The following is a 57,671-nucleotide window of genomic DNA, read 5'->3' as shown; positions in this document are numbered from 1 at the left end:
GAATTTATCAACTGGTTGCTCTAACTCTATAACATTTTTGTTTATTTTAATAACATTAGTATAATCTTTGCTAATAAACCAATTGGCTTTTTCAATAGAGCCAACCTGAAGAACTTTCAAATCCTTTTGGGAAACATCTACGGTGCTAAATCTCTTCTTTGCTTTTTCTAAGCTTTTCAACCTTTGTTCCACCTGATGTACATCTAACACGTCTATCTCTCTCCCTTTAACTTACGCTTTAACTTACGTTTTATCTTCCAATAAAAAAGTGTGAATTTACCTAACTTAGCTTTACTTAAAGCATTATATTGACGCTTTAACTTATCATTTTCTTTCATTAATAATAATAACTGCTGAAGCTCTTCTTCACGTTCTTTCATTGTTTTCATAAGCTCTTTTTTTAATATGTTAGCAGTATGTGAAAGAGCTTGATTTTCTTTCATTAACTTATTTTTTTTACACTCTAGTTCTTTTATGCTCATTTGTGCCTGATTATCATTTTTCTTTGGCTTTACTTTTTCTCCCACTAAAACGCCACCTTCTTATATACATCTAAAAATTGTTTTTTTTCTTGTTCCCAGTTATATTTCTCACGTGCACTAAAGCAATTTTCACTCATTTGTTCACGTACTTCTGGATGATCTAATAAGTAATTAACCCCTTCTGCAATTGAAATCGGATTATGTGAATCTACACATAGGCCCGTATTTTCTTTTTCAACAACACCTTGAATTTCAGGGAAACTACACGCCACCACCGGTACTCCGCTCATCATATATTCAAAAAGCTTGTTAGAGGAAGCTGAGTAATGATTGAAACAAATATTATTTAACACTTGAAACCCTAAGTAGGCATTTTTTGTATAGTGTAATAGTTCATTAACTGGAACTTTTGGAAGGAACCTGACTTTATCTTCTAATTGCATATCATGAACCATCTTTTCTAATTCTGGCTTGATACGGCCGTCCCCAATAAACACAAGTACTCCACGTTTAAAATTTGGTGTTGCTTGAATAAGTTTATCTAAACCACGTCCTGTTTGAATACCACCTTGATATAACAAGATTGGTTCTTCCTTTGGAATGTTTAATAATCGATGTAAATCTACGTCTCCACTATTTTCAGGCCTTGAAACAAAAGGATAATTATGTACAACTTCTGGATAAATTCCATATAAATCTTCTGTATACTTTGCTCTTGTGTGATTTTCATTAATCATTACATCAATAAACTTAATATAGAGTTTTTCCATTTTGCCATATATTTTACTGTTATAACCAGTACGACTCGTCTGCACTTCATGTGAATCGTATACAAGCTTCTTCCGTCTGAACAACTTCGCACAAACTAATCCTTGTGGTAATGTATTTAAATCATTTGAATGATATATATCATACTTCTTTCTCATTCCACACATAACCATTTGCATAGCGATATAGCCTCGTACTAAAAAAGTCCGAATTTTTTTCGTTACTAGCAACGTAAAAATAACTCCTAACACCATTGTTGGAAGGGGCATAAACCATAATGAAGCAATAAATAAAATAAGAGATAAAAATAGCATGTAATAATTCCTTGTTAAGACTCTCTTTATTTTTGCACTCAATCCAAATATTTTTCCAATCACTGATGGAAATGAATTATTCACACGTATAACAGTAAATCCTTCTTCTCGCATTTCTCTTTTAGGTAAATCTTTGTTTTTTCGATCATGTATTGCAATTAAATCTACTTCATACCCTTCTTCAGCTAAGGCTGAACACTCACGTAGCACTCTAGCATCATTTGTGAAGTGGTTCCACACAAACATGCAAACTCTGTTCTTCATCTATTTCCTCCATTAAATCTGTCAAAACATCGATATTTTTTTTCCAAATCCATCGTTGTAAAGTGTATCGATATCCATTTCCACCCATTTCATTGCGCAGTTGTACATTCTCCGACAAAGTAAGAATATTATCACATATCTCATCGATACTATTTTCGGTCGCAATAATCCCACAATTCGCTTCTTTAATCACCTTTGCAGCATAGCCTGAAACATCTCCAATAATAGGTTTTTTCATCCCCATATAATCAATTAATTTACCAGGCAGCACTTTCTCAAAGACATCCTTTTTTACAAGGCTTACATAAGCGATATCTGCAGACACCACTGCCTTTAATGTTTCTTTTCGAGTTTTGGCAGAAAGAAGCTCAATATTTATTAATCGTTTCTCAGCGATTAGCCTCTTAACTTCTTTTGTATGAACACCATATCCGATAATTTTAAATGTAATATTAGTTCTATCTTTTAATTTTTCCGCCACTGCAATTAGCTTCAAAACATCTTGTGCCAGTCCAATGTTACCTGTATACACAATTGAAATTTTTTCATTTCTACTATCCTTACCTTCTGTCGAATAAGCTATTTCTTCTTGCGTTAGTGAATTCGGCATAAAAGATATCTTTTCTTTTGACACACCATTACTAGTAATGTGTGCACCAAAATATTCACTATTTATGATAATCTTGTCTGCTTTTCTATATAAATACCTTTCTAACCAACTTGCTACTCTGATAATATATTTATTTGTAAACACACCTACACCAAGCAAAGATTCTGGCCATAAATCTCTAATATCCAAAATCAACTTAGCCTCAAGCTTCTTCTTTGCAATGATTCCTGCAATACCAGAAAAAATTGGCGGACTAGAAACAAAAACAACATCATATTCCTTGTTCATCTTTAAAATAGCTAAGATGAATTTAAAGGTAACTTCTAAATAAAGTAGCAATCTATTAAGCATATTTCTAGTATATTTTCTAGTTTTTGTTTGTACCCTAATTACATCTTCTTCAGATATCTCTTCATTCCAAAATTCTTTATTTTTGTATAAATTCCGGTTTGGATAGCTAGGTTCAGAAGTCAGAACCGTTACGTCATATCCTCTTTCTTTAAGCCGGACATGTATGTTCTTCATCCTGTTTGCAGCACTTCCAATTTCCGGATAATAATTTTGACAAATCATCAAAACTTTCTTCATTATAAATTCTAATCCTCCATCTCTTCCCATCGCCACTTATAAGTAGAAACCATTACTCCTAATTTAGCTGTACATGCAAAAACTCCATGTATTTTACATAAGTCGTATTCTATTAAATAAAGAAATTCACCTAAAAACTATTATTTTCCCCATTAATATATTGAATCACTGGTTTATCTACGCTTGGTAACATTTCTTTTGACATTGCCTTTGTTACTCGTATAATAGCTTTCCTTACTCTTTTATGTAAAAATATCTTTTTTCTATGTACTATTAATAGAAAAACTTAACCATATTGCTCAAAAATGAACAACATGGTTAAGTTTTTAATACTAACAGGCATCTAACCCAACCTCACACCATGCCACTGACGACTTGCATCTAAGGTAGGACTACTTTTACCCACAGCATGATCGAGTGCCTCCATTAGTAACGGTGAGGAGACATTACCGAATTCGTTTTCTTAAAAGACACCGAACAATATTTCTTTTTTATTTGTTATAGCAGCTTACAATGCATAGAGTAATTGTTTACTAAGTTCCATTATCCTCTTGGAAGTGTCATACAATAAGTTAAATTGACTTGAATTAATTGGTATAAGTACTTCTTCATCTTCTTATCAGAGTCCCCCGTGACACCTGAATCTAGTAGTTCTTACAGATTCAACTTTATTGGACTAAGCTTCTCTGAAATTTCTACTTTTACTAAAATACTAACATTAGAAATATAATGTCTTTATCTTGCGATGTTAACTTAGGAATTCTTCTCACTAGATACTGTAAGTTTGCTTAAATCTCATTGTGCATAGCATCATTTCCTCGTCTCAGGCTTAACCACATAAGCTACTCACTTCTATCGCGTTACTATATTAAATACTTGCATCTACATTCAAGATTGATATTACTAGGAATGTTTGTATATATATACATATTTCTTGACGAATCGCCATATTCTACACATATATGACATTTTTTCCACAATAAATATTCTATCATATTATCTTCCATATATGCACTACTTTTTACTAGATTCACCTTCTTCCAACTTAAATATTTCACCAAATCAACACATAACTTTTATTATTGTAAGATATTAAATGGAAATGAAAGTTCTTTATCTAAAGAACTTTCATTTCCATTTCTTTTCAATCATTATAAGTTCCTCATATGGAATCACTTCTCCTCGAATGATCCTTTCTATTTTTTAAAAATAATAATATTTTATCTACATCATACCATTTACTTATTTGGTAATATGCGTCTAGTACATTTGTTGATGATTTAACTGAATGGGCTGCGCTGATGTGAGAAAGGTGATGGGTTTTTCTGTATATCTATGCGTATTAACCTATATCTACAGTAAATAAATACCTTTCTGGATAAGATACAGGCTTTATTTAGTATCTAATTTAAGAAGAAACCTTCTTTTATAGTTTTTTTGAATCAGTCCTTTTATAATTCAATATACCTATATATTATTTAATTTTTTAATGTATACACTTTAACATTTCGTATACCACTTCCTACTCATACAAAAAAAGGAAGAAAACTTGTTGTTTTCTTCCTATCTATCCATATTCTTTATCTCATTAAAAATAAGTTCACAATGTGTACCACTTGTCGGTTTCATGACGAACTGTTTCGTTTTTTCTTTATATTCCGCCTCCATCTTCATATTGTTCGTTACATAGTACGTAATCTTAGCTACTAGATCATCTTCTGTCTCTACGACTTTGCCGAATAAATCTGTACGATGATTAATGATTCCTTCACGGTAATGTTTGCTAAAGAACAAATCATAATCGAATTGGTAGAAGATAACCGGCTTCTGCATGTATGCGAAGTCAAAAGAGACGGTTGAATAATCAGTAACCAATAGTGCATTGTTCTTTAATAGTTGTTGAACAGAAATACTATCTTTTTGAATAACGTGAATATGTGAGTGTGCTGCATCTAGACTAATCCCTAACTTAGCTAGCAAACGTTGTGCCTCGTAATGTAAATAGAAGTTAATGGTTATATGATACCGTTCAATGAGTGCGTGTAGCTCTTTGTTATGAAGAAGTGATTGCAACCGTTGAAAATATTCTGATTCTAGTAAGCTTTCTTCATCTTTAATCCATGCCCGCCACGTTGGCATAATTAACATTTCCCGCTTGTTGCATTCCCCTTTCAAATTATCCCATCTTGCTAATCCAGTTACTTTCACTTCCTCTTCCTTGTAACCATATTCTTTAAGAAGGTGATTCTTTTCTCCTTTTGAAGAGGCGATGAACATATCATAATTTGTTTTATTCTTATGGAGAACGTGGTTCACTCTACTGACACCGATAATTCCATGTTGTAAAAAGATATTTTGACTATACCTACTCCACTCTGGGTATATACACACAATATCTTTATATGCTTTTGAATGCATGAATACTTTATCGGAGTAACTATTAATAATTTTCGATGCAGTTAGTAAGAAGAGGGTATGCTTAATCGTATTTGAGTAGACTAGATTGCCGTATTGTTCAATCTGCTTCCTATCCTCTGCATCTTTGTCAATGACATAATAACAAGGTATGTGTGGATGCTTCGTTCGAATGTATTTGAACATATGATAGGAATTGTCTTGTGCTGTGTCATTACGTTCTCCAATGAACCAAATATCTTTCTTTTTATAGAACGTACCCATAATTTTATACATCCATAACGTCCACCATGTTTTGTATTGCTTTTTACATACTAACGACCATTCTTGTTTCCAATTATTGCGATACGTAATTAACTTGTTCTTCACTCGTGTAAGAAGTGTTACGTCTGATACTTTAATCGTAACGTGCTTACGGTTGAGAAGTGTATCAATTTGTAGGCTTCCAATCATATTTCTCTTCGCAACATTTTTATTCTCAATTAATTTACTTTGTATTTTTCGTTCTAATCGTATTTTATTGACGTCCTTCTCAACGACGAATATCATTTCCCAGAATCCATTACTTAATCCTAGACGACACAAATGAAGCTGTTTCGTTTTAAACCCACTGTAATCATAGTCTTGCACTCTTGCTCCATTATAGTTCGACACATCCGTTCGTAACTCATTTTCCAAATCGATAACGACTTCTTTTTTTGTCTCTGTATTACGAAAGATGAGCTGTTTCTTATCACGCTCTCCTGCTTTGTATCCATGATGGAATAAGTATCCACCAATTGTTAACATGCCATCATAAACAAAGAACGTTTCTACCTTTAAGACGGACGGTATTTTCTTGAAATTAACGTTAGACACATGAAGGTATCTTCTATATTTCGGGAAGTGAGCATACAAGAAATTGTACACTTCCCGTTTCTCTGTAAGAATATTGGAGCGTTTATATGTTTCTGGAGTGCTCATAATCTCTAGTAAGAAGAGCATATCGTTCTTCTGCTTCTTCCTTAAAAATTCATGTGCTAATCGTTCATAATGATTAAATTCTTCTACAAGTTCATCTAGTGTAAAAGAATGAATAAACGAATTATAAAATTCCCATCCGATATCAAGCACAGCATCAAGATCTTGCTTGCTTAATTTTTTGTAGCGCAATGTAATAGAATTAATGAAAAATTTCCACTGTGCTTTCTCGACTGTATGACTATATTGCTCTAAATGATTAGCGAGATAAAATGCTTTTAGTTTTTGTACAGCCTTATAGTGATGAACAAAAAATCGAACATCTTCTCGTTTTGATAGCGATGCCTCAGACTGAATAACACGGTAATTAAGGGAATTAATATTTGCAACACATGTGTGATTTGATAAATACAGACATTGCTGAGTAAATAACAAATCTTCCCCAACGCTTATTTCTTCATCAAATTGAATGTGATGCCTTTCTAAAAAATTGCGCTTAAATAATTTGTTGCAAGAAGATGCACTTAAACCGAGCTCGGGATTCGTCTTAATATGACGGACTTCTGGCAGTTCCTTATCAAATAACTTCGCCATATAAGGAATTCCCCATGTCCTTGTTGTATTGAAGCATCGAATATTCCCAATAAACGTATCCGACTGTGTGTTACGAGATTTTAAATACATGACTCTATATGTATTCGGTAATACATAATCATCCGGATCTAAGAAAGCAACATACTCTCCTGTTGCTACTGTTAGCCCCCTATTACGAGCACTTGCTACCCCTCCATTTTCTTTATTGATTAATTGAAATAAATGAGGATGGTTCGTTACATACTCTTCTGCAATCGTCTGACTGTTATCTGTTGAACCATCGTTAATTAAGAGCACCTCGATATTCTCAAGACTTTGTTCTACTAACGAATCTAAACACTCTACTACATATTTCTCTGCATTATAAATTGGTACAATGACACTTACCGATTTCACCGTCAACCTCCTCATCCAAAAAATGTCCAATGTACGCCATGTTGACAATACATTGGACAACGTTTTATTTCGATAATTGCAAATGAGTTCTTAACTCGTTCGTTGCACTAGTCTTCGATTGTGTAGAAGGTATGAAGTAATAAATGCTGTTGATCATATTTCCTTCTCCTTCTAGCTGCAGGTTCTGAATGTTGTTCGCCGCCACTTTGTAGTCACTTTGAATCTTCAACATTTCGTTGAAACTCATGTTTGTCTTAATATTGTTTTGTACAGCTGATAACACACCTTTGTAGTTCGTTAACGTCGAAATCGATGCGCCTTTTTTAATTACTTCTTCAATAATTTGACGTTGTCTCGCTTGGCGACCAAAGTCCCCTTCTGGATCTTGCTTTCGCATACGCGCGTATTTGAGCGCTTCGTCACCATTTAGATGAATCGTTCCTTTCTCAAAGCGCGTCCCATCTTGCACAAATGCAAACTTGTTATTTACTTCTACTCCACCAACAGCATCAACAATTTCTTTGAAGCTATGCATGTCCACTTGAATGTAGTAATCAATTGGGATGTTTAAGAAATTCTGTACCGTATTAACTGCCATCGTAATACCACCGAAGGCATACGAATGATTGATTTTATCTTGTATTCCTTTGCCAACAATTTCTGTGCGTGTGTCACGTGGGATACTAAGCATCTTCGTTGATTGAACACTAGGATTCACCGTTAACACAATCATCGAGTCTGAGCGACCCTCATCTGTCCTTCCATATTCCCCACTATCAACACCTAATAGTAAGACGGAAAATGGTTCTTTTTTATTGATATCGACGGTTGTTCCACGAATATTCTCTGCTTGTATTGGTTCATAGATTGAATCCGCTGTCTGTTTCACATCGTTATATACTTTGAATCCGAATATCCCTGCCGCAATTACTCCAACAATGAAGATACCGAGGATAACAAAGAGAAATTTCTTCATACCTGTACTCTCCTAGTTCCATATATAATGTACCCTTCACTACAGAAAAATTCGCCGTAATGAACAGGTTACTCTTATCATGTACAAACAAGGCATTTCCTATTTTCGGTTGTTTTTGGATGTGGTATATGTAGAGTACTGAGAGTTTTTGGTACTTTATACTTCTCTATAAATGACCTTGCTTCTCCAAACTTTCCTCACGAAGACGATTGCGCTCTTGTTGTGTAAGCTTGTTGTACATCGATAAAAATTGCTCATATTTACGCACAACATCGTGCACATCACCTTGTGCCTGAATCTCCCCGTAATGAATCCATAATCCTTTCGTACAGAAATTCTTCACTTGTGACAGCGAATGACTAATGAAGAAAATCGTTTTGCCGTTTTCCTTGAATTCATTCATCTTCTCGAGGCAACGCTGTGCAAACGTTTGATCACCGACAGATAGTGCTTCATCGATAACAAGAATATCTGGATTGATATGAACCGAAATCGCAAAACCTAGCCGTGCTTTCATTCCACTTGAGTATGTTTTAATTGGCTGATGAATGAACTTTCCAATGTCGGCAAATTCAATTACTTTTGGCGTAATGTTTTTAATTTGTTGTTTCGTTAAACCGAGCATTAATCCTTTTAGCTCAATGTTCTCCAAGCCTGTTAATTGACCATCCAGCCCAGAGGAAATTGCAATTAATGCTGCTGTTCCTTCTATTTTCACCTCACCAGAAGACGGCATTGTTACACCAGCAATAAGATTAGAAAGCGTACTTTTCCCTGAACCATTCAATCCAATCACACCAACAATTTCTCCTTTTTCAACATGAAAAGAAACATTTCGCAACGCGTAATGAAATTCCCCTCTCTCACTTGAACGAAAAAGGTCCTTTATTTTTTCAGACGCTTTCGTATACATTTTGAACTTTTTCGTTACGTGTTGAAACTCTACCATATATGTCATATATCACTTCACCTTTTAAATATAGTCAACGAATTGCCTTCTAAATTTCACATGCAGAATCGACCCTACAAATAACAGCGCAAATGTCAGCAACCAAAAGTAAATCGTATAGCCTGACCAAAAAATATCCATGCCTGTACCTAATAAAGAAGCACGGTATCCTTCAATGACGTAATAAAACGGATTACTTTTAAGTGCCATTTCAAACCACCTAGGTAATGGTCCTGGTACCCATAAAACTGGGGTTAAATAGAAAAGGAGACGAACAATCGATTGAATAGCTAATTGAATGTCACGTAATAGTGTGGCGAATGTCGATGTGACAAATGAAATCGCAAATAAAAAGCAACTTGTCGTGAACATGAAATAAAGTAACCCCAATATATTCACTTGCATAATTCCATATCCGAAGAAAAGAAAAACAAACGTAATGCCAATTAAAATCATATGCGTATATAATTGCGACAACAATACGTACGTCGGTACTGTGCTTAACGGGAAGTTCATTTTCGAGACCATTCCAAGTTTTGAATAAATCGAATTTGAACCACGTAACAGCCCAGCATTAATATAAAACCACGGTACAATTCCACATATTAGCCAAATAAAGAACGGAACATCCCCTACTGCAGAGCCATTACGAATTCCAAGACCAAATACGAGCCAGTACACGATAATTTGGATGAGTGGATTCAAGATAGCCCATACCATACCAAGCCTATTCCCAGCATAAGTGCTTTTTAATTCGTAAAGAGCTAAACGGTTAATCATATATTTATTATGCCATTGTTCTTGAAGGACAATCGTTAATGATTTCATGCTAGCCCCTTCCCTCTGCTGTTCATCTTATGCACATTGCCAAAGTTCACGAGCTTCATTTTCTTACACGCCTCTTTCTTAATACAATTACGTGTATCAAATACTAATGCTTGTTTCATTTTTTCAGTGAAAGCATCGTAGTTTACTTCTTTAAATTCGTTATGATCTGTTAAGAGTAGGATTAAATGCGCTCCGCTTACTGCCTCTTCTAATGTCATGAACTTCTCGTCTGTTTGCTCGACGAACGGATCATATACAGCAATATTCATGCTTTCTTTCTCTAATAACTCGATAACATCCATTGCTGGGCTTTCCCGCATGTCATCAATATTCCCTTTATACGTGGCACCAAATACTGCAATTTTGGGGTAATCGATGCCTTTCACTAAATTTTTTACGTGATTCACAACATAGTGTGGCATCGATACGTTCGTGTTCCTCGCTTCTTGGATAATACCTGTTAAATCAGGCGACTCTGCTACAATGAAATACGGATCGACCGCTAAGCAATGTCCGCCTACTCCCGGACCTGGTTGATGAATGTTTACACGTGGGTGCTTATTGGCCATTTGAATAACGTCTAATACATTAATTCCTAAATCATTGCACACTTTCGCTAATTCATTCGCGAGAGCAATGTTCACGTCCCGGAATGTGTTCTCCATTAGTTTCGACATTTCCGCCGTCTTCGCATCTGTCTTCATAATCTCTCCTTGGACGAATAAGCGATAGACACGTTCCCCCGCTTCTGCACATGCCGGTGTCACACCACCGACGATGCGGTTATTGTATATCAACTCTGTTAAAATCCGTCCTGGTAGTACACGTTCTGGACAATGGACGAGGAAGACATCTTCTCCAACAACAAATCCTTCTTTTTCAACTAACGGTTTCACCTGATCATCCATACTACGAGGAGCAATGGTCGATTCGACGATAATAGTATTTCCCTTTCGTACGTACGGCAAAATAGTTTGTACAGCTTGAAGAACGTATGATAAGTCACATGACTTATATGGATCATCTTTATTCGGTGTCGGAACAGCAATAATGAATACATCCGCTTCTTCTGGCTTTAACGATGCACGGAAGGCACCTTTCTCGACAACTTCCTTCACTAATTCCTCTAATCCAGGCTCGCTAATATGAACCGCACCTGCATTTAGTGTAGTAATAACCTCTTCATTAATATCCACACCTACTACCTCTGCACCATATTTAGCAAAAATCGTAGAAGTAGGCAATCCAATATATCCTAAACCTATTGTACAGATTTTCATCCTTTCAACTCCTAATTGATAATCTCCTTTAGAATGCGGTGGCAGTGTGAATCGAATTTGGTAATATATTTTCTTGCTTGTTCTATCTGCTGCCTATCAACTGTCCCTCCATTTCTTCTTATATATATAAGAAGCTCTTGCATATGCTCAAACCGCTCTCCAAACAACTCCCGCTTATGATCAATCGGTCCCTCGTTATAATGCTTTGAATAGAACTCGTCATAATCAAATTGATAGAAAACAATTGGCTTATCCATATAAGCAAAGTCGAAGGAGACGGTTGAGTAATCAGTGATAAGTATGCGGTGGCGCTTCAATAAATGTTGGACTGTTTCGTCCCCTTGACGTAAGACCGTAATTCGTTCGTGGAAGAATGGTAACTCTCCTAATAGGCGCTGTGTTTGATAATGTGGAAAGAACGATAATGTTAAGTCTTTCTCTTCTAATAAGTTGTGCAATTCTTTACTTTGTAAGAAATTCATGTATGTCTTGTAGTACGTTGAATTTTCTAATTGCTCGCGTGATTTAATCCAGCTTCGCCACGTTGGCATGAGGAGAATTTCATTTCCTTTACTCGTGTCATCAAGGGCATCCCATCTTGCTAATCCAGTAAGAATGACTTCATCCTCGTCATACCCAAACTCTTTCACAATATGTTCTTTCTCAAATTCGGAAGAAACAACGAACTTAGCATAGTTCATTCTGTTCTTATGAAGAACGTGATTGACACGGCTTACACCTATAACACCGTGTTGGATAAAAATTTTCTCATTTTGTTGCCATTCGGGATAGAATTTCATGATGTTTTTGTATGATTTCGTGTACATATTCGCTGTTTCAGAGTAACTATTGATCGTCTTTGCACATGTAAGTAAATGCATCGTATGCGAGAAGCCGCCATATGAAATGATGTTACGAAGCCATTTTATATTCCAATAGTCTTCCGAGTTCTTATCGATTACGTAGTACACTCGCTTTTCTGGATGTTGCAATCGTATATACTTGAACAAATGGTATGAGTTATCTTGCGCTGTGTCCGGTCGTTCTCCGATAAGCCATGTGTTACGTCTGCGAAGGAGTTTACCAAATAATTTGTACACGATAATCGCAAAGAATGTGTGATAATCTCTTCGTTTTAAGAAGCTAACGTCGTACCTCATGTTACGACGTACTTGCCTGAACTTACTTGTTAGTTTCTGGCGTAGGTTAATAGTACGAATCATGAACGTTAACTTTGTTCCATCCTTGTATCTTGGTGTAATTTCTTTGTTACCTATTACAGTTGTCTTCACGCCATTTCGTACTTGTGCAAGTAAGACGTGTATCGGTTCTTCTATCATCACTCCTTGTAGGGTTGTACGGATGCTTACTTCCCACGTTCCCTCTCCTAACGTATCAAGAAGATCTATCTTCACCGTTTCAAAACCTGCTTCGTCATACGAAATAGTATTTTTCGAGAACAAATACGTAATATCTGTTCGTAATGTATTTGTTAATGAGATTATTTTTGTCGTGTTGTTTTGTTTAAATACTAGTTCTTTTTGGATATTTGTTGTTGCAATACTATCGATATAGGCATAACCACCGATTGTTAGCGTTGCGCCTCTTCCTTGTAGTACTTCTATTCTTGCTTTTTGCTCTATTTGCACAGAGAGCAACGCTTTGTATGCTGGAAAATAACGATATAAGTAGCTATAAAGTGTTCCGTCTACGACAACGTGCTCTCTATTCGTCTGTTCATCTGATACAATTGCAATAAGTTTCGTAAAATCAGCGAAATTGTTGTAGGTCGCCATATGGATGAATAGCGCATCTCTACTTCCTTGTGCTGTTGTATGTGTCATCGTATCGAGAAACTGTTGCATGTATCGACATACATCATATTGTTCTTCTGCTGTAAAGGAGGTCGCTTTCAACATGATAGAATCTGTGAAAAATTTCAATTGTCTCGCTTCGATAGGTTGGAGTTCCTCTTTCCTATCCAACTCTTCATATAGTTCATGGATTTTATGTTGAAGCAAAACTAATTGTTTAAAAAATGCTAGATCGTGCTTCTTCGATAAACTTTCTTCGTGTTGCAACACTCGGTACCGAAGTACATCAATATCTTTCACTACTGTATAATTGGATTGTTGCAAACTATTTTGGGTAAATAGAAGATCTTCGCCAATATGTAACGTCGGATCAAATTCAAGCTGATGACGAAGAAGGAAAGCGTGCTTGAATAACTTATTGCCAACAGACGGAGTGAGGTGTAGTTCATGATGAGTACGTATATGGCGTATGAGCGGACGCCCCTTTTGAAATACTTTCTTCATATATGAAAGCTTCCATTCTGTTTCTTCGCTAAAGCAAGTAATATTGCCAATTACTGTATCCGCGTCTTTTTCTTTCGCTATATGATATAACTGTTCGTACCCTGTTCGTTCGACATAATCATCTGCATCAAGAAATGCAACGTACTCCCCTACTGCGAATGATAGTCCTTTATTCCGTGCCGCCCCTGGCCCTGCATTCGATTGACGGGTGAAGCGGATGTTCTTATATGTAGTTGCATAACGCTGGATCATAGCCACACTCTTATCCGTTGATCCATCGTCTACAACAATAACCTCAATCTCCTTCAACGATTGCTGAAGGAGAGACTCGAGGCACTGTTCGATATATGCTTCTTTGTTATAATTAATAACGACGACACTTACTTTGTAGAACACCACTCTCGTCCTCCTTCACATCGTATCTGTTATGCGGATACTTTCTCATAAATCGCTAGTAATACGTGCTTCTCATGTTCCCAATTATATTTCTCACGAGCCATGAAACAATTTTCACGCATTTGCTCCCGTAATTCCGGATGGTCTAGCAAATGATTTACACCTTCTGCAATTGATGCTGGATCGTGTGAATCGACACATAAACCAACATTCTCTTTTTCCACAACCCTTTGGATTTCAGGGAAACTACATGCAATAACTGGAACACCACTCATCATATATTCAAATAACTTGTTTGATGAAGCAGAATAATGGTTGAAACAAATATTGTTTAATACTTGGAATCCTACATAGGCGTTTCGTGTGTAATGTAATAACTCATGTATTGGTACTTTTGAGATGAACTTTACTTTCTCTTGTAACCCCAGGTCTGCGACCATCTTCTCTAATTCTGGTTTAATACGACCGTCACCAATGAAGACAAGTGTGCCACGTTTAAAATGCGGTGCAGCTTGTACGAGCTTATCTAATCCACGTCCTACTTGAATACCACCTTGGTAGAGAAGAATTGGTTCTTCTTTTGAAATATTTAACATCTCATGTAAATTTACTACGTCATTCTCTTCTGGACGTGATACGAATGGATAGTTGTGAACCACTTCTGGATACATGCCATATAGCTCTTCTGTATACTTTGCACGTGTATGGTTTTCATTAATCATAATGTCGGTAAATTTAATATAAAAAGCTTCCATCTTACCGTACATGCTACTGTTATAACCTGTACGACTCGTCTGTACTTCGTGTGAATCATATACTAGTTTTTTACGGCGTAATCGTAATAACTTTGCACATACTAACCCTTGAGGCAATGTATTTAAATCATTCGAATGGTAAATATCATAATTTTTGCGCATACCTTGTACCACCATTTGAATTGCAATGTATGCTCGGACAAGGAATGTTCTTGCTTTTTGTGTCGCTAATGTTCCAAATAGAAGTCCTGCGACAACTGTTACAATAGGCATGAACCAAAGTGCAAATGCAAGTAAAAAGAATGATAGGAATAATGTGTACGAGTTCTTTGTGACGAATTGCTTCATCTTTGCACTTAATCCAAGCACCTTTCCGATTCCTGTTGGGAACGTATTATGCACACGTGTTACCGTAAAGCCTTCTTCACGTACTTCTTTTCGTGCTAAATCTGGATTCTTCCGGTCATGTATTGCAATTAAATCCACTTCATAACCTGCTTCGGCTAAAGCAGAACATTCACGAAGTACCCTGGCATCATTGGTGAAGTGATTCCATACAAACATACATACCTTCTTTGTCATCTAATCCCTCCATCATCGTTGTTAACACCTCAATATTCGTGTTCCAACACCAATTTTTCTTCGCAAATTCATATCCGTTCATTCCTAATTCCAACCGTAGCTTCGGATTGTTCGCAAGCGTAAGGATGTTCTCGCATAATTGGTCTACACTTTTATCTGTTGCAACAAGTCCACAGTTTGCCACATTCATCATTTTTGCCGCGTAACCAGATACATCACCAACAATTGGTGTTTTCATTCCCATATAATCAATCAACTTACCCGGTAGTACGGTTTTGAAAACATCTTTCTGAACAAGACTTACGTAAGCAATATCTGCTGCTGCGATTTGTTGCAATGTTCGTTTTCGGCTCATTGCTGTGTGTAGATGAATGTTCATTAAACCTTTTTCTTTAATTAGACGCTTCACTTCTTTTGCTTGAATACCGTAGCCGATAATGTTGAATGTAATGTTTCTGTTCTCTTTTAAACGTTCAGCAATTGTTAGTAGCTTCACAATGTCTTGCGCCAAGCCAATGTTTCCTGTGTACACAACTGATACATGATTTGTTTCATTGTGCTCATGTCGTTCATGGTACGTCATTTCCTCTTCTGTCAATGAGTTTGGCATGAACGAAATATTCGTTTCTTCGATACCTTTGTTCATCATGTGTTCCTTGAAATATTCACTGTTAATAATGATTTCGTCTGCTTTTTTATATAAATATTTTTCTAATAAATGGGCGAACTTAATAATGTACCTATTGGTGAATACTCCGACACCAAGTAAGGAATCTGGCCACAAATCACGTACATCTAAAATAAGCGGTACCTTTAGTTTTTTCTTAGCAATTACTCCTGCAAGCCCGGAAAAAATCGGTGGCGTAGATACAAAAATAAAATCGTATTCTTTCTTCATTCGTAAAATAGACAGCACGAATTTCAACGTGACCTCTAAATAAAGAAATAATCGATTTAACATGTTTCGCGTATATTTTCTTGTTCGTGTCTTTACTCGAATTGTATTTTCTTCTGAAATATTCTCATCCCAAAATTCTTTCTTCTTATACAAGTTACGATTCGGGTAACTCGGATCGGACGTTAAAACCGTTACCTCATACCCTTTCTGTAAAAGTAGGGTATGTATATTCTTCATCCGATTGGCGGCGCTACCTATTTCAGGGTAATAATTTTGACAAATCATTAGAACCTTTTTTCTCATAGATGTCAGCACCTACCTTTTCTATATACTAAAAAAGAGACTATCGAAATCCATATTTAGATACGCCCGTTATTGTCCACATAACTTGTTATCCAAAAAAGCTTCGTTTGCCTCACGAACAGATTATCATACGAATTGTGACTTCTTAATTTTTTTGTTAATTCACAGATTTTGCATAGTATCGAAGGAAAAAACAGAATTGCTATATAGCAAGGATTATAGTGACATACGCATGTCAAATGTATCCTATGAAGGAAGAAATTTAGAGGAATAAAATAAAAAAAGAACCCGAAATATCGAGTTCTTGAGGATCGTCTATTTGGCACATGTATTAACTATTTACTCGCCACCTGTAGTTTCTGCATTGGATAAATTGTATCATTTGTTGATGAGATATCATTGTCTTTTTTCAATTGTTGTACAGATATATCGAATTTCTTAGCGATGTGGAACAATGTATCTCCTTTTTTGACGGTATATGTTTTCACTTCTTTTGCAGATACCATTTCTGCATCTGGTAGCAAAGCAAGTGGATTAACCGCGTTTTCTTTGCCAAATGTCCATGCACCTTTATGCACTTCAAAGTGAAGATGTGGACCTGTTGAATGTCCTGTATTGCCAAGAGTTCCGATTACTTCACCTGTTTTTACTTTTGCTCCTTCTTTCGCATTACGTGTATGTAAATGTGCATATACTGTTTCGTAGCCATTACTGTGCTTAATGAAAATAACATTTCCGTATGATTTGGAGTAATATGATTTCGTCACTTCTCCGCTCGCAACCGTACGTACATCCGTTCCTGTTGGTGCGGCAATATCAATTCCATAATGTTGACCACCACGTGTCCCAAATGTGTCTGTCATTCTTCCTTCTACTGGCCACAGCCAAATATCGCTCTCTGCACGAACAGATGGTACATAAAGAAGTAAACAAACACCAACCATAAGCAAACCTTTTTTTACATAACTAAACATTCTATTTCCTCCATTTTTTAAAGCTCGTCCACCTTTCCTACATGCAAAAAAAAGGGAAAAATGGCACCTTACCATTTTTCCCTTTTTCATCTATCTTATTCCCCTTTTTTTGAGCGAAAGACAAGTGCGCTACGCTCGTACTCGACATCCTTTTCACCAGCGCGAGTATTAATGACACGTGCTACTGCAAATAAATAATCCGATAAACGGTTAATATACTTTAATGCGACATCATTAATTTCTTCTTCCTTCTTAAGCGATACGATACATCGCTCCGCTCGGCGAGCAACTGTACGCGCAATATGAATAGCTGCTGAAGCTGGTGTTCCTCCTGGTAAAATAAATTTCTCAAGTGGAGGTGCTTGTTTAATATAGTCATCAATACGTTCTTCTAAAAACGTTACGATTTCCTCTGTCGCTTTGAATGGGATTTTATCATGAATATTCGCTAAGTCACCACCACAATCAAATAATTCATGCTGAATCTTTTCCAATTCATTGTAAATGTCTTTATACGTTTCTTCCTTTAATAATGTCATTGCTTGGCCAATAAATGAATTTAATTCATCAATCGTTCCGTATGCTTCCACACGTAAATGATCTTTGTCTACGCGTCCACCAATTAAACTTGTTTTTCCTGAGTCACCTGTTCGTGTATATAATTTCACTTAGTATCATCTCCTTCTTTCTTCTATTTCGCTATACTTCTCTTCCTTTCCTTTATTCCACCGTAAGTGGATGGAAATGTTCACCACACATTACATGTATCGCCTGCTCGTATTCGTTATGATAACTAATCACCACACACGTTGCTGGGCCAGAAGAAGCAGTGATATTGATATCACTTTGTATATTTGTGTAAGCTACATCGTTCGCTTGAAGGAGTTGTTCCACTTCATACCGAACACCTTTTGAACCAACTGGGACAACTTCGTATACACCATTTCCCTTCAATACTTCTTTGAATAGTGATAACGGCAATACTTTCTCTTGCTGTAACACAACTTCTTCCCCTACTAGTGGGACACCGATAACTGCAAATTTAGCATCACGTGGTGTGCATGCTACTTTTCGTTCCTTCTTTTTCACATTTCCTATAACAGTAATACCTAGACACGTTTGCACGACTGGGATATTACTCTCGGAGCTACCTGATATGTATACGTCCTCTTGCTTCATTTCTTTGCATATATTTCGTATTCCTTTTTCAAATGCACTGTACGCTTCGTCGCTCGTTAAATTCTGCATAATAATAGCCGTCGGTCTCGCCCCTACTGCCATGCATTCCATCATGGCAACACGTGTTGTGTAGTATGCCACTGTTTCGTACGGTACGTGTACGACGTCTTGCTCTTTTTCGCCAATTCCTCCTGCATTATCTACGGCGATGACTAGATAATCTTCATCTCCCCACGGTATGTATGATACATCTCGCATGATGAATCCCCCTCACTTCAACTGTTTCGCGATTCCTGACCATATTGTTGTGACGATCGTGCATTTCTTAGCTGTATGTTGATAACACCAACCAACAACATCTCGCCATAACCGATTTTCTGCTTCTATTGGTACAATTCCTGAACCGATTTCACATCCGATAAAAATAACGTTTCTACCATCATCTTCTCGTTCCCACGCTTCGTAAAATTGAACCACTTCCTGCCACTTAAATACAGCTTCTGCCCCTTCTTCCTGTACAAAACGGCGAATAAGATGCTCGCATCCTTCTAGTACAACTGTGCTTGTGAGCGGTTGGACAAAAGTTAATTCATCTTCATATCCGTTAATCCATGTATATGTTTCTATCTGACTTTTCACCCATTGGCGCTTTCCTTGAAAGGCACCTCCTGTAACGAACTGCATCGTTCTTCTCCCCTTACTCGTTCCTCTGTTGTATGTAACGTATATCCTTTACCGTACGTAATTGACCATTCCCAAAAAGGCTTCTCAATTGGCGCATATTTCTCCAATAAATAACGAATAACACCACCATGTGTCACAATAACAACATGTTCCACATTATTTCCGAGGCAATAACGCATAATCTTTTCCCATGCTTCATCTACTCGTTCTGTAAAAATCGCATACGATTCCCCGTTTGGCGGGGCATAATCCTCATAGTTATCGAGCCATTGTTGATATACCGGGTTGTCCTTTAACTGCTCATACGTCTTCTTCTCCCACACACCGAAATTCATCTCTCGTAATTCCGGCAATAACCATGTTGGCGATGTATCATAGAGAAGTGCAACTGTTTCTATACACCGATTCAAATCACTCGTTACATATAAATCAGCTGGTGAATACGCATAGTTACGCAATATCTCTCTTCCCTCTTCGCACAACCGCACATCGCTCCAACCGATATATTGTTTCTGCTTATTTTCTTCCGTCATGCCGTGACGAAGAATGGTAATAACCAAAGAACGAACCATAGCCACGTTTCACATCCTTCCACCATTGCACCGAGCATATCTCCTGTCATGCCACCAAATTGCTTCATACACATCTTTCGGAACGCAATCAAGAATAGTAAACTCGCAGCGACAAGTATCAACACAAATGACGTTAGAAGAAAGAAACTTCCCATTAAGAATACGAAAAGCACCCCAACACGCCAGATATCTCCTTGTTTCATATGTTGTTTGAACGACACTGCCATGCCTGTTGGTGTTGCTGATGGTGTACTCACTAATAAGAGGGCCATCATGCTTCGCGCCAAAACCGGAACAACTAAAAAGAATACAAGTTGGAAAAACGCTTGATTTTGTAGCAATTCATATAAAAAAACAAAACGGAAAGTAAATAAAAAGAACAACGATAACACCGCGAACGCGCCTACTCGTGAATCCTTTAATATTTCAAATTTCTTCTCTCGGTCGCGGTGTGAAAGAATCGCATCACTTATATCCATCCACCCATCGACATGTAATCCGCCAGATATAACAGTTGTAAAAAAAATTGTATATAGTGCTAAAAAAAGTGGCGATACATGTGTTTGAAACAATATGTACATTTGTCCCATTAACAGTGCTCCAATGACAACACCAACGAATGGAAATGAAAACACGGCTGCACGTGCCGTATTTTCGTTCCACGGTACTTGTTTCTTTATTGGGATTGTAGTGAGTAATTGCATACTTAATATAAATCCTTGCCCACTAGCTTTCATGATGTAATCCTTCCCACGTCTCTACCAATTGTGTGATGTAGTCCATATGAAGATGTACCTCTACTTCATCCGCAAGTAAGTCAAACATCTTTTCCTTCTGCATCGTCACATTTACTTTCTCTTGGCTATCTAATCCTTTTTGCTTTCGTAATCGTTCTAGCCACTCGTGACGATACTCATCTTTATGGAACAAGTGATGAATATATGTACCAACCACTCGCCCATTCTCTGCACAAACGCCTTCATTACCGTCTTCCGTATGTAAAAAAGGTCGTAATGCTTCAATATGCTCCGTTCGTCCATAATGAATCTCGTATCCTTCAATCTGTAATCCATTCATCGTATGACCAATCGTTTTCTTCACTGTTTTCGTTTCTTCATACACAGTTTCCATCGGTAAGATGCCGATACCGCTCATCCCTCCTCGTTCCTCCTTGCCATGCATATCTAGTAGCTTTTCGCCTAATAATTGATAACCACCGCAAATACCGACGAGTGCTCCACTATATGTTCTAATCTTCTCCGCTAAGCCTGTCTCTTCTAAAAAGCGCATGTCACTTAACGTGCTTTTCGATCCTGGCAGGATAACCGCATCCGGATTACCAAACTCACGAGCGTGTGTCACATAACGAATCGATACATCTTCCTCGAAGAAAAAAGGTTCAATATCCGTGAAGTTCGAAATAAATGGCAAACGAATAACTGCAATATCAAGGTGGGCTCCGCTTACTTTTTTCTCCCGAACGGACAGTGAATCTTCTGCATCAATGACGATGTGTGGTAAATAAGGGATGACACCAACGACTTTCACACCTGTATTCGCTTCTATCCACTCAACACCTTCTTGAAATAACGACACATCACCATAAAATTTATTAATAATGATTCCTTTGACTCGTCTTCGCTCTTTTTCCTTTAATAGTTGCAGTGTACCGACAATACTTGCAAATACCCCTCCCCTATTAATATCCGCGATTAGGAATACTGGAACATCTGCTAGTTCAGCTACCTTCATATTCACGATTTCACGGTCTAATAAGTTCATCTCAACAGGACTACCAGCACCTTCTATAACAAGTATATCGGCTTGTTCTTCTAGTTGGTTTAATGATTGTGTAATGACATCGATTCCTTGTTCATAAAAGTTATTGATGTTTGTAGTGGCTTTCCCGAGCCATACAATTTCTGAAGTCATGTTATTTCTTGGCTTCAACAGAATCGGATTATGAACAACATCAGCTGTGATATTTGCCGCTTCTGCTTGAATTCCTTGCGCCCTGCCAATTTCGTTGCCTTCTTTCGTCACATAAGAATTGTTCGACATATTCTGCGATTTGAACGGTGCAACGTTGTAACCTTTTCGGGCAAAAATACGACACAGTGCCGTTACGAGCAGACTTTTCCCCACATCAGATGATGTACCTTGTAGCATCATTCCTTTCATTGTTCTCATCCTTTCATCTTTGTTGCAATACCATGTACAACGAGATACGCTTCATCTGCATCTTGTACAAGTTGTTGGTGTAACTTTCCTAATACGTACATGTACTCACGCGTCATCTCATCCTCTGGTATTCCTTCTTGAAATACTTCGTTCGATACAACAATAAGTAATTTACATTGCGTCTTTACGTGTGAAACCCCTTTGTATATGCGTGCAAGTGCATCTTCATCATCATGAAACAATTCATTTGCGGTTAAAATAGTCAAACAGTCTAACAGAACAACATCGTCTTCATGAAACGTTAATTCCGTCAAATTACACGGTTGCTCCCACGTCTGCCATTTTATGTCCCCTTCTGCCCGTTGCTTCTGGTGATGAACAATTCGATCACTCATTTCATCATCAATACGAATGCTCGTTGCAATATACTTAGCTTCTGTCGCATAGTTTTTTACGAATGATTCAGCAAAGGTACTTTTTCCACTGCGAACAGCTCCTGAAATGAAAATTAACATTGCTTCCTCACCTCATCCATTGTTTCATGTATGAAATCTTGTATATCTGCATGTGTGCCATATTGTGCTGAAGCGATAAGTACACTCTGTATGTCCAATAGACTGGATATCATCATCATATACTGAAAATATTCCGCATCTGCTAACACTCCATGCACAAACAAACTAACATGCGCTTTATTTCCTGTCATAATAACACTTATTATGTCGCCTTTTTTCGTTTCACGTGTGACAATACGAGACGGCTTCGCATATAACCCGAAATGAAGTATGTCTTCTCGGTCTGCATAATCCCCCTCATCCCAACTATACACAACCTCACGTGCCCATTTAATACCGTGAAGAGAAGACATTACCTTCACCGCTTCCGTTCCTTCAATCACAAATCGCGATTCTTCCTTTTTATATGAAAGAGGCCCTTTCTTCTCCTGTATAACAGGTGCATACGTAATAATCGGGGCTTCGTGTAATGGATGTGGTTCACATAAAATAATTGGATGATACACATCTTGCAGCACGGTTTCCGTCAGTGCGTGTTGTGGTGTATCTTGCACAATCATTTCACCGTCTTCTAATACGAAGATACGATTACAGTACATACTTGCTAAATTCAAATCGTGGAAAATCGCAATAACTGTTGATTCATTCTCTTCCACCCATGTTTGTAAAAAACGGAAGAGCTGAATACTATGTTTCATATCTAAATGATTCGTCGGTTCATCTAATAATAAAAGGGACGGTTCTTGCGCTAACGCTTGTGCAAGATACACACGTTGGCGTTCTCCACCACTTAAAAACGGAAGCGTTCGATTTTGCAAATGCGTCACTTCCGTCATTTGCATCGCCGCACGGACAGTTTCTTCATCTTCTTTTGACCATGACGGCAAAAAACGCTGTTGATGCGCATATCGTCCAAGTGATACCGTATCGTATACGCTATAAGAAAATGACTCTTCTGTTTTTTGCGAAAGCACAGCTATTTTCTTTGCTAATTCTTTTTGTGAATACGTTCGAATATTTTTCCCTTGTAACATTACTTCTCCACTTGAAGGAGATAATGTACGGCTTAATAATTTCAACAGTGTTGTTTTTCCACTACCATTCGGACCAACAATACCGATAATTTCTCCTTCTTGGACGGAGAATGAAATATCTTTTAACAATTGCTTCGTACCGTCATATGCGAAATTCACTGCTTGTACAGAAATCATCCTATCCCTCTTTTCTACGTCTGCGTCTAAAGAATATATATGAGAAGATTGGTGCACCGATAAAGGCTGTAATAACGCCAATTGGTAACTCAGTCGGCGCAATAATTGTTCGCGCGACAAGATCAGCGATAATAAGGAATGCACCGCCGTACAACATCGAAAGCGGCAATAAACGAACATGATTTGCTCCCCATACCATACGTGTGAGATGTGGAATAACTAAGCCAACAAAGCCAATTGTTCCAGCTACCGCAACTGCCGCACCAGTTAACATCGATGCACTAATTAGCACAATCCACTTCGTCCGGTTCACGTTCACACCTAAATGACTTGCACTCTCTTCACCAAATGACAACGCATTTAACTCACGTGTACAAAAAAGTAGTAGAACGAACGATACAACTAAGAACGGGACAATAAGCTGAATGTACGCCCATCCTCTCATCGATACACTTCCCATTAACCAAGACATGATTTGGCGTAACTCTTCCCCACTTAATGCAATGACAAGTGATAGTACAGCACCTAAAAAGGCACTAAAAATAATTCCCGCAAGGATTAATGTTTCAACACTCATTTTCCTATCTGCCATTCTTGCAAAGAAGAGAACGAGCAATAACGTGACAAATGCCGCACAAATGCTTATGACAGGTAAAGTAAAAGAGCCGATGAATGGTAGTTGAATATGAAAGAAAATAACGATGACCGCACCAAGCGATGCACCGGATGATACGCCAAGTGTATATGGATCGGCTAGTGGATTCTTAAGTAATCCTTGGAATGCTGCACCTGCGAGCGCTAACGAGGCACCAACGCAAAATGCTAATAGGACACGAGGTAAGCGAATCGACATGACGATATTCACCATCGATTCGTCAATCAGTTGATCTGTTTGAATGCTGAATACGTTTTGGATAAAAATGTGGACAACAGTAGAAAGGGGAATCGACGAAGACCCCATCGATACCCCTACTATCATCGCTAATGCCACCACCGTAAGTGCTACGATGTATGGAAGAGCAATCGTATTACTTAAATACGTCCGGATAGATTGCTTTCGCAAACTCTTCTACTCCCTCTACTACACGTGGGCCTGGACGATTCGTTAAATCAGCATTCACTTCATATACACGTTTGTTCTTCACAGCAGGAACATCTTTCCACGCTGGACGAGCTAATACGCCAGCTGCTGTGTCTGGACCAGCTGTTGTAATAATAACATCTGGATTTAATTTCACTGCATCTTCTTCTGTTAACTTCGGCCATCCTTCTAGATTGCCTGCTACGTTCTTCGCGTTCACTACTTTTAACATTTCATCCATAAACGTACCTTTACCCGCCGAGTAAATATCGGGTTGACTTGAAATTTCAACAAATACGTTCGCTTGTGTTGTTACTGCTTTTGCTTTTTCTTGTACTGCCGCTAAGCGTGATTTCATGTCTTTCACTACGTCAGCCGCTTTCGCTTCTGTGCCTGTTAACTTACCAATTGTTTCAATTGTTGTGTACACTTGGTCAAATGACTTTGCATCTTCTACAACAAATACTGGGATTTTTGCATCTTTTAATTGTTGGATGCCATCTTTCAAACTAAACATGTTCATGTTATGTGCTAACACAAGGTCTGGCTGTAACGAAATAATCTTTTCAATATTTACTTCCATACCGCCAACTTTTTCTTTCTTCTTCACATCTTCTGGATATGTATCGTTATCTGTAACAGCTGTTACTTTCTCACCTGCACCTAATGCGTAAAGAATTTCTGTGTTACTTGGCACAAGCGGAATAATCTTCTCCGGCTGTTTCTCTAACGTAACTTCTGCGCCAGTCGAATCTTTCAACGTTATTGGGAACGCTGCTTTCGTTGTTTCTGATGTTTTTGCTTCGTCTTTCTTCGGCTCTTTCGCTTCATTGCCACACGCTGTGAATAAGGCCATGATAATTGCAAGAATGGCTACTAAGCGAAATACTGAATAGAATTTCCTCATTTTCGTTTCCCCCTATATGTATGTAATAAAAAAACCTTATTCCTCGAGGTAGAATAAGGCTGAAACAACAAAATAGGCATACCTATTGTGCTATTCCAACGTCTTAACCCCCGAAGAATGGAAATGGTTGAGTTTGTAGACAAGGTATACTGGCTTTGCTTCACCCTACTCTAGAACCTTCCCATACGTATGTACAGTGGTATTTTCTATTTCGTCAGCATTACAGTTGCGGGGACAGCTTTGGATTTGAACCAAATTCCCTTACATCTACACTCATATTATGTTCTTTTCTTCCGTCACTTATCATATACTAACTGTTTGAAGAAATGCAAATATTTAATCGGAATTTTCCTAATTATATATAGTTTTTTCTTGTAAAAAGTAGCTAGCGCGTATTTTTTCTATTCCTCTTTGCATTTTCCTGCTGGAACTTCTGCATTTGTTCTTTTCTTTTTCTTCTTTCAACAGGAGTATTATGTGTTGATATTACTGCTTCTTTCACTTGAAAACTTGCAAACTTTAACTTACACATACACAAGGTAAATGCATATGGTAAGTAGTACACTTGTATATAAAAAATAGTTGTAGTAGAAAGAAAAAGCATACTAGATGTAATAGAAGATTCGTTCCCTGAAAATATACTACTTATACATATTCCCCCAACAACAACTCCTATTACTTTAATTATTAGAGAATGGCTACTAGGTGCCTCGCTTACAGGTTTTCTTGTTTTCATATACTTACCGCTGAATATTTTTGAACGAAACGTAACAATAGAACCTATCAACAAACAACTAGCTACTATGAGAATACCACCAACAATATAGCTAGAAATATCAAAAGCACCAAATGTGGCGAAGTGTAAATATCCTAAAGAGAAAAATTAGAAACCTATAATCTGTAGTGACAAAATAAACATAATAAATTGAAGTGTTTGAAATTTCATCGCCATCTTTCGATGAAAAATAATTACAGCAATCACTAATAATCCTGTTAATAACCAATAGCTACTTTGAATAATTGCTTCATAAATAAATCCATCTTCCACTTTCTCTGTAAATATTCCTTCTCTTATTATTATCGAATTAAAGAAAGTAAACAAAAAACAAACTCCAAGTAAAACTAACATTAAACTTCTTAAATCAACTCGATGAAATGTCACCACATCCCATGCCATATAATAATAGTACTTCTCATCTCTTAGCATTAGATTCTCCTTTACATTGATTCTCAGTAATATGTAGCTATCACTTTTAAATGAAATCTCTTAACCTTTAATTTTCTAATTTTTTTACTTACTTTTACATTTAAATCTCTTCCTTCACATGAAACCCAGGAAATATAAATTTACAATATGCAGTCATAATTTGTTCCGGTAAAATGATAAAAATTAAATAGATTATAAAAATAAAGAAAGTAGAAACAATACCCATAGTAATATCGTTTGCATATTCTCCTAAAAATCTACTTATTCCCGCAGCTCCAATCAGGATATAAATAGGCATTAATACCTTTTGATTGATTTCATTATTTAACCTCTTTTTATATAAAGTACTCCTTACTTTAAATGAACCTTGATTTAATAAAAATTTGAAACGCATAATAGAAATTGAAAGGACTACCAAAGCTAGGATTATAGTGACCATGAAGATATAGTGCATAATATCTTTGTCCAATACTGTCGCTAATCCAATATGTCCCAATAAAAACATCTGAAAACCTAATTTTACTTCTGTTATAATAAACAAAATAAATTGTAATCGTTGAAATTTCATAGACATTACTTTAGGAAATAAAATTACAATGGGAACAGCAATAATGATAGTTGTATAGTAATCAATGTCATATAATCCGTGTAATGCAGCTATTCTATCTCTTGTATCTTTCAAAAAAAAATACTCTAAATAAGTAAATAATGCGCAAAATAGCCACATTAATAGAAGAATGCCTTTTATATTCATTGGATGAAATCGCTCTGTTAAAATAGGTATTTTTAGTACTTCAAATTCTTTTTCATTTTTCTTCATTCTTTTCCCCCTCTGTTTATAACATACAATAAATAAGGAGAGGACCTACTCTTCCTCCTATTTATTTTCCTCACATCCCCTTAACAACAGAAAACTTCTGTTCAACTCACGTTCTTATTGCACAACCTCTACTTAGTATTATTACTTTTTTCCATCTTCTCTTTATAATCCAAGCATTTCGAAAGAGCTACTTGCTCGTTATTACTTTTATTTGATAAAAATAAAGATATCTCCTGGGTTTCATTTATTCCACTTTGCCTACTGTAATCAAAAGATATTCTAATCTCCGATAGCTCTATCCGTTCTTTCTGAATATCTTTCGATGCATTGAAAGATAAAACGATTGAAGCATATTGAAATACATCATATTCAATCTTCCATTGACTATTTATTTTTTCTTCAAATTGCGCCTCATTCAATGTATATCCAATTACATTTGGTTCATCAAAAGATTTACTTTCACTACTTGGTGCCAGATTATTTAGTCCTTTAAAACCATGAAACATTAACTTTATCATTGATAAATCCAATCTCTCATCTGCACTTTCTACTTTATTTTCTTCAAATTTGATACCTGTAGAATATAAAATAGTTTCTTCATTATTAATACCCTACTTTTTTTATTGAATGATCATAAAGATTTCTTTCATTAACATTGTATATACCACTTGTAACTTGCAAGATTGTTTTATCATTCCCTCTCTCTTCTTGCTCCTCACTCTTTCTCAATGTAACGTGTTCCTTTACCTCAGCATACCCATCATCGCTAGCAGACCTAACCGTAACCATGTCCCCTTCGTCTAGTGCTTTTACTAATCTTTCGTACTCTATTTTTGTCTCTCCTACATTACATCCTCCTAATAACGCTACACAGGTCGTGGTTAACCTGATGACTGCTCTTTTTCCCTTTTGATCATACCAGCACCTCGTTTCATACCCCTATACTCAACGTCTATTATTCTTACTTTTCTTTATTTTCGTGCTTCTCCTCATATTTGAGTTATGATACGTTGTTCTTATGTCTTCTACCCTAAAACTTCGAAACTTTATTTTACACATCACCACGGTAAACAAATATGGTAGATAATACATTTGTATATAGAAGTAAATAACAAAATTAACAGACAAAAAGAATAAGGTAATATTCGGAAATGCTCCTCTGAATAGAGCACTGGTAACTGTAACTAAACCGAGTACCGCTAATGGTTTAGTTAATGGTGAACTTAAAATTATAATCCGATTTTTTTTATTAGTTACTACATATTTCCCTTTTGCTATTGATGAACGGAAACGAACAATTGAAAATATTAATAAAAGCAAACCTGAAATTACAACAAACCAGATAATAGGTTTAGTAATAGTTTCTGCGAATATTGTAGCTAAGAAAAAATATCCTAGAAACAAAAATTGAAATCCTAAAACTTGACTCAAAAGAAAGAATATCAAGAATTGCAAACCTTGATATTTCATGGCCATCGTTCGGTGGTACAAAATAACTGCGATAACCAATAAACCAACAAAAAACGAATAGCTATTATTTATAATTAATTCATAAATAGACTTTTCTGCCATCTTTGCTTCATACAAAGGAAGGTATAGTACGAAAGAAAAGAAAGAACAAATACCAATCAAAAATATCAATCCGATTCTTAACTGCAAAGGATGATATACGCCCGTAGTTACCCACCAATTCATTGCATCATAATTTTCTTCACTTCTTAGCATTTTATCCTCCTACTTAGAATAGTACATATTATTCTTATCTCTTCTCATACTCTAAAACTTTGAAACTTTATTTTGCACATCGCTACTGTAAATAGATACGGTAGATAATACATTTGTATATAAAAAATAAGCGTAAACAAAAGGAAAAGCATACTTCCAGTAACAGGCGAGTTATTCCCAAAGACCATACTGGCTCCACCCAATCCTAAACCACATACCCCTAATGGCTTAATTAATTTTGAATTTGAATCCCTTATTTTATCTTTCTCTTTAGTGAATATATATCTTCCTTTTGCTATTGATGAGCGAAAACGAAAAATCGAAAACAACAACAATAGAAAACCTGAAATTATAACTAATAATATAATAGAGAGATTAATATCTTCATCGAAAAATCTAGCTAGTGATAGGTGCGCTAAAAGTAAAAATTGAAAGCCCAAAATCTGCATTAAACAAATAAACAATAAAAATTGCAGTGCTTGAAATTTTATAGCCATAATTCGATGATATAAGATAATTATCACAATTAATAATCCAAGGAAAACTATATAATTACTTTGTATGATTGCTTCGTAAATGAACTTTCTTTCTACCTTGACCCCACTTAGAAAATATGACTGTAAAAAGGTAAATAAAAAGCATAATCCAATTAAAACTATTAGAAATCCTCTTAATTTAGCAGGAACAAACACCCCTGTAGTTACTCCAAAATTCATATCCTCATAGTATTCTTCATCTCTTAACATACCTGTTCTCCTTTATACAACTCTTCTTGCTTTCTTTCATAGCAAGGGACTACTCCACTAAAAACAAATTGCAATAAACCAATATTCCCCATCTAGATAAATATACGTTAATACAAGTGGATAAGAAGTAAACGGGATGTTTAAAGACCTCCACAAGAAATTCATTTACCTATTCTTCACACCTCTTGATTGCTGTATCCATATAACACTCTTTCGTTGATACTATATACTCCATTTGTATTTTGATATAAAGTCCTGTCAGAATTTTTTCTTCTTTCATACTCTATCACTCCTTAATTGATTTATTGTAATCTTTTTCAAATTCGCTATATTTCTCTTTGCTAACTTCTTTATTAGACTCTTTATCAACAAATATCCAATCAATATTGTAAGTATGTGAAAGAAGTTTTCCTTGTTCATTTTCTTTATTGTAATCAATTGAGATTCGAAGATCATTTATTGTCATATTACACCCTTTACAATCCTCAGCATTTGTGAAATAAATTGTAATTTTAGCAGAATTCAACTCATCATACTTTATCTTTAAATCATCATTAATTATTGTCTGAAATTCAGATTCCGTTAACGAATATGATATTCTATTAGGTTCATCCCCGCCAGCGGTATCATATTTTGGTATTATTGAAGAAATCCCCCGTAATCGATTCATCCCAATGTTTATCAGAAGACTTTCTATATTTCGATTTCCACCTTTAGCAGTACCATTTTCATAAATAAAAGGTGTGGTATAAATTATATTCTCTTTAATATCTTTATCACGCTTACCTTCAATTTTTGTTTCTATTATGTTTTTCAAACGTTGATTCGTAGTTCCGTACATCCTTTTTTCTTTAACGTTAATTACCCCTTCTGTTGATTGATATAGTAAATCATCATAAATTTTATCGTTGCTCTCTTCTCTAGTTGATATATTCACTCTCTCCTCCACATACGCATATCCATCATCGCTAGTGGACATGACCGTAGCCATGTCCCCTTCGTCTAGTGCTTTTATCAATCTTTCATAATCTACTTTTGTTTCCCCTATATTGCATCCAACTAGTAATATACATATTGTTATCAAAATAACGAGTGCTCTTTTTTTCATATCTGCACCTCATTTCGGACTCTTGGTAACTCTACCCGTTCTGTTCATATTCATCGACAAAAAGGGAAGGTAGGTGCTATGCTCCTATTCCTCCCCTCTCACTAGTCTTCCCATCGGCTCATTCATATTGTTCACAAATTCATTACGCCACTTTTTGAATTGTGCACTGAAATGCATTTCTACCTTGTTACGGTAACCTAAGAATTGTACTTCTTGTATGTCACTATGATTAAAAAGTTTATATGTTTCAGCCGTTAATCCAACTGGATGAATCGTTCCACCGTAGTCATAAAATGTATTTTCATCTAGCAGTATTCCTCGTGTTGTGATCATATACTCTACATCTTCTTCATTCACTATCTTCACAATACTTCCTAGTGGTAATACTTTCTCCATATAGTCTTTCATCTTAATTTACCGTTCCTTTTAAAATAGTAATCTTCTCTTCAATTCTTCGACGTTTCTTTTCTAATTGCTCAATACGCTCTATGAAAGCATCATGGGTCTGGCCATCCATATGCGTATCAATACTACTCTCTAACTTTTTCATGTCTGCTTGTAATGAGGCACATGCCTTTTGAAGTCTATTTACGACATTTCTAATTTCATCTTGCCCACCATTATCGGCAAATGTATTGTGGACCCTTCTCATTATCACATGTAAATCCATTTACTACCGACCATCCCTTCCATGCTTACTTATGTGTATTTGACCATCTCTAATTCTTGGTCTTTTACCACCATTGAAACGACAGCTGATTGTACATCTTCATTTAATTCTATTAGTTCATCTTTTAAATTCTTAACGTCCTTCGTTATCTCTGTTAACAAGGATCTATCTATTCCTTTTTTTCCATCATTCATAAAAACGGCTAATAAAGAATATTTGTGCGATCTAATGTGATTTCCAACGATTGCTTCTATATTCGTATCAATCACAAAATCTCCACTAAAAACATCCATGATATCATCCCAAACAGAAAAAGCCACTTCACGGACTATCGATAATATTTCCCAGCGTAATAAATAGACGCTAACGCAAGTGGCTAGGAAATCAACAGATTGCTTAAAAACATCTACAAGAACTTCATTCAGCCACTCTTCTGCTCTAGCTAATGTACTATTTATCCAATCAATTGCTTCATCAACCCCTTTACTAAACTCCCAAACAACTTCTGCGCCAAACCTTATTAACTTCCCCTTAGCAACAGAAAACTGCCGTTCGACATACGTCCTTATCGCATTAAAGTCAGAAATAGTTGTAAGAGTAAATAATAGCGGGCTTATAACTTTAGTTCCTATTGCGACTAGTATTGCATCTTTAAAAGTAGCATCTTTTCCCGTAAGACCTTTATAAAAACTACCCGTATTTGTAACAAGCTCAAGAAATGCAGGCATACGGTCTAGTCCGCTATCATTGCTTCTTTTATATTTTTCGAAGTGAAAATTCCCATTCCCATCAAAGTCTATATTCCTTCTTTTAAAAGAATGTCCTGCACCATTATTAATCTCATATATTGTTCCGGGTAATACGAAGTCTGCACCTAGAATTGCATTATACAAAGGGTCATTTTCATTCACGATATTTTGAGTATTTTTCAACTGAGATCCATCACCATATTTAATAACGTCACTATTAAGAACTGGAGCTGGATTTAAAGCTAGAACATTTACATCATCAGCTTGGTTTCTTAATGCAACCGTGTTCGCTATACCACCACCTAAGGAATGTCCAATCAATGTTATTTTTGCATTAGGATTGTCAGCTTTTATCTTATGATAGAATTCATTCCCTTGATCGTATTGTTCAACTGGAAAAAAAGTATTCAACATATTATTAGTACCGATTTGTATATCCTCTACTAAATCAGGTGAATCGAAAATTCCTCCATTTGAGTTTCTTTGATCTGGTTGTGTTCCTACAAATGTTATGACAATGTCCCCATTACCATCTTCTAAAGCATATGCACCGAATCCTGTATCTAAGTTATCTACTTTGTCAATTAACTCTACATTAAATTTTGTTTGTAATAGTTCTGTATTCTTCGTATCGTCATCATTTGCAAAGCTATTTTTCTTTTGGTTATAATCATAAATATCTTCAGCAGCTAGCTTTAACTGTCCAACATCTGTACGTAAATCATATTCTTTTATATCCATCTAAACATTCACAACCTTCACACTTTAATTGTTTGCTATTTCTAGATACTTTTCCTTCATATTAATATTTTTATTAGAACTTTCCGGGAAGCTCCAATTTATTTCCAGCAAATGAGTTGACTTTCCAGTATCTTCTTTCCCTTTCTCAAGCCATACAACTATGTTAATCTCTTCAATAAGCATTTCTTTATCATCTGTATCCTTTGATTTATTAAAACCAACTGTAATGCTAGCACTATCAAATTTGTCATAAGTTAGCTTTAGATTATCATTTAAGATATTATTGAACTCTGTTTCCGATAAGGTATAACCAATTCTATTTGGCTCATTATATTTAACTTTGTCATTTTTAGGTTTTAAATCCTCTAATCCTGAAAAAATATCTAAATTCAACCTAATTGGAGATAGATTAAGCTCGCCTTTATCACTTCTTATTAGATTATCTTCGTATATTATTTTCGTACTATATATATCTTCTTTCCCTTTATTAGATTCTTTTCCATCCGCTGCTTTATTTACAATCTCTTGGTTGCTGTATCCATATAGTACTCTCTCGTTGATATTATATACTCCGTTTGTATTTTGATATAAAGTCCTACCATATTCTCCCCCCTCTTTTTTCCCTCTTTCAGACTCTATTACTCTCTCCTCCACATACGCATATCCATCATCGCTAGCGGACATGACCGTAGCCATGTCCCCTTCGTCCAATGCTTTTACTAATCTTTCATACTCTATTTTTGTTTCTCCCATACTGCATCCTCCTAGTAACGCTGCGCATATTGTAGTTAAGATGATGAACACTCTTTTTTGCCTTTTTATCATACTGGCACCTCGCTTCGCACTCTTGGCATTTTGACTTTTATTATTTGGCCTTTTACATAGTAGTACACTTCGTCTTTTCCAAGCGGTTGTTCGTTACTAATATACTTCACACTAAATATTGTTTGATCGTTTAATGGCATCGTCACAATGCTCGATGTTAATTTCGTTTTAATTTTTAATGTCATTGCCTCTCTATTTCGGTTGATATAATCATGATGTCCTGCAAAGATAAAGAATACACCTACTGTTCGTGAAGCATCTATTAAGATAGATGTCTCTTGATCGTCTAAGAGGATAACTTTATTAAATGCTTCTACATCTGCGATAAATACTATATGAGTAGAGAATGCTGGTGCTTCTTTCCCTGTTTGCCTACATTCTGTTAATTTCTGTGTACGCTCTTGAATAAGCGATAACCATTTTCCTATATGCACTTTCACTTCATGTTCTTCTACGATGTAATTTGTTACTTTCTCTTTGAAAGGAATAAATGTATAGCTAGGTGTGTCTACTAGTGTAATACTTTCAACATATTGCACATCTAATTGAGCAATCAAACTTGAAATAACTTGTTGGCGCAAGCTATCATCTACTCCGTAAATCATTAAATGGTCATAACTAGAAGCATCATGTGCAACAATCTCTACATCTTTGAAATCTAATCCAATTGGAATATAACCTTGACTTAATACTTTCGCCAATGTCCTCTTTGCTCTATACGTTCTTAGTTCCACTACTTCTGGCATCATCGGTATTTCCTTAGGACGTTCACCATCCCAATTATTGTCCATTTCGATTGCTTCTTGTTGTAGCGTTTGGATTTGTAATAATTCGTCTTCTGCAATAGTTGGTAATGCTGTTTGGAATAATGTCGAGTTTTCTAATTTAATCAACGCTCGTCCTTCTAATTCTTCTAGTTTAATGTCTGAACGACCAACAATACTTACCGTTTCCGTGTTGTCAATCATATACAAACAAGTTTGAATCTTAATATTACTATGAAGTTGTATACGTAAGGCATTTTGTCTGCTAGCACTCAGCAATACATGAATGCCCAGACTCGCTCCCTCTCGTACTACTTGCATCATCATTAAATCAAATGCTTCGTAAAACGGTGCTTCTTTCACGGAATCATAATTATCAATTGTGATAATTATATTCGGTTCAGTTTTCCCGCTCGCTTTTTCATATACACTCATATTTGCAACATCATAATCACTTAAAATCTTTTTACGTCGTTTCATTTCTTGGCCTAACCGTTCCACTAATTTCAAACACTTCTCCGCTTCATCTATCGTGATCGTATCCGCCACATGCGGCAAAGCCTTTAATGGTAATAATCCATTCGTGCCGAAATCTAATAAGTAGATGTGTAAGTGTTCTGGACAATGTTGGCGTGCTAAATCCATTATTACTGTTTGCAAGAATGTCGACTTTCCATAGCCTGGACTTGAGTATACGGCAACGTGTCCATCCTTCGTCATATCAATTGTCAACGGTGTTTGTGCTTGTAGTTCTGGTTGATCTAGTAAGCCAATCGTCGCTTGTAATGGTCTTTTCTCTTGCTTCCAAGCTTCGTTGAAATTAATTGGGTGTAACTGCGGTAGGAATAATTTCTCTGGCAATGGTGGTAACCAAGGTCTTGGCAGTGGTGTAATCTCATTGCTTTCCGCATAATCGTGTATATAATCGATTACTGCGTCTAATTCAGTTGGGACAGATGTCACATCTTTCTTGTACTCTAGTCCACTTAAATCTTCGCTAATAATCTCATATTGTCCTAGTTCATTGATCGCATAAATTGTTGCATCTAAGTGTGACTTCTCATCTTTATCTTCTACATAATCTGCTCCACTCCATGCCGATTGGAACAGTTCATATATCTCGTTATTTCCGACTTGTAAATAAGCTCGCCCTGGTAATTTAATTTCAGCTGCATCTGGTGTTTTTAAGATTTCGTTACTGTCAGAAGCATTCTGTACTTTCAGTGCCAATTTAAATTTCGAGTTACTCCAAATTTGATCGTCTACAACGCCACTTGGTTTTTGTGTCGCAAGTATTAAATGGATTCCTAACGAACGACCAATCCTAGCGGTAGATACTAACTCTTTCATAAAATCAGGCTGTTCGGCCTTCAATTCAGCGAACTCATCACTTATTAAGAATAAATGCGGCATTGCCTCTTGTACTTTGCCTTCTTTGTATAATTTATGGTATTGATTAATATGATTTACATCATACTCACCGAACAAACGCTGACGTTTTTTCAGCTCTGCTTTAATAGACGCTAATGCACGCATACTTTGTGCACCGTCTAAGTTTGTAATAGCTCCTAGCAAATGCGGTAAATTCTTGAATAAGTTGGCCATTCCTCCACCTTTATAGTCAATTAAGAGGAATGCTACTTCATGCGGATGGAAGTTCACTGCAAGTGATAAAATGTATGATTGTATAATCTCTGATTTACCTGATCCAGTCGTTCCTGCAATTAATCCGTGTGGTCCATGTGCCTTCTCATGTAGATTCAGATTCACAATATCTTCTTTTCCACGTAGTCCTAGTGGTACAGCTAACGTCTTATGCGTAGCATTCTTTGACCAACGATTACCAACACCTAATTCTTCTACTTTCTCTACTCCATATAATTCTAAGAATGTAACACTTTCTGGAATGCTGTTTTTTAAATTTTGCAAGTGATTTAGCGGTGCCAGTGCCCGTGAAATATCTTCTTTGTTCATCTCCATTGGAAATCCGTCTAGTGAAAATTTCGTGTTGACTAACTCCCCTTCTTCCAAAATAATATTACCCGATTTGGAATCTCGTATATCAATAACTGTCTTTACATGCTCTGGCAAGCTTTGCATCACATCTTGAACGAAAACAAGGGACACTCCTAATTCACTCGGGTCTTCATTAAAGAATTCCATGACAATATGATCCAGGATTAGCTTTTCGTCCGTAATAAGAACAACGTAATGAGGTGAGAAGTATAACTTTTCTTTGGAATTACCCTTCTCCTCTAACGCCATTCGTCTCTCTTTCAGTATTTGATATAAACTATTTAATACTTGGTCACGACTTCTGGCATGGTACACAAAACCGCGTACATTAATATCACGTACACTAGCATGCGGTAACCAACGCATCCAATCCCATTTCTTCTTCTCCTCTTCAGGAAAGATTGTAATAAACTGTACATCATGGTAACTATGGAACAGTGCTGTCTGCATGACTAACCACTGCAATTGTTTAATAACAATCGAACGTTGACCAATATACCCTACAGGCCCCTTCATAAGGCTTGTTGTAATTGGTACATCATGTAATGACAGAAATTGATTTTTCAACTTCCTTGCTTCCTCTATTAATTCGTCCTTTTGTTGACTAAATTCTTCCTCATTGAACGCAATATCAAAGCTCGTATCAACTGTTCCACTTCCAACACGGTACATAAGAAAGTCGTGGTGAAGTCTTGTTTTTTCATAAATACGTGGATTAATTGTTACCGCCATATCACGTACACCTTGCATTTCTGGATAGTGATATGCTAACGCATGTCGTTGTTTCTCTACTTCTTTATATAAATCCATCGTTTTATTTTTCAAATACTCTCGGTAACTATTATCTCGTTCTATTATATTCTGCTTATATTCTTTCACATTGTTAAAGTAAGTCGTAATAGAAATGACAATCGTAACAAGTGTCACACTTACTGAAGCGATAATATAAAAACCAACAGGATAAATTAGCGCAATAAAAATCGTTACAAGAATCATCACAATAGGTGGCACAATCGTTCTAACTAACTGTTCATTCGCCTTAGATGGCATATTAGGCGGCTTAGCAATTGTCATCTTATCAGTTGGTTCCCTATGTATAATTCTTGGCGAACGATGATAATCAGGGTAAGATTCACTGTAATACTCATCACTCTTTGCTAATGCTGGGAGTGTCGTTGTTACATTCTTCTCTTGTGATTGAATGGATAACTCCCTTTCTTTTAGTGTGAAAATAATCCCATCTACGATAAGGATATCTCCTTTATCAACAACTACTTCACCTCTAACTAAGCGATAGTTATGATATACTTCTCCACTATTCACATGTAATGTAAAAGAATCTGTTAATGCCTCACGCATTAATAACGCATCTACTGTGCTTCTATCTATGAAAATATCATCGTATGCATGATGACTAATCGTTATTGCGTATTTAGTAGTTGTATCATAAACCGCTGTCTTTTCAATAGATACAAGATGGATTCCAAGCTTTTTTCCATTTGTCAAAACCCTTGTAAGTAACTGATTCTTCGGAAGTCTTTCTCCGTCTATTAACCATGATTCACTTGCTTGCTCCCATTTAAGTTCAACGGGCTCTACAAGGTCTTTAATCGTAATCGTATGTGTAATGTTGTTGCCAATTATAATGGATTTACTATCATTGTAATGAAGGTCCAATTTGTATAATTGATCCTCATATCGTATCATTAACATTTCTTTGCTCATGAAACGCATGCCACTCCTTTATGCATAAATATGTCGTATAAACGTTATAGATTTAGATAATCTATTCTCCACCTGTGTTTTCTTTTGTTTCCTGTGGCTTTTGTTCTGTTGATTCAGTCTGCTGCTTTTCACCTTCTTCTGGCTTTTTGTCAGCCTCTTTTCCTTCGCTCTTTTCCTTCGTAGACTCTTTCTTTAATAATTCTTCATCTTTCATATATTTCTCTTGATATGGCCTTAACTCTTGTTCATATGTTTTTAATTTTTCATCTCGTTCTTTACCTGATAAATCCGGATTGTTCTTCGTTGCCTCAATTTGCTTTAATAACCCGTACATAATTAGTTGCGGATCATCTACACTCTTTGCATAATCTAACGCTTTATCGAATTCTCCTCTTCCGCTGTAAATCCAATATAGTAAGTACTTCTCATCACTTTTCAAACTAATATTTTGCATAATATTCGTCTTCTTTTGTTCACTTAATGTCTCTGCTTTTACATATGAAAAAGCAAGTTGGTATTTAGCTGTTATAGGTAAACCTTCTGCATCTTCACTCTTTAAGACACTAATTGCTTTATCGTAATCAGTGGCAATGAAATGCCTATTTGCTTCGAGTAAATTATTTTGATAAGGAACTTTTATAAATGCATAGTAAATAACAGGAACTGCTAATATAACCGCCGAAACGATAAATGATATTGCCAAACTTTTGAATAGTTTAAAGCGTTTCTTTGGTACTAGCATCATTTGTTTGTTCGATAACTCTTGTTCTTTTGTGTAGTTATCTTGCAAGAATGACTGCAATTCATCTAATGATGAAATATCAGATACATTCCGCTCAAATGGTGTATCTGCTGCATTGTCTAATAAACCGTTATATAAATCTTGAAACGAATACTTTTTATTAAACAGGGCAATGATGAGGCATTTAAACTGCCTTAAGAATACCTCTTCCGAAATATTCATTGGCGGAATAATATTCGTTAATCCCTTATGAATGATGTAGGGAATATAATTAGAATCGACAACAATATTATCTGGATGTAAGAAGAAGGAATATCTAGAATATAAGCATTCTCTAAAACGATATATATTCAATAGGAATCGAAGTTTATCGTTTTTTTCATAGTCCTTCACATCTTCCCACGTAATCCACTCTTTACCTATTGAATATGTAAATGTATATGTATCCTCTTCTTCCTCTATCGACACAGGTATGAAATATGGGGTTTTGGCTGTTAGAAGTTCTAACTGGCTTTGATGGGTAACTTTCGTTAAAGATTTTGCAAGCTGCAATTGTAACGAATGTTCTGTTTGAATAAATGGATACTCCATCGTATCTATTTGAATTGTACGTTCTATCATTTTCGTCTCCTTTTAACCTATAAGAATCTTATTAAGACTTAACATCCTGGTGTTATAGTACTTGTATTAAATCACCTTCTGTTATGTTAAAATCCATCATTTTATCATCGTTTAAGAGGATAATCCCTTTATTCACTACTTTCATGGCATACGTTGTTTCGTTTGGACAAGTTAGCCCTAAGGTCTGTGCTAAATTCGTCAGTAAATATTTCACTGGTTGATGATTCGGAACATGAAGGTCATAAAAATGCCCTCCCCAATTTCTAAAGTCCATTGTTATACTCGTATGTGTTCTGTTATTCATCGTGCTCTCCCTATATCTCATTCTTTTTAATAACAAAATAGACAGTGCTACATAAAAGGAAAACAACTCCGACAATTATTCCTGTAAAAATAGTAGTACCTGTTTTCTTTTCTTGTTCACTTTGCTTTTCTACAGCTACTGCCTTTACCTTGTAAGTAGATTCAAATAACAATTCTTTTCCATCCGGTGCACTAGAAGCCACTTGTTGATCCGAAAACAAACTATCTTCTAACGCATCCATTTCTTTTTCATCTTTTGCTTGTATTTCTTTAATTTGCTTATCAATACGCGGTTTGAATAAATCATTCTCTTCTTTCTGTATCTTCTTCTCGTCCTCTTTCTTTCTCTGCCGTTCTTCTTCTGTTTGTTGTATACGATCTATTTTGAATTCCATTTTTCCACTATGGTCTAAATAACTATCAGCTACAGCACCATTAGGCACTGTAGCTGATATGAGAAGTAAGAACATAAAGAATGATTTATCCAACTTGCTCTTTCGTTTCATCATTCGTCCCTTCCCCTTCTTTCTTAAACTTAATTACAAATAGGTTTGCTACAAAAGCAACAACACTCAATATCGCAAATACAAAGGCAGCTATATGCCAATTCTTCTCGTCGCTTATAAAGCTATATAAGAAACCTTCTGTAAAATGCAATGGTGAAAACTCACGTATTTTCGCCAAATAAGATGATTTATCGATGTGCACACCAACTGCATCTGTTAAAAATAAATAGATGCTCAAGAAAATTAAGATGACAAACATCCCTACCATTTTAATTTGACGTAATAAATACGTTGAAACGAGTACAAAAGCAAGCATAATTAGAGTAATCATCCCAATAAACATTAAGTATTTTGCATGTTGGAATTCTAATAATCTACCTGAAATGGCTCCTATAATAACTCCCTCTACAATTGCAATACATGCTGTAACTGCTGTGACAGGAAGATTCTTAAAAGCAATAGACTGCTCTTCCTCAAAATCATTCTTCTGACGATGTTTTTTGCCTTGAGAAGCTGTAACATAAGCAGTAAATAACGCAACAATAAAGCATACTATTACAATTAAGTAAGGTGTAAATAAATCCCCTCCAACAATCGTACCATCATTTTTCTTTTGGACTGGGTTAGAGAGAAATTCGTATAAATGCTCATTTTGTTCGTCACCAATACGACTATTAGCTAAAATCTGAGTGAAATTCTTCGCGAAATTTTTGTCGTCAAACATTTTCGTATCAAATTCAGTTAATAAATTACTAGCTTCAGAAACAACATTCTCTCCACTTAGCTGGATCTTATCCGCTTCTGTATTAATTCGTTCAAATGTCTCATATACTTGATCTGCAGATAGCTCTGTATTTTCAGAGTCAGCAGATAGTCTTTCTGCTTCTGCTAGTAATGTTTTGAATCCACTATCTAGTTCTATTGTTTTTTGTTGTTCATTTTGACGCTCAATATTGATTTTCCCTTGTTCCTCTAATAATTTCATACTTGTGTCGCGCCATGTTTTCAAATCGCCTAGTAACTTTGTTACATGTGTATTTTGTTCATTAGCATCACTAATCGCCTTCGTTAGAATTGTTGTTAACTCTCCTGAATCTGCGTTTACTTGTTCGACTAATTTCAAATACTCCGTTACTTTTGTTTTTAACGTGTTCAGTTCCTCTGTTACTTCAGCAGTTATTTCACTAGCAACGTAGGTTGAGACAGCATCGACGATACTTTGCTTGTTAAACATATAGTAAAGTGAATCTTCTGTCGCAATCTCTTGTAAGGTTCCTTCTGCTAGTTTCGCTTGTAAATCAGCATTTTCCATATCCAAGCCATAATACAAGTTCAATAAGCTGGATAGCTGCTGATAACTCTTAACTGTTTTTATTGCATCCTTTACAAATACATTTGTCGTATTTGGATGTAAGTCTTCCGTTTTTGTATGCTTCAAATAATCATTTGTTCGCTCAATAAGAGTCTCTTTATTTTTAGGTGGTGTTGGATCCGTCGGTTTATCTGTACCGTCCCCGTTATCTGGTGGTGTTGGGTCTGTCGGTTTGTCTGTACCGTTCCCGTTGTCTGGTGGTGTTGGGTCTGTCGGTGGTGTTGGATCACTTCCGTTACCTGATGATGGGTCTTCTGGTTTATCTACAGCATGTATATTTTTAGTAGCTGTATCTGGCTTATCAGGTGGTGGAAGTGGGTCTGTCGGTGGATCTGTTGGCTTTTCTGTGCCTCCATCTTCCGTCACAGTTGTTTTTTCATTATGATGTTTTAATGTCCATTGCCAGTTAACAGGATTAAATATATCTACATCCTTATTCCCTTCTTCTAACTGAAGATGAACCTGGACATTTATATTTCCTTCTTCTCTTGCTGGTAAGGTTACACTTCCTTTTTGAATGTATTCAGCTGTATAATCCTTCCCATCAATCTTTAATGATTCCTTGTCTTTTGGAAGATAAAACCCTTTTGGAATATTTAATGTAAATGTCTGTTCTGACTCCATCTTTCCTACTTTGTCAGAGTCAGTAAACGATATTCCATCTTTCGTTAGACTTGCTTTAACCTTTTCAATTGTCTCGGCTAAAGGTGTCTTATTTCCACCTTGATATTGATGGTCATTTTCTTCATTGTACTTCGCAGCAACTAACATAACATTTTTCAGTTCGTTCTTCGTATCTTCTAGTAAGTCAAGTTGTTCAATCTCTTCTACACTCATACTTGGTAACTTATTAATCAATGACTCTACTTTACGATTAACTGTGTCACTAGGTTGTTGGAAGAACGTGTATAAGTACAAGTCTTTGGCATCATTATTGTCTTGATCTTTCCCACTTTTATTCGTAAGATGCGCCATTAATTTTTCTTTTATTTTAGCTTGGACATCCCCTTCTAGCTTTGCAGTCAAGTCTGTATCATAATCTATAATCTTACCATTTACATCTTGTATATATACTTGCAGCGCATTTGCTTTTGATAAAAGGGTGGATTGACCTTCTATCGATTGAAATTGATTATGAAGTGCAGTATTTGTTGTTTCTAATCTAGCCAATTGCTTCATCACATCATCTGTACTCATCGTTTGATTGAATTGTGTAAGATTTTGGGTGAATACACTTGGTAACGCTTTATTATCTTCTTGTAACTTCATGAAATTACTAAACTGATTTTGATACGCTACATTTTGCTCTTTCGAACTATTGATTCTTGATTTAAATGATTCAAGAATCCCTTGGAAATTCTCGAAACTTCCCTTTGATTCATTTGTATAACTGTGAATCGATTTGAATTGATTTGTATAATTCGCTAAAGGATTATGAATATTTGACTCATATGTCCCAGCTAGCATTTCTCCTTTTTTAATAACAGTAGAAATATTATCTTGAGCATCTTGCAATTTCCCGATAATACTTGCGAAATATACATCAATAATACGTTTATTGAAGTCTTCTAATATGACCGTAGCTGCTGTCTCTGCCTTTTCCTTAATTGCATTGTCTCCAGTAGCATTTACTTTATACGTAAGCATTACTTTCTCAGGCACTTCCTCATTAATCGTAAGTGCTTTTTGAGAGAAATCATTTGGAATAACAATCATCATATTGTAATTGTTGCTCGTAAGGCCATTTTCAGCAACACCTCGACTTACAACATACCACTCATGATTTGTATCTTTCGTTACATTCTTAACAAATTGACTTCCAAAGTCTATTTGCTCTCCTTCAAATGAAGATCCTTGGTCTTCATTAACTAGAGCAATTGTCATTCTTTCTACTTTATTCTCTTGATTTTCTACAGCAACATGGTTAACTGCCAAATAAGATGTAGACGATGAAATAGTTAGCACTAATGCTATAAATAATAAGATACTCCATCTCAGGTTCTTCACTAATTATCACTCCTGCAAAACAAAAATAGTAAGATGAAAAATTCGGTATAACATCATCATACGCCATCCCTTTAGCATCCTTGCATTCTTATGTAACAAGAAAGCAATTAAGCCATACAACGATTGTTGTATGACTTAATGAAAAAACAAGGAAAAACACTATATGTAATATGTTCCTTGCTTTTATCCACATACCATCTTATTTGAAGCCAAAATTACGAGATAAAGCTTCGTCATGCTCTCTCATAGCACCAGCTGTCTGCTCTAATTGATGTTGGATAGCCATTAACAACTCAGCGAAGTTTTGAACTTTCGGTCTTAATTGGTCCCATTGTTGTTGGAAACCTTCGAATGCACGACCTTCCCATTCTGTTGCTAATTGATCTTGCAAACTTTGTAATTGAGTTAATACACTAGTAATCTGTTCTGAACCTTGTCCGTAGCGCTTCGCTCTAACCTCTAACTCTGCTGGACTAACACGAATTTGTCCTGCCACGATACTCCCCCCTTTCTTGAACTAACCATTATTTGGCATTTCACCAACATAGTAACATATTTCCCATAAATCTTTCAATTATTATCTGATTAATCTAAAAAGAATAGTTCTTTAGTATGACAATTTTTGCATTTCTATTATTTTACATAACTTCTATACTACTTCCTACTTATATATTTATTAGTTGATTACACTGTTTATAGTTAACCACCTATACCTATCACTACTAGAAGTACAAACACCGCATTGCTTCATTCTCTCATTTTGGAACAACTTTCATAAATTTACGTTTCCCCACTTGTACGATAACTTCTTCTACTGTGGATACGTTCAGATGAATGTTCTCTACTTTCACTTGATTAATACGTACACCGCCATTTTGAATCATTTTACGCGCTTCTGTTTTTGATTTCAGTAACTCTAACGCCATCAATAACTCAACGATTGGCACCTCTTGCGGACCGTTCCATGTGATAATTGGCATATCATCTGGAAGTGCTCCCTTTTGGAAGATAATTTTGAACGTTTCTTCCGCTTTGTCAGCCACTTCTTCTCCGTGGTACATCGCAACAATTGTACGAGCAAGGTGCATCTTCGCATCACGTGGATGAAAAATGCCATTTGTAAGTTCCTTCTTCACCTTCTCTTTTTCATCAAGAGATAAGTCCGTTACAAGGTCAATGTACTTCCCGATTAACTCATCTGGTAGCGACATCGTTTTTCCGTACATATCATTCGGATCCTCATCAATACCGATGTAATTATGCTTCGACTTCGACATCTTCTCTACGCCGTCTAAGCCTTCAAGTAACGGAAGTAATAAGACTACCTGTTTTTCTTTCCCGAAGTGCTCTTGCAAATGTCTTCCCATTAACACGTTAAAATGTTGATCTGTTCCACCAAGCTCAACATCGCTTTCGAGTGCTACAGAATCATACCCTTGCATCAGTGGGTAGAAGAACTCATGTAAAGAAATTGGCTTTCCTTTCGCTAGGCGGTTGGCAAAGTCATTACGCTCTAGTAAGCGTGCAACTGTAATACTAGATGATAAATGAATAAGTTGCTCTAACTGTAACCCTGCTAACCATTTCGAATTGTAGTGAAGTTCTACTTTCTCCATATCTAGCACTTTCCCAAATTGTTTGAAATACGTCTTTGCATTTATCTGTACTTCTTCCGTCGTTAACTGCTTTCGAATTGCCGATTTCCCCGTTGGATCACCTATTTTACCTGTAAAATCACCGATAATAAGCTGAATGATATGCCCGTTTTCTTGAAATTGCTTTAACTTGTTTAAGACAACTGTATGCCCTAAATGAACGTCAGGAGCGGACGGATCTAACCCTAGCTTAATTTTTAGAGGTATGTTGTGTAACACTGATTTTGCTAGCTTATTCTTCAACTCAATCTCTGGAATAATCTCTTTCGCGCCATTATGATAAATCGCAAGTTGTCTCTCTACTTCTACTAGTTGTTCCTTTGATAACTGTTTCAGAAAATCCATCACGTATTCCTCCTAATTTAATATGTAAAACACAAAAAAACACCTCCAAACAAAGGGACGTGTATAACGCGGTACCACCCTTCTTGAAGATGTATCTTCCACTCATCGAAATAACGGTTCGCCCGTCCTTTGCTACTTGTTGTTCACAAAGAAAGTTCAAGGATGTATTTCATTATCATCTATGTACTGGCTCGCACCATCCACCAGCTCTCTTCAACAGGGAGATAACAACTACTTATTCCTATCATGACATTTCATGTATATGCCTTTATTATAATTTAAAAATTAGAAAAAATCAAAATTTTTATTACGTATGATTTTAATTAATAGTAAAATCTTAATGAGGTATTTATTATTGCGAATACTAGTACATTTCTACCCCTCCCTCTTCTATCGATACGTAACTCTAAAGAAAGGACTTATCTCCTGTCTACACGAATATAGTATACAAACGGAGGTGCTTTCTATGAGAAAATTACGTCCGCTCTTTAGTCTCATCTTCCTCTGTCTCCTCCTATCCGCTTGCACTCAAAAATCAGAGCCCCTAACAAAAGTGACCATCCAATTAACAGAAGCAACCGGTAAATACGGAGCAGAAAAAGTTGTTTCCGACGATTCAACCTTATCCAAAATAGAACATGCACTGCACAACGTAAAATGGGAAAAAGGTGTCCAACCATCCATGGCACGAAAAGAAGATGTATTCATGAAAGTAACATACGAAAAACGCGAAGCCGCATATATGATTTGGTTCAATCCAAATGGAAGTGCTACGTTGCTCGGTGACACCAACGACGAAAGTTACGGAACATTAGAAGATGCTGTATCATTCAAAGAAATAATACTCCTAAACTAAACAAAGAGATTGGCTATCAGCCAATCTCTTTGTTCGGTAAAAAGACCGTAAATGTCGTTCCTTCACCATAGACGCTTGTAACACTAATCTTTCCTGCATGTGCATCGACAATATTCTTCGCAATGGCAAGGCCTAGACCTGTGCCAGCACGTCCTCTCGTTCGTGCTTTGTCTGCTTTGTAGAAACGTTCAAATACGTATGATAAATCTTCTTCTGGAATACCTGATCCAGTGTCTGTTACTTGGAACTGAATTCCTTCTTGTTTTTCCTCTACGAATAATGTGACACTGCCTTCATCTGGTGTATGACGAATCGCATTATCAATTAAATTCGTTAATACTTGCTCAACACGGTCACCGTCAAATACATGTGTTGTGACATCATTCATAAATGTCGCCTCTAAATGAATGTTCTTATCCTTAGCAATACCTTGGAACTTACGCGTGATTTTCTCTACAAAAGCTTGAATATTCATCTCTTCCATATTCAATTGAACACGGCCACTTTCCATTCTTGCTAAATCAAGTAATTCATTTACTAATCGTCCTAGACGAAGTGACTCTTCATAAATAATTTGGACAAGCTCATGCTGCTCTTCCTCTGTACTCGCAATACCGTCTAAAATAGCTTCACTATACCCTTGTAGCATCACCATCGGCGTACGTAATTCGTGTGACACGTTCGCGATGAAGTCAGTGCGCATCTTATCAAGGCGACGTTCTTCGGTCATATCACGTAAAACAGCTACAGCGCCGCGAACCTTCGTCTGGTTGTACAGCGGTGTCATAATGATTACCCAGTTTCCTTTTGTCATATCAACTTCAATAACTTGCTCGGACTCTGTTTCAACGACGTTATGAAATAGTTGAACTAACTCATCTGGTAAATTACGATTATTCAATTGCTGCATACCACGTTCTAAAAACCACGTCTGCATAAATTGCTGGGCTGGTGGATTTGTTAAAAGGATTTCTCCTTTTTGACTAAGGGTAATAACACCATCCGCCATACTGCTTAAAATACTTGATAATTGTGCTTTCTGTTGCTTAAGGGCATTTATGTTAAACTGTAATTTTCGTCCCATCTGATTAAAGGCACGCGCAAGGTCACCGATTTCATCTTTTGAGACAATTGGAATCTTTGCATCATATTTCCCTGTTGCAACTTCTGCCGCTACTTCTTTCATTTTACGAAGTGGCTCTGTAATTCTTGTCGATAAGAAGAACGAGAAAATTGTCGTTAAGATAATTGCAAATCCAGCCGATAGGAAAATGAATTTAATCATGTGATTGGACGTATTCTCTACTTCTTGCAAGGAATGTTGAATAATAACCGTATCCATTCCTGATATCGAAATTGGCATCGCAATAACAACTTGATGCTGACTAGCAAATTGATCTGACTCAGATGATGATTCTAGTAGCGTAATTACTTTCGTTCGTTCTGTGAACGCTTTCGCTAATTCATCGTTTTCTTTTATTTCTTCCAAAGAAAGTTCACTTACGAACGAATGTGAATCTGAGCGCCATACACTCCCGTCTTCCTTCACAATGGTCATTCTTGCTTGAGATGTCATAAGACTTGTTGCAAATTTATGCAACAAGTCTTCCGAAATGTCTTCATGTACCATTTTCACAACACGCTCAGCATTTTCTGTAATACGACGTTCTACCTCTTTCTCGTAATAGGTCTCGAAATACCCCGTTAACAAAATTGTTAAAAATGCTAATACAAATGATACGAGAAGAAGAATAGTGAACCATAGCTTTCCTACTACACTACGCCAAAGCATTACGCTGTTGTCACCTCAAATTTATACCCTACACCCCATACTGTTACGATCATTTTCGCTGCATCAGCTGATTTCTGATTCAACTTCTCGCGTAAGCGCTTCACATGTGTATCGACTGTACGTAAGTCACCGAAAAATTCATAGTGCCATACTTCCTTTAATAATTTCTCACGATCGAATACTTTATCTGGCGATTTCGCTAAGTATAGAAGTAATTCATATTCTTTTGGTGTTAAATTCACATCTATTCCATCAACAGATACACGGTGTGCATCGTTGTCAATTGTTAAATGAGGGAATACAATTAAATCTTTAGATGTTGTGTCTGTATTAATAAATGTCGTTGTCGACGCTCTACGTAATAACGCCTTGACACGAAGAACAACTTCACGTGGGCTGAACGGTTTCACAATATAGTCATCTGTCCCCACTTCAAATCCTTGTACGCGATTCACTTCTTCGCCTTTTGCTGTTAACATAATAATTGGAGTTGATTTACGCGTACGAATTTCTTGGCACACTTCAATTCCATCTTTCTTTGGCATCATTAAATCTAATAAGATTAGATCATAGTCATTCGTGATTGCTTTCTGAAGAGCTATCTCGCCATCCTCAGCCTCTTCAATGATGTAGCCTTCTCGTTCTAAGTACATTTTCAATAATCGACGAATACGATCCTCGTCATCTACTATTAGAATTCTCATTTCTTTTTCCATGAAAGCAACTCCTCTCGACAACATTTTACAAAATTTCAGAGGCAAATGCCATATATTTTTCATTATTTTCCATAGCTTTGTCAATAAAAACGACTTATACACTATATCTAAAGATTTTTTTGGCTATATATGGTTATATTCTTCCCATATTTTAAAAAAAGAAGCCCTGAAACAAATCAGAACTTCTTTTTTCATTATGCATAAGAGTGCAAGCCAGCGATTACTAAGTTAACAACAACGAAGTTAAACATAATAATCATGAAGCCAATAATTGCAAGCCATGCAGACTTCTCTCCGTGCCATCCTTTTGATAATCGTAAATGTAAAAATGCTGCGTAGAATAACCACGTAATAAGCGCCCACACTTCTTTCGGATCCCAACCCCAGAAGCGCGTCCACGCAATTTGTGCCCAAATCATCGCAAATACTAATGCACCTAACGTGAAGACAGGGAAACCAATCGCAACCGAACGATAACTAATTTCATCCAATACTTCCGGACTAATTCGTTGAACCGTCGGCTTTAATAATTCACCTAATCGCTTACGTGTAAGTAGACGGATTAGAATGTACAGAATAGTACCCGAAATAACTGACCAAATAACAGTGTTAAATTTCTTACCATTAATAATCATTGGAACTTCAACAAATCCATCTTGCTTCCCTTCCGTTAATAACTCCCCTTTGTAAGGTGTTACTAATGCCGGAAGTGTATATGTAAGCTCTGCTTCATGTTCTATTTGTTCTGCATTTTTCGTTACATACTTAAACTTAGCTTCGTATTGCATGCTTGAATACACAGTCGTCATAAGAATGAAACCTACTGTACATACAACGAAGAAGAATACTACTTCTAACCAGAATGTTTGCTTGCTTTTCTTCGCTTGATTTACTTGGCGAATTAAATAAATTAATCCTGTTACGAAGCTAATAGAAAGAATCGCTTGTCCAGCTGCCGCTGTAATAACATGAATATATAACCAATGTGTTTGTAACGCTGGAATAAGCGGTGAAATCTCCCTTGGGAACATACTTGCATACGCAATTAATAGAATAGCAACTGGTAATGCAAATAATCCAACAACCGCTACACGGTACATAAAGAAAATAATGATGAATGCGCCGACAAGCATCATCCCAAAGAATGTCGCGAATTCAAAGAAATTACTTACAGGCGCATGTCCCCCTGCAATCCAACGCGTAACGAAATAACCTAATTGACTGACGAAACCAGCAATCGTTACGGCAATCGCAATTGTTGCCGATCTATTCTTATTGCTGTCAAGATTCTTCTGACGAATTGCACCGCCAAAAAAACATGTCGCAACTAAATATAAAATAAACGCAACGAATAATAAATTACTGCTTAATTCTGCCAACTTTCTCCCACCTTACACCTAGTTTTTCTTTTTCTGGTCCTCTGGACGCACGATTGATGTCCCTTCAAGCACTTGATCAATTTCTTTCGTGAAACTGAACCAGTTCTTGTTCGTATACCCCGCTAGGACAATCTCATCGTTTATACGTTGAATCCAAATACGACGGTGATGCCAGTACATCCCTTGTATAACACCTACCATAAAGATAAAGCCACCAATAGCCAGAATCCATAACGTGTTGTCTAGACGAACTGTCAAGCCACTTACGTCACGCATTTCCACGCCTTTGAATGCCATCTTGTATTGGTTATCGCTTGTATCACTTTCAATCGTTTGCATAATCCCAACGAAACTCATTTCCCCGTTTGGTTTATCCTTCGTGTACATCTTGAACACAAATGCCGGGTTATTCGGAATTGGTGTTTTCGTATTCGGTTCTCCATTTTCGTTGAAATAGAAGTCTGGGAAATATTCAACAATTTCCACTTTATTACCATTACCTAAATCGTAACTACTCTCCGGATTATTCAAATCCACGGTAATGTCCCCTAGCTTTTCTTTCGTTGTTTTATCTTCTAAATAGAAACTCATCTTGCTTAACTCGTCTGCTTTATAATCAACTTGATAGACAGCATACCCATCGAATTTAAGCGGTTGGTTCACACGAATAGATTCTTCTTTCACTTCCGTTAAAGTTGGTTCAGCTCCGACTGTTCTTTCCTCTGCCTTATATAAGACTAAATCTGACTGATAGTTCTTCGCAATTGTTTTATCAATTGATTCAAGCGCATCTTTAAACACTGCTTTATCTTTGTCTTTGTCGTATACCTCTAGCGTAAATTCATTGTTCTTCAAATAATATTCATCATTTGTGCCCGGAATCGCTTTTGTCTCCCCTTCACGAAGCCATAGCACTTTGTCCACATACATACCAGGTACGAAACGTAACATACCACCAATTAAGAAAATAATTAACCCCACGTGGTTCACATATGGACCCCAACGTGAGAAACGTCCTTTCTCCGCTAAAATGTTGCCATTTTCCATACGGATATTGTAGCGCTTACTTTCTAATTGTTTTGTTACTCTTGCTAACTCTTCATCCGTCACATCTTTCGTTATACTATATAAACGTTGACGCTTCATGAAGCGCTCATGGCGAGTAACACCTTGGTTCTTCAATGCCTTATATAAAGGTACAACACGGTCAATACTACAAATAACAAGCGACACACCAATTAAGGCGATAAGTAGTAAATACCACCATGAACTATATAAATCATGGAATCCTAGCTGGTAATACAACTCACCGAACGTGCCGTATTGTAGATAGTAATACTCACTCGGATCAATTGTTGGCGGAATATACATCTTCTGAGGAAAAATCGTCCCTACTGCTGATGCAATCAATGTAAGCAAAATTAGCCATACGCCGACTTTCACAGATGAGAAGAAGTTCCACACTTTATCAATAATCGTCTTCTTATAAACGATAGAGCGTCGTGCAGACCCTTCATACCTCATATCTAATAGTTCATTACTATCTTCATTTTGAAATGGTTTGCCACAAGCTTCACAAAAAGCTGTTCCAACGTGATTAATATGTCCACATGAACATTTAACTTCTTTCATTCCTTCCACCCCAATTACATATTAATTCTATAAATATGGAAAACTATGACGGCATGATTTCTTTAAAATATTCCTCAAATTCAGCTTCTGTCTTGATGCCTGTAATCATCCTCACTACTTTTCCATCTGAATCGATTAAGAACGTCGTTGGAAGTGGTACAACTTTATATGCGCGCTGTACATCACCTTTTGTATCCATGACACTTGGAAATTCCAAGTCCATCTTCTCTGCGAATGTTTGTGCAACTAATGGTGTATCGCCCGCATTAACACCAAGTACTTCTACACCTTTATCTTTGTACTTCTTATGTAAGTTATTGAGAGCTGGCATTTCTTCTTTACATGGTGGACACCACGAACCCCAGAAATTAAGTACTACCCCTTTGCCCTTGTAATCTTCTAAACTAATTTCCTTCTCATTCAAATCTTTCAATACGAAATTAGGAGCCACCTCTCCCATTGTGAATGTTTCTTCCTTCTTCGTATAGAAGTTCTGATACAGCGTATACCCAACCGCACCGACAAGTACAAGTAAGATAATTGTTCGGAAAATAAGTCGGTTCTTCTTCATGAAAATTCCCCCTTTTTCATCCGCAAGAAATAACAAGCCTAAGGCTTGTTATTTCTTATGAGCTGCTAGATGACGCAATTGCTTCACTTCATGTGGAGAAAGTGCACGCGCTTCTCCTGGGCGCAGTCCTTCTACTCCTAAGAACCCGAAGCGTTCACGTTTTAACTTTAATACTTGGTGACCAATAGCTTCAAGCATGCGACGAACTTGACGGTTACGGCCTTCATGAATAATTAATTGAACAATAGCTGTTCCTTTCTTCTTATCCACTGATAATACTTTTACCTTTGCAGGAGCTGTCTTACCATCTTCTAATTGAATTCCACGCTCTAATTCACGCGTTTTCTCACGAAGTGGAATGCCTTTCACTTTCGCTACGTATACTTTGTCCACCTCGTATTTCGGGTGCATTAGTAAGTTCGCGAAATCACCATCGTTCGTTAATAATAAAATACCTGATGTATCATAATCTAAGCGACCGATTGGATAAACACGTTGTTTTAATAACGGGAAGAAGTCCGTTACCACTTTTCTTCCTTTATCATCGCTCACACTCGAAATAACACCTGTTGGTTTATATAGTAAGTAATAAACTGGCTCTTCGCCTTCGATACGAACGCCGTTCACTTCAACCTTGTCAGATCGAGTAACTTTCGTCCCTAACTCTGTTACGACTTTGCCGTTTACTTTTACCTGTCCCTCTTTTATTAATTCCTCTGCTTTTCTACGAGAGGCAATACCTGCTTGCGCAATTACTTTCTGCAATCTTTCCATGTTTGTCATTCACCTCTCACCTATCTTACTCTGTAATGTAACTCAAAACAAGTGAAGTCACTCATTTACAGTGGAAAAAACGACATTTTTCACAATTCCTTCAATTTCTATATTTTTATTTCGTCAGCTCGGCTCCTCTAACTTGACAAATCCACTCGTGCCAATATTTACACTATTTACACATGAGTAATAAGTTCTTCTCTACAAAGTTTCACCTTGACGTGCTCGGACATTATCATATTTCTCTTTGTGCGCAAATAAAATAGCAACGATAAGATTTTTTCATAAAGGAGGCGCAATTGATATGATACAAACAGTCGTTGTATCAAAAGGAGAAACAATCAATTCCGTCGCACAAAAATACGGAACATCTGCCCAGTCTGTTCGTTCCTTAAATGAACTAGACCCCGGTACATCTTTAGTAGAAGGGCAAACGCTCGTTGTCAACACTCCAGATAATCGTTACTATGTTCAACCTGGCGACTCTTTATATAAAATTAGCCAAACATATAATATTAGCCTACAACAATTAGCGAGTGCGAACGGTTTATCCCCGAACTCTCAACTCAATATCGGACAGCGTCTATACGTCCCAGTCGGACAGAAACGTTCCATTGAATCTGTTGGTTACTTACAACCAACGAGCGACCCTATTAGTCAAGCGCTACTGAATGCCGCACGTGATAACAGTAGAGATTTAACGTACATCGCACCATTTAGCTTTGAAATGAAACGAGACGGCACATTAAAAGAACCGCCAATCGAACCAGTTATTCCAATTGCCGAACAAAACAGAGTCGTTCCGATGCTTGTTGTAACGAATATTGAGAACGGTAGCTTCAGTCGTTCACTTGCCACATCTGTATTAAGTAGTGCAGCCGTGCAAGATAAACTTATTACAAACATCATCCAAACGGCTCGGAAATACAACATGGGTGACGTTAACTTTGATCTTGAAAATCTTGCGCCTAGCGATCGCTATCCGTACAATGCGTTCTTACGCAAAGTGAAAGCTCGTCTCCCTGAAGGTTTCATGTTAAGTACAACACTCGCACCGAAAACAACTTCAACCCAAACAGGTACACATGCAGCACAAGATTACAAAGCACACGGAGAAATCGTCGACTTCGTTGTTATCATGACATACGACTGGGGTTGGCAAGGAGGTCCACCTCGCGCCGTATCACCAATTGGACCAGTACGGGACGTAATTAAGTATGCAAAAACACAAATGCCCGCACGAAAAATCCTCCTCGGACAAAATTTATACGGGTTCGATTGGACACTCCCGTTCAAACCAGGCAATCCGCCAGCGAAAGCATTAAGCGCCAAAGGAGCAGTCGATCTCGCGAGACAAAACAACGTCGCAATTAAATATGATTCAAAAGAACAAGCACCAACCTTCAAATATTATGATGCACAAGGTCGACAGCATGAAGTATGGTTTGAAGATGCTCGCTCTGTTCAGCAGAAATTCAATTTAATTAAATCGGAAGGACTACGTGGCATTAGTTATTGGAAATTAGGCTTACCATTCCCACAAAACTGGGTACTACTCCGCAACAATTTCAACATCGCCAAACTCCGCTAATAAGAAAACAAGCATGGTTGCTCCCCATGCTTTTTCTTATTTTCCTGCAAAGAAAATAGACACGAACACAATAGAACATACAATACCAATGAAATCTGCCCACAGTCCGACCTTTAGCGCGTAACGCATCTTCTTAATACCAACTGCGCCGAAGTAAACAGTCAAAATATATAATGTCGTATCCGTACTCCCTTGTATCGTTGACGCTAAGCGACCAATGAACGAATCAGGTCCATACGTCGCAATCAAGTCGGTCGTAATACTAAGTCCAGCTGAACCCGATATTGGACGAATGAACGACAACGGAACAATTTCCGACGGCACACCTACCATATGGAGAAATGGTTTGATTAAGTTAACAAAATAATCAAGCGCCCCAGAAGCTCGGAAAATACTAATCGCAACAATCATTCCAACGAGGAAAGGAATGAGTTGCACCGCTATTTTCACCCCTTCTTTGCCACCTTCCACAAATACTTCATACGTCGGAACTTTCTTTATTGTCCCGTACAACAAAATAAATCCAATGAGAAAAGGAATAAGCCACAGAGAAATCGTATTTACAGCACTCATTTCTTTCCTCCTTTTTTCACACTACGATAATAATAAAAGCGGTCTATCATTAATGCACACATCATAGATACACACTGTGCTAAAATAGTGACACCAACAATTTCCGTTGGATTCGCTGAATTGTACGTCATTCGAATCGCTATAACGGTCGTTGGAATTAATGTAATAGCGGATGTATTAAGCGTCAAAAATGTAATCATCGATCGGCTCGCTGTATCACTATTGCCGTTTAGTATCTTCAATTGTTCCATCGCCTTAATTCCCATCGGTGTTGCCGCATTCCCTAAACCAAATACGTTCGCAATCATATTTGATAAGATGAAACCAAAGGCTGGATGATCTTTTGGCACTTCTGGGAATAACCGACGGATAAGTGGCATAAACAACATTGCTAACTTCTTCAACAATCCTGCCTCTTCTGCAATCTTCATTAGTCCTATCCAGAACACAAGCACGCTCACCAGGCCAATACAAATCGTAACAGCACTTTTTCCACCTTCGAAGACAGCTTTGTTCACCTCATCCATCGTCCCGTTCACAATCCCAAAGATAATGCCAATAATAATCATTCCAACCCAAATAAGATTAACCATCCACTTCTTCACCAACCATCATCGAGAACACTTCCTTTATTCCATCAAGCCAATACGATGCTTGTAATTTCAGCTTACTCGAACTATAGAACAGAGCCTTCTCGCCGACTTTTTTCTCGCCTATATAAATAGAAGCAAGACCTACTTTGTCCCCGTTTTTAAATTCCTTTCCTTCTTCAATCTCATATCGTATGTCAACTTCACCCTGCTCTTCCGTCGTTAATGGGTACTTATAGGCATCTTTCGTATATACATGGCCTTTCAATTCCTTTGGTACCTCTCCAACAGGGCCTTTTTTAATTAATTTCACTAAGTCATATTGGTCAAATCCCTTATTAAAGAGCGAAATATGATCATTCCAATCATCACCAGCTGTAATTGTAACGCAAATTAAATTCTCCTTTTCTTTGGAAGCTGTGGATACGAGCGTACGTCCAGCTTGCTTCGTGAATCCAGTCTTTCCACCTGTACTAAATTCATATAGACCTGTTAATAGCTTGTTTTTATTTTTCCATGCATAATCCCACGATTGCTCTGTATTTGGTGCTTTATGAAACTTTGTTCCCG

52 protein-coding genes, 2 pseudogenes, 1 riboswitch and 1 other annotated feature (2 of these 56 only partly in view) are annotated in these 57,671 nt (G+C 36.7%); of the genes and pseudogenes, 2 read left to right on the top strand and 52 right to left on the bottom strand.

Annotated features, from left to right (window positions below):
* The 43 genes and pseudogenes from IEV41_RS01155 to tyrS all read right to left on the bottom strand — a co-directional run.
* Nucleotides 1-210, bottom strand: partial view of a glycosyltransferase family protein gene (locus tag IEV41_RS01155; RefSeq protein WP_188386628.1) — the start only. 2,103 nt of this gene lie to the left of the window's left edge; only the first 210 of its 2,313 coding nucleotides appear in the window; it begins with the start codon at nucleotides 208-210; its stop codon lies beyond the left edge, outside the window.
* Nucleotides 211-212: 2 nt separating this feature from the next.
* Complete coding sequence (locus IEV41_RS01150; RefSeq protein ID WP_188386627.1) at nucleotides 213-527, bottom strand: hypothetical protein; 315 nt, start codon at nucleotides 525-527, stop codon at nucleotides 213-215.
* Entirely contained in the window at nucleotides 527-1,828 is a 1,302-nt protein-coding gene (locus IEV41_RS01145) for a glycosyltransferase (protein WP_229722108.1), read from the bottom strand. Before IEV41_RS01145 ends, IEV41_RS01150 begins: the two co-directional genes overlap by 1 nt.
* Nucleotides 1,782-3,026: a glycosyltransferase family 4 protein gene (locus tag IEV41_RS01140; RefSeq protein WP_188386626.1), complete on the bottom strand. Its 1,245-nt coding sequence runs from the start codon at nucleotides 3,024-3,026 to the stop codon at nucleotides 1,782-1,784. The genes IEV41_RS01145 and IEV41_RS01140 overlap by 47 nt, the downstream gene beginning before the upstream one ends.
* Nucleotides 3,027-4,589: 1,563 nt before the next feature.
* Nucleotides 4,590-7,391 carry a bifunctional glycosyltransferase/CDP-glycerol:glycerophosphate glycerophosphotransferase gene (locus IEV41_RS01135; protein WP_188386625.1) on the bottom strand — a complete coding sequence of 934 codons (2,802 nt, stop codon included), beginning with the start codon at nucleotides 7,389-7,391 and terminating at the stop codon, nucleotides 4,590-4,592.
* Nucleotides 7,392-7,455: 64 nt separating this feature from the next.
* Nucleotides 7,456-8,367, bottom strand: a complete 912-nt coding sequence (locus IEV41_RS01130; protein WP_188386624.1) for an LCP family glycopolymer transferase — start codon at nucleotides 8,365-8,367, stop codon at nucleotides 7,456-7,458.
* A 172-nt stretch (nucleotides 8,368-8,539) separates the two neighbouring features.
* Nucleotides 8,540-9,325 (bottom strand): annotated as a pseudogene (gene tagH / locus IEV41_RS01125) (teichoic acids export ABC transporter ATP-binding subunit TagH); the annotation flags it as partial.
* 15 nt (nucleotides 9,326-9,340) lie between these two features.
* A complete protein-coding gene (locus IEV41_RS01120) occupies nucleotides 9,341-10,144 on the bottom strand; it encodes an ABC transporter permease (RefSeq protein ID WP_188386622.1) in 804 nt (267 codons plus the stop codon).
* Nucleotides 10,141-11,424 carry a nucleotide sugar dehydrogenase gene (locus tag IEV41_RS01115; RefSeq protein WP_188386621.1) on the bottom strand — a complete coding sequence of 428 codons (1,284 nt, stop codon included), beginning with the start codon at nucleotides 11,422-11,424 and terminating at the stop codon, nucleotides 10,141-10,143. Before IEV41_RS01115 ends, IEV41_RS01120 begins: the two co-directional genes overlap by 4 nt.
* A gap of 11 nt (nucleotides 11,425-11,435) precedes the next feature.
* The gene (locus tag IEV41_RS01110) at nucleotides 11,436-14,141 is read right to left on the bottom strand and encodes a bifunctional glycosyltransferase/CDP-glycerol:glycerophosphate glycerophosphotransferase (RefSeq protein WP_188386620.1); all 2,706 of its coding nucleotides are present in this window, start codon (nucleotides 14,139-14,141) and stop codon (nucleotides 11,436-11,438) included.
* Nucleotides 14,142-14,167: 26 nt separating this feature from the next.
* The gene (locus IEV41_RS01105) at nucleotides 14,168-15,475 is read right to left on the bottom strand and encodes a glycosyltransferase (protein ID WP_188386619.1); all 1,308 of its coding nucleotides are present in this window, start codon (nucleotides 15,473-15,475) and stop codon (nucleotides 14,168-14,170) included.
* Nucleotides 15,429-16,676 carry a glycosyltransferase family 4 protein gene (locus IEV41_RS01100; RefSeq protein ID WP_188386618.1) on the bottom strand — a complete coding sequence of 416 codons (1,248 nt, stop codon included), beginning with the start codon at nucleotides 16,674-16,676 and terminating at the stop codon, nucleotides 15,429-15,431. The genes IEV41_RS01105 and IEV41_RS01100 overlap by 47 nt, the downstream gene beginning before the upstream one ends.
* Nucleotides 16,677-17,011: 335 nt before the next feature.
* Nucleotides 17,012-17,650, bottom strand: a complete 639-nt coding sequence (locus IEV41_RS01095) for a M23 family metallopeptidase (protein ID WP_188386617.1) — start codon at nucleotides 17,648-17,650, stop codon at nucleotides 17,012-17,014.
* A 95-nt stretch (nucleotides 17,651-17,745) separates the two neighbouring features.
* Nucleotides 17,746-18,318 (bottom strand): cob(I)yrinic acid a,c-diamide adenosyltransferase, encoded by a 573-nt coding sequence (locus tag IEV41_RS01090; RefSeq protein WP_188386616.1) that lies wholly within the window; start codon nucleotides 18,316-18,318, stop codon nucleotides 17,746-17,748.
* 52 nt (nucleotides 18,319-18,370) lie between these two features.
* The gene (locus IEV41_RS01085; protein ID WP_188386615.1) at nucleotides 18,371-19,087 is read right to left on the bottom strand and encodes an ATPase; all 717 of its coding nucleotides are present in this window, start codon (nucleotides 19,085-19,087) and stop codon (nucleotides 18,371-18,373) included.
* A 12-nt stretch (nucleotides 19,088-19,099) separates the two neighbouring features.
* Nucleotides 19,100-19,513, bottom strand: coding sequence for a bifunctional adenosylcobinamide kinase/adenosylcobinamide-phosphate guanylyltransferase (locus tag IEV41_RS01080; RefSeq protein ID WP_188386614.1), 414 nt, complete (start codon nucleotides 19,511-19,513; stop codon nucleotides 19,100-19,102).
* On the bottom strand, nucleotides 19,465-20,085 hold the full coding sequence (locus tag IEV41_RS01075; RefSeq protein WP_229722203.1) for a histidine phosphatase family protein: 621 nt from the start codon (nucleotides 20,083-20,085) through the stop codon (nucleotides 19,465-19,467). Before IEV41_RS01075 ends, IEV41_RS01080 begins: the two co-directional genes overlap by 49 nt.
* Nucleotides 20,043-20,822, bottom strand: coding sequence for an adenosylcobinamide-GDP ribazoletransferase (cobS, locus tag IEV41_RS01070; RefSeq protein WP_188386612.1), 780 nt, complete (start codon nucleotides 20,820-20,822; stop codon nucleotides 20,043-20,045). The genes IEV41_RS01075 and cobS overlap by 43 nt, the downstream gene beginning before the upstream one ends.
* Nucleotides 20,812-22,266: a cobyric acid synthase gene (locus IEV41_RS01065; protein ID WP_188386611.1), complete on the bottom strand. Its 1,455-nt coding sequence runs from the start codon at nucleotides 22,264-22,266 to the stop codon at nucleotides 20,812-20,814. The genes cobS and IEV41_RS01065 overlap by 11 nt, the downstream gene beginning before the upstream one ends.
* A gap of 5 nt (nucleotides 22,267-22,271) precedes the next feature.
* Nucleotides 22,272-22,781, bottom strand: a complete 510-nt coding sequence (locus tag IEV41_RS01060) for a bifunctional adenosylcobinamide kinase/adenosylcobinamide-phosphate guanylyltransferase (RefSeq protein ID WP_188386610.1) — start codon at nucleotides 22,779-22,781, stop codon at nucleotides 22,272-22,274.
* Nucleotides 22,775-23,992, bottom strand: coding sequence for an ABC transporter ATP-binding protein (locus IEV41_RS01055; RefSeq protein ID WP_188386609.1), 1,218 nt, complete (start codon nucleotides 23,990-23,992; stop codon nucleotides 22,775-22,777). The genes IEV41_RS01060 and IEV41_RS01055 overlap by 7 nt, the downstream gene beginning before the upstream one ends.
* A 1-nt stretch (nucleotide 23,993) precedes the next feature.
* A complete protein-coding gene (locus IEV41_RS01050) occupies nucleotides 23,994-25,055 on the bottom strand; it encodes a FecCD family ABC transporter permease (protein WP_188386608.1) in 1,062 nt (353 codons plus the stop codon).
* On the bottom strand, nucleotides 25,021-25,980 hold the full coding sequence (locus tag IEV41_RS01045; protein ID WP_188386607.1) for an ABC transporter substrate-binding protein: 960 nt from the start codon (nucleotides 25,978-25,980) through the stop codon (nucleotides 25,021-25,023). Before IEV41_RS01045 ends, IEV41_RS01050 begins: the two co-directional genes overlap by 35 nt.
* Nucleotides 25,981-26,101: 121 nt before the next feature.
* A riboswitch (cobalamin riboswitch) is annotated at nucleotides 26,102-26,266 on the bottom strand.
* A 99-nt stretch (nucleotides 26,267-26,365) separates the two neighbouring features.
* A complete protein-coding gene (locus IEV41_RS01040; RefSeq protein ID WP_188386606.1) occupies nucleotides 26,366-26,716 on the bottom strand; it encodes a hypothetical protein in 351 nt (116 codons plus the stop codon).
* A gap of 147 nt (nucleotides 26,717-26,863) precedes the next feature.
* Complete coding sequence (locus IEV41_RS01035) at nucleotides 26,864-27,187, bottom strand: hypothetical protein (RefSeq protein WP_188386605.1); 324 nt, start codon at nucleotides 27,185-27,187, stop codon at nucleotides 26,864-26,866.
* A 100-nt stretch (nucleotides 27,188-27,287) separates the two neighbouring features.
* On the bottom strand, nucleotides 27,288-28,007 hold the full coding sequence (locus IEV41_RS01030) for a hypothetical protein (protein WP_188386604.1): 720 nt from the start codon (nucleotides 28,005-28,007) through the stop codon (nucleotides 27,288-27,290).
* A gap of 128 nt (nucleotides 28,008-28,135) precedes the next feature.
* A complete protein-coding gene (locus tag IEV41_RS01025; protein ID WP_188386603.1) occupies nucleotides 28,136-28,525 on the bottom strand; it encodes a hypothetical protein in 390 nt (129 codons plus the stop codon).
* A gap of 85 nt (nucleotides 28,526-28,610) precedes the next feature.
* Nucleotides 28,611-28,898 (bottom strand): DUF3952 domain-containing protein, encoded by a 288-nt coding sequence (locus tag IEV41_RS01020; RefSeq protein ID WP_188388629.1) that lies wholly within the window; start codon nucleotides 28,896-28,898, stop codon nucleotides 28,611-28,613.
* A gap of 54 nt (nucleotides 28,899-28,952) precedes the next feature.
* Complete coding sequence (locus IEV41_RS01015) at nucleotides 28,953-29,732, bottom strand: hypothetical protein (protein ID WP_188386602.1); 780 nt, start codon at nucleotides 29,730-29,732, stop codon at nucleotides 28,953-28,955.
* A gap of 44 nt (nucleotides 29,733-29,776) precedes the next feature.
* Entirely contained in the window at nucleotides 29,777-30,478 is a 702-nt protein-coding gene (locus IEV41_RS01010; protein ID WP_188386601.1) for a hypothetical protein, read from the bottom strand.
* A gap of 176 nt (nucleotides 30,479-30,654) precedes the next feature.
* A complete protein-coding gene (locus tag IEV41_RS20295) occupies nucleotides 30,655-30,768 on the bottom strand; it encodes a DUF3952 domain-containing protein (protein ID WP_188386600.1) in 114 nt (37 codons plus the stop codon).
* Nucleotides 30,765-31,586, bottom strand: a complete 822-nt coding sequence (locus IEV41_RS01000; protein ID WP_188386599.1) for a DUF3952 domain-containing protein — start codon at nucleotides 31,584-31,586, stop codon at nucleotides 30,765-30,767. Before IEV41_RS01000 ends, IEV41_RS20295 begins: the two co-directional genes overlap by 4 nt.
* Before the next feature lie 84 nt (nucleotides 31,587-31,670).
* On the bottom strand, nucleotides 31,671-31,994 hold the full coding sequence (locus IEV41_RS00995; RefSeq protein WP_188386598.1) for a DUF4176 domain-containing protein: 324 nt from the start codon (nucleotides 31,992-31,994) through the stop codon (nucleotides 31,671-31,673).
* 1 nt (nucleotide 31,995) lies between these two features.
* On the bottom strand, nucleotides 31,996-32,256 hold the full coding sequence (locus tag IEV41_RS00990) for a hypothetical protein (RefSeq protein WP_188386597.1): 261 nt from the start codon (nucleotides 32,254-32,256) through the stop codon (nucleotides 31,996-31,998).
* Nucleotides 32,257-32,285: 29 nt separating this feature from the next.
* Nucleotides 32,286-33,746, bottom strand: a complete 1,461-nt coding sequence (locus IEV41_RS00985; RefSeq protein ID WP_188386596.1) for a lipase family protein — start codon at nucleotides 33,744-33,746, stop codon at nucleotides 32,286-32,288.
* A 24-nt stretch (nucleotides 33,747-33,770) separates the two neighbouring features.
* Nucleotides 33,771-34,571 carry a DUF3952 domain-containing protein gene (locus IEV41_RS00980; protein ID WP_268235119.1) on the bottom strand — a complete coding sequence of 267 codons (801 nt, stop codon included), beginning with the start codon at nucleotides 34,569-34,571 and terminating at the stop codon, nucleotides 33,771-33,773.
* Complete coding sequence (gene essC / locus IEV41_RS00975) at nucleotides 34,568-39,076, bottom strand: type VII secretion protein EssC (protein WP_188386594.1); 4,509 nt, start codon at nucleotides 39,074-39,076, stop codon at nucleotides 34,568-34,570. The genes IEV41_RS00980 and essC overlap by 4 nt, the downstream gene beginning before the upstream one ends.
* A gap of 166 nt (nucleotides 39,077-39,242) precedes the next feature.
* Nucleotides 39,243-40,439, bottom strand: a pseudogene (essB, locus tag IEV41_RS00970) (type VII secretion protein EssB); the annotation flags it as partial.
* Between the two features lie 52 nt (nucleotides 40,440-40,491).
* Nucleotides 40,492-40,743, bottom strand: coding sequence for an EsaB/YukD family protein (locus IEV41_RS00965; protein ID WP_188386592.1), 252 nt, complete (start codon nucleotides 40,741-40,743; stop codon nucleotides 40,492-40,494).
* 10 nt (nucleotides 40,744-40,753) lie between these two features.
* The gene (gene essA, locus IEV41_RS00960; RefSeq protein ID WP_188386591.1) at nucleotides 40,754-41,251 is read right to left on the bottom strand and encodes a type VII secretion protein EssA; all 498 of its coding nucleotides are present in this window, start codon (nucleotides 41,249-41,251) and stop codon (nucleotides 40,754-40,756) included.
* Complete coding sequence (gene esaA, locus IEV41_RS00955; RefSeq protein WP_229722107.1) at nucleotides 41,223-44,627, bottom strand: type VII secretion protein EsaA; 3,405 nt, start codon at nucleotides 44,625-44,627, stop codon at nucleotides 41,223-41,225. Before esaA ends, essA begins: the two co-directional genes overlap by 29 nt.
* 199 nt (nucleotides 44,628-44,826) lie before the next feature.
* Nucleotides 44,827-45,123 (bottom strand): WXG100 family type VII secretion target, encoded by a 297-nt coding sequence (locus IEV41_RS00950; protein WP_188386590.1) that lies wholly within the window; start codon nucleotides 45,121-45,123, stop codon nucleotides 44,827-44,829.
* Nucleotides 45,124-45,382: 259 nt separating this feature from the next.
* A complete protein-coding gene (gene tyrS, locus IEV41_RS00945; protein WP_188386589.1) occupies nucleotides 45,383-46,627 on the bottom strand; it encodes a tyrosine--tRNA ligase in 1,245 nt (414 codons plus the stop codon).
* A 50-nt stretch (nucleotides 46,628-46,677) separates the two neighbouring features.
* Nucleotides 46,678-46,884, bottom strand: a binding site (T-box leader).
* 209 nt (nucleotides 46,885-47,093) lie between these two features.
* On the opposite strand from tyrS, the gene IEV41_RS00940 reads away from it, so the two are divergent.
* A complete protein-coding gene (locus IEV41_RS00940) occupies nucleotides 47,094-47,483 on the top strand; it encodes a hypothetical protein (protein ID WP_188386588.1) in 390 nt (129 codons plus the stop codon).
* Nucleotides 47,484-47,499: 16 nt separating this feature from the next.
* Here the strand turns inward: IEV41_RS00940 and IEV41_RS00935 are convergent, their stop codons facing one another.
* The 6 genes from IEV41_RS00935 to rluB all read right to left on the bottom strand — a co-directional run bounded on the left by IEV41_RS00935 (nucleotide 47,500) and on the right by rluB (nucleotide 54,347).
* Complete coding sequence (locus IEV41_RS00935) at nucleotides 47,500-49,275, bottom strand: ATP-binding protein (RefSeq protein ID WP_188386587.1); 1,776 nt, start codon at nucleotides 49,273-49,275, stop codon at nucleotides 47,500-47,502.
* On the bottom strand, nucleotides 49,275-49,991 hold the full coding sequence (locus IEV41_RS00930; RefSeq protein ID WP_188386586.1) for a response regulator transcription factor: 717 nt from the start codon (nucleotides 49,989-49,991) through the stop codon (nucleotides 49,275-49,277). Before IEV41_RS00930 ends, IEV41_RS00935 begins: the two co-directional genes overlap by 1 nt.
* A 194-nt stretch (nucleotides 49,992-50,185) precedes the next feature.
* Nucleotides 50,186-51,370 (bottom strand): c-type cytochrome biogenesis protein CcsB, encoded by a 1,185-nt coding sequence (gene ccsB / locus IEV41_RS00925; protein ID WP_188386585.1) that lies wholly within the window; start codon nucleotides 51,368-51,370, stop codon nucleotides 50,186-50,188.
* An 18-nt stretch (nucleotides 51,371-51,388) separates the two neighbouring features.
* Entirely contained in the window at nucleotides 51,389-53,002 is a 1,614-nt protein-coding gene (gene resB / locus IEV41_RS00920) for a cytochrome c biogenesis protein ResB (RefSeq protein WP_188386584.1), read from the bottom strand.
* A gap of 43 nt (nucleotides 53,003-53,045) precedes the next feature.
* Nucleotides 53,046-53,573, bottom strand: a complete 528-nt coding sequence (gene resA, locus IEV41_RS00915; RefSeq protein WP_188386583.1) for a thiol-disulfide oxidoreductase ResA — start codon at nucleotides 53,571-53,573, stop codon at nucleotides 53,046-53,048.
* Nucleotides 53,574-53,621: 48 nt separating this feature from the next.
* Entirely contained in the window at nucleotides 53,622-54,347 is a 726-nt protein-coding gene (gene rluB / locus IEV41_RS00910; RefSeq protein WP_188388627.1) for a 23S rRNA pseudouridine(2605) synthase RluB, read from the bottom strand.
* A gap of 304 nt (nucleotides 54,348-54,651) precedes the next feature.
* Here rluB and IEV41_RS00905 point away from each other — a divergent pair, with 304 nt between their 5' ends.
* Nucleotides 54,652-55,938: a LysM peptidoglycan-binding domain-containing protein gene (locus IEV41_RS00905; protein ID WP_188386582.1), complete on the top strand. Its 1,287-nt coding sequence runs from the start codon at nucleotides 54,652-54,654 to the stop codon at nucleotides 55,936-55,938.
* Between the two features lie 36 nt (nucleotides 55,939-55,974).
* Here the strand turns inward: IEV41_RS00905 and IEV41_RS00900 are convergent, their stop codons facing one another.
* The 3 genes in view from IEV41_RS00900 to IEV41_RS00890 are tightly spaced (each overlapping or abutting the next) and all read right to left on the bottom strand, a layout consistent with a single transcriptional unit that may run on beyond the window.
* Nucleotides 55,975-56,511: a spore maturation protein gene (locus tag IEV41_RS00900; RefSeq protein WP_188386581.1), complete on the bottom strand. Its 537-nt coding sequence runs from the start codon at nucleotides 56,509-56,511 to the stop codon at nucleotides 55,975-55,977.
* On the bottom strand, nucleotides 56,508-57,104 hold the full coding sequence (locus IEV41_RS00895; RefSeq protein ID WP_188386580.1) for a nucleoside recognition domain-containing protein: 597 nt from the start codon (nucleotides 57,102-57,104) through the stop codon (nucleotides 56,508-56,510). Before IEV41_RS00895 ends, IEV41_RS00900 begins: the two co-directional genes overlap by 4 nt.
* Nucleotides 57,097-57,671, bottom strand: partial view of a D-alanyl-D-alanine carboxypeptidase family protein gene (locus IEV41_RS00890; protein WP_188388626.1) — the 3' portion only. The gene runs 565 nt beyond the window's last position; the window shows 575 of its 1,140 coding nt (coding positions 566-1,140); its start codon lies beyond the right edge, outside the window; the stop codon is at nucleotides 57,097-57,099. The genes IEV41_RS00895 and IEV41_RS00890 overlap by 8 nt, the downstream gene beginning before the upstream one ends.

This window comes from Priestia taiwanensis, from assembly GCF_014638355.1.
In the GTDB taxonomy this organism is placed as follows: Bacteria; Bacillota; Bacilli; order Bacillales; family Bacillaceae_G; genus Priestia_D; species Priestia_D taiwanensis.
The sequence above is the reverse complement of the archived record's forward strand: the minus strand, read 5'-3'. Positions and strand labels throughout refer to the sequence as shown.

Excerpts from the sequence above, each read along its gene's own strand:
- essA (WP_188386591.1), bottom strand. The coding sequence starts at position 41,251 with ATGATGAAACGAAAGAGCAAGTTGGATAAATCATTCTTTATGTTCTTA.
- IEV41_RS01145 (WP_229722108.1), bottom strand. The coding sequence starts at position 1,828 with ATGAAGAACAGAGTTTGCATGTTTGTGTGGAACCACTTCACAAATGAT.
- IEV41_RS01080 (WP_188386614.1), bottom strand. The coding sequence starts at position 19,513 with ATGCAGTTCGTTACAGGAGGTGCCTTTCAAGGAAAGCGCCAATGGGTG.
- IEV41_RS01000 (WP_188386599.1), bottom strand. The coding sequence starts at position 31,586 with ATGAAAAAAAGAGCACTCGTTATTTTGATAACAATATGTATATTACTA.
- IEV41_RS01065 (WP_188386611.1), bottom strand. The coding sequence starts at position 22,266 with ATGAAAGGAATGATGCTACAAGGTACATCATCTGATGTGGGGAAAAGT.
- IEV41_RS00980 (WP_268235119.1), bottom strand. The coding sequence starts at position 34,571 with ATGATAAAAAGGCAAAAAAGAGTGTTCATCATCTTAACTACAATATGC.
- IEV41_RS00905 (WP_188386582.1), top strand. The coding sequence starts at position 54,652 with ATGATACAAACAGTCGTTGTATCAAAAGGAGAAACAATCAATTCCGTC.
- IEV41_RS01025 (WP_188386603.1), bottom strand. The coding sequence starts at position 28,525 with ATGATAAAGTTAATGTTTCATGGTTTTAAAGGACTAAATAATCTGGCA.
- IEV41_RS01035 (WP_188386605.1), bottom strand. The coding sequence starts at position 27,187 with ATGCTAAGAGATGAGAAGTACTATTATTATATGGCATGGGATGTGGTG.
- cobS (WP_188386612.1), bottom strand. The coding sequence starts at position 20,822 with ATGAAAGCTAGTGGGCAAGGATTTATATTAAGTATGCAATTACTCACT.
- IEV41_RS01075 (WP_229722203.1), bottom strand. The coding sequence starts at position 20,085 with ATGGTTCGTTCTTTGGTTATTACCATTCTTCGTCACGGCATGACGGAA.
- resB (WP_188386584.1), bottom strand. The coding sequence starts at position 53,002 with ATGAAAGAAGTTAAATGTTCATGTGGACATATTAATCACGTTGGAACA.
- IEV41_RS01055 (WP_188386609.1), bottom strand. The coding sequence starts at position 23,992 with ATGATTTCTGTACAAGCAGTGAATTTCGCATATGACGGTACGAAGCAA.
- IEV41_RS01010 (WP_188386601.1), bottom strand. The coding sequence starts at position 30,478 with ATGTTAAGAGATGAAGAATACTATGAGGATATGAATTTTGGAGTAACT.
- resA (WP_188386583.1), bottom strand. The coding sequence starts at position 53,573 with ATGAAGAAGAACCGACTTATTTTCCGAACAATTATCTTACTTGTACTT.
- IEV41_RS01030 (WP_188386604.1), bottom strand. The coding sequence starts at position 28,007 with ATGAAGAAAAATGAAAAAGAATTTGAAGTACTAAAAATACCTATTTTA.
- IEV41_RS01045 (WP_188386607.1), bottom strand. The coding sequence starts at position 25,980 with ATGAGGAAATTCTATTCAGTATTTCGCTTAGTAGCCATTCTTGCAATT.
- IEV41_RS00985 (WP_188386596.1), bottom strand. The coding sequence starts at position 33,746 with ATGGATATAAAAGAATATGATTTACGTACAGATGTTGGACAGTTAAAG.
- IEV41_RS00895 (WP_188386580.1), bottom strand. The coding sequence starts at position 57,104 with ATGGTTAATCTTATTTGGGTTGGAATGATTATTATTGGCATTATCTTT.
- IEV41_RS00990 (WP_188386597.1), bottom strand. The coding sequence starts at position 32,256 with ATGGATTTACATGTGATAATGAGAAGGGTCCACAATACATTTGCCGAT.
- IEV41_RS00930 (WP_188386586.1), bottom strand. The coding sequence starts at position 49,991 with ATGGAAAAAGAAATGAGAATTCTAATAGTAGATGACGAGGATCGTATT.
- IEV41_RS00995 (WP_188386598.1), bottom strand. The coding sequence starts at position 31,994 with ATGAAAGACTATATGGAGAAAGTATTACCACTAGGAAGTATTGTGAAG.
- IEV41_RS01140 (WP_188386626.1), bottom strand. The coding sequence starts at position 3,026 with ATGAAGAAAGTTTTGATGATTTGTCAAAATTATTATCCGGAAATTGGA.
- IEV41_RS01015 (WP_188386602.1), bottom strand. The coding sequence starts at position 29,732 with ATGCTAAGAAGTGAAGAAAATTATGATGCAATGAATTGGTGGGTAACT.
- IEV41_RS01120 (WP_188386622.1), bottom strand. The coding sequence starts at position 10,144 with ATGAAATCATTAACGATTGTCCTTCAAGAACAATGGCATAATAAATAT.
- IEV41_RS00965 (WP_188386592.1), bottom strand. The coding sequence starts at position 40,743 with ATGAATAACAGAACACATACGAGTATAACAATGGACTTTAGAAATTGG.
- IEV41_RS00935 (WP_188386587.1), bottom strand. The coding sequence starts at position 49,275 with ATGCTTTGGCGTAGTGTAGTAGGAAAGCTATGGTTCACTATTCTTCTT.
- IEV41_RS01095 (WP_188386617.1), bottom strand. The coding sequence starts at position 17,650 with ATGTTTAGTTATGTAAAAAAAGGTTTGCTTATGGTTGGTGTTTGTTTA.
- tyrS (WP_188386589.1), bottom strand. The coding sequence starts at position 46,627 with ATGGATTTTCTGAAACAGTTATCAAAGGAACAACTAGTAGAAGTAGAG.
- rluB (WP_188388627.1), bottom strand. The coding sequence starts at position 54,347 with ATGGAAAGATTGCAGAAAGTAATTGCGCAAGCAGGTATTGCCTCTCGT.
- IEV41_RS01130 (WP_188386624.1), bottom strand. The coding sequence starts at position 8,367 with ATGAAGAAATTTCTCTTTGTTATCCTCGGTATCTTCATTGTTGGAGTA.
- IEV41_RS00940 (WP_188386588.1), top strand. The coding sequence starts at position 47,094 with ATGAGAAAATTACGTCCGCTCTTTAGTCTCATCTTCCTCTGTCTCCTC.
- IEV41_RS01060 (WP_188386610.1), bottom strand. The coding sequence starts at position 22,781 with ATGTTAATTTTCATTTCAGGAGCTGTTCGCAGTGGAAAAAGTACCTTT.
- IEV41_RS00900 (WP_188386581.1), bottom strand. The coding sequence starts at position 56,511 with ATGAGTGCTGTAAATACGATTTCTCTGTGGCTTATTCCTTTTCTCATT.
- IEV41_RS01115 (WP_188386621.1), bottom strand. The coding sequence starts at position 11,424 with ATGAAAATCTGTACAATAGGTTTAGGATATATTGGATTGCCTACTTCT.
- IEV41_RS01105 (WP_188386619.1), bottom strand. The coding sequence starts at position 15,475 with ATGACAAAGAAGGTATGTATGTTTGTATGGAATCACTTCACCAATGAT.
- IEV41_RS01040 (WP_188386606.1), bottom strand. The coding sequence starts at position 26,716 with ATGAAAACAAGAAAACCTGTAAGCGAGGCACCTAGTAGCCATTCTCTA.
- IEV41_RS01100 (WP_188386618.1), bottom strand. The coding sequence starts at position 16,676 with ATGAGAAAAAAGGTTCTAATGATTTGTCAAAATTATTACCCTGAAATA.
- IEV41_RS01085 (WP_188386615.1), bottom strand. The coding sequence starts at position 19,087 with ATGCGAGATGTATCATACATACCGTGGGGAGATGAAGATTATCTAGTC.
- essC (WP_188386594.1), bottom strand. The coding sequence starts at position 39,076 with ATGAGCAAAGAAATGTTAATGATACGATATGAGGATCAATTATACAAA.